This is a genomic window from Mucilaginibacter sp. (assembly GCF_965277465.1).
In the GTDB taxonomy this organism is placed as follows: Bacteria; Bacteroidota; Bacteroidia; order Sphingobacteriales; family Sphingobacteriaceae; genus Mucilaginibacter.
Map to the genome: position 1 here is coordinate 1,553,817 of NZ_CBDICW010000001.1, position 57,671 is coordinate 1,611,487.

47 protein-coding genes, 2 tRNA genes and 3 rRNA genes (1 of these 52 only partly in view) are annotated in these 57,671 nt (G+C 40.2%); 23 read left to right on the forward strand and 29 right to left on the reverse strand.

Translation table 11 applies throughout. The features are described from left to right. The first annotated feature begins 174 nt into the window (after positions 1-174). Complete coding sequence (gene dcd, locus ACQY4U_RS07090; RefSeq protein WP_428329734.1) at positions 175-711, forward strand: dCTP deaminase; 537 nt, start codon at positions 175-177, stop codon at positions 709-711. 148 nt (positions 712-859) lie between these two features. Beyond that, positions 860-3,577 (forward strand): TonB-dependent receptor, encoded by a 2,718-nt coding sequence (locus tag ACQY4U_RS07095; RefSeq protein ID WP_428328696.1) that lies wholly within the window; start codon positions 860-862, stop codon positions 3,575-3,577. Between the two features lie 12 nt (positions 3,578-3,589). Here the strand turns inward: ACQY4U_RS07095 and ACQY4U_RS07100 are convergent, their stop codons facing one another. Then, positions 3,590-4,702, reverse strand: coding sequence for a carboxypeptidase-like regulatory domain-containing protein (locus ACQY4U_RS07100; RefSeq protein ID WP_428328697.1), 1,113 nt, complete (start codon positions 4,700-4,702; stop codon positions 3,590-3,592). 200 nt (positions 4,703-4,902) lie between these two features. Here ACQY4U_RS07100 and ACQY4U_RS07105 point away from each other — a divergent pair, with 200 nt between their 5' ends. Then, positions 4,903-5,295: a hypothetical protein gene (locus ACQY4U_RS07105; protein WP_428328698.1), complete on the forward strand. Its 393-nt coding sequence runs from the start codon at positions 4,903-4,905 to the stop codon at positions 5,293-5,295. Positions 5,296-5,381: 86 nt separating this feature from the next. Here ACQY4U_RS07105 and ACQY4U_RS07110 read toward each other — a convergent pair whose 3' ends face one another. The 8 genes from ACQY4U_RS07110 to ACQY4U_RS07145 all read right to left on the reverse strand — a co-directional run bounded on the left by ACQY4U_RS07110 (position 5,382) and on the right by ACQY4U_RS07145 (position 14,167). Continuing rightward, entirely contained in the window at positions 5,382-6,194 is an 813-nt protein-coding gene (locus tag ACQY4U_RS07110) for an enoyl-ACP reductase FabI (RefSeq protein WP_428328699.1), read from the reverse strand. A 112-nt stretch (positions 6,195-6,306) separates the two neighbouring features. Continuing rightward, on the reverse strand, positions 6,307-7,977 hold the full coding sequence (gene recN / locus ACQY4U_RS07115; protein ID WP_428328700.1) for a DNA repair protein RecN: 1,671 nt from the start codon (positions 7,975-7,977) through the stop codon (positions 6,307-6,309). Positions 7,978-8,102: 125 nt separating this feature from the next. After that, the gene (locus ACQY4U_RS07120; protein ID WP_428328701.1) at positions 8,103-10,112 is read right to left on the reverse strand and encodes a M56 family metallopeptidase; all 2,010 of its coding nucleotides are present in this window, start codon (positions 10,110-10,112) and stop codon (positions 8,103-8,105) included. Between the two features lie 48 nt (positions 10,113-10,160). After that, positions 10,161-10,535 (reverse strand): BlaI/MecI/CopY family transcriptional regulator, encoded by a 375-nt coding sequence (locus tag ACQY4U_RS07125; RefSeq protein WP_428328702.1) that lies wholly within the window; start codon positions 10,533-10,535, stop codon positions 10,161-10,163. 142 nt (positions 10,536-10,677) lie between these two features. After that, on the reverse strand, positions 10,678-11,574 hold the full coding sequence (locus ACQY4U_RS07130; protein ID WP_428328703.1) for a DUF4835 family protein: 897 nt from the start codon (positions 11,572-11,574) through the stop codon (positions 10,678-10,680). Continuing rightward, positions 11,571-12,773 carry a bifunctional phosphopantothenoylcysteine decarboxylase/phosphopantothenate--cysteine ligase CoaBC gene (gene coaBC, locus ACQY4U_RS07135; protein ID WP_428328704.1) on the reverse strand — a complete coding sequence of 401 codons (1,203 nt, stop codon included), beginning with the start codon at positions 12,771-12,773 and terminating at the stop codon, positions 11,571-11,573. Before coaBC ends, ACQY4U_RS07130 begins: the two co-directional genes overlap by 4 nt. 117 nt (positions 12,774-12,890) lie before the next feature. Further along, the gene (locus tag ACQY4U_RS07140) at positions 12,891-13,229 is read right to left on the reverse strand and encodes a DNA-directed RNA polymerase subunit omega (protein WP_428328705.1); all 339 of its coding nucleotides are present in this window, start codon (positions 13,227-13,229) and stop codon (positions 12,891-12,893) included. Between the two features lie 11 nt (positions 13,230-13,240). Then, positions 13,241-14,167 (reverse strand): outer membrane protein assembly factor BamD, encoded by a 927-nt coding sequence (locus tag ACQY4U_RS07145; RefSeq protein ID WP_428328706.1) that lies wholly within the window; start codon positions 14,165-14,167, stop codon positions 13,241-13,243. Positions 14,168-15,403: 1,236 nt separating this feature from the next. Here ACQY4U_RS07145 and ACQY4U_RS07150 point away from each other — a divergent pair. The 5 genes from ACQY4U_RS07150 to rrf all read left to right on the forward strand — a co-directional run bounded on the left by ACQY4U_RS07150 (position 15,404) and on the right by rrf (position 20,879). Beyond that, positions 15,404-16,925, forward strand: a 16S ribosomal RNA gene (locus ACQY4U_RS07150). Between the two features lie 227 nt (positions 16,926-17,152). After that, positions 17,153-17,227: transfer RNA gene (locus ACQY4U_RS07155), tRNA-Ile, on the forward strand. 75 nt (positions 17,228-17,302) lie between these two features. Then, a tRNA-Ala gene (locus ACQY4U_RS07160) sits at positions 17,303-17,376 on the forward strand. Between the two features lie 266 nt (positions 17,377-17,642). Further along, positions 17,643-20,518, forward strand: a 23S ribosomal RNA gene (locus ACQY4U_RS07165). A 249-nt stretch (positions 20,519-20,767) separates the two neighbouring features. Beyond that, a 5S ribosomal RNA gene (rrf, locus tag ACQY4U_RS07170) occupies positions 20,768-20,879 on the forward strand. The 16S, 23S and 5S rRNA genes sit together here with 2 tRNA genes alongside, the layout of an rRNA operon. Positions 20,880-21,012: 133 nt before the next feature. On the opposite strand, the gene ACQY4U_RS07175 is transcribed toward rrf, so the two are convergent. The 6 genes from ACQY4U_RS07175 to ACQY4U_RS07200 all read right to left on the reverse strand — a co-directional run bounded on the left by ACQY4U_RS07175 (position 21,013) and on the right by ACQY4U_RS07200 (position 28,652). Next, positions 21,013-21,288, reverse strand: a complete 276-nt coding sequence (locus tag ACQY4U_RS07175) for a 2OG-Fe(II) oxygenase (protein ID WP_428328707.1) — start codon at positions 21,286-21,288, stop codon at positions 21,013-21,015. A gap of 51 nt (positions 21,289-21,339) precedes the next feature. After that, positions 21,340-21,615 carry a hypothetical protein gene (locus ACQY4U_RS07180; protein ID WP_428328708.1) on the reverse strand — a complete coding sequence of 92 codons (276 nt, stop codon included), beginning with the start codon at positions 21,613-21,615 and terminating at the stop codon, positions 21,340-21,342. A gap of 105 nt (positions 21,616-21,720) precedes the next feature. Then, positions 21,721-23,277, reverse strand: a complete 1,557-nt coding sequence (locus tag ACQY4U_RS07185; RefSeq protein ID WP_428328709.1) for a hypothetical protein — start codon at positions 23,275-23,277, stop codon at positions 21,721-21,723. Then, complete coding sequence (locus ACQY4U_RS07190; protein ID WP_428328710.1) at positions 23,274-25,112, reverse strand: glycosyltransferase family 2 protein; 1,839 nt, start codon at positions 25,110-25,112, stop codon at positions 23,274-23,276. The genes ACQY4U_RS07185 and ACQY4U_RS07190 overlap by 4 nt, the downstream gene beginning before the upstream one ends. Before the next feature lie 98 nt (positions 25,113-25,210). After that, a complete protein-coding gene (locus ACQY4U_RS07195; protein WP_428328711.1) occupies positions 25,211-27,292 on the reverse strand; it encodes a cellulose biosynthesis cyclic di-GMP-binding regulatory protein BcsB in 2,082 nt (693 codons plus the stop codon). A 13-nt stretch (positions 27,293-27,305) separates the two neighbouring features. Continuing rightward, a complete protein-coding gene (locus tag ACQY4U_RS07200; RefSeq protein ID WP_428328712.1) occupies positions 27,306-28,652 on the reverse strand; it encodes a sensor histidine kinase in 1,347 nt (448 codons plus the stop codon). Between the two features lie 170 nt (positions 28,653-28,822). On the opposite strand from ACQY4U_RS07200, the gene ACQY4U_RS07205 reads away from it, so the two are divergent. Next, the gene (locus ACQY4U_RS07205) at positions 28,823-29,893 is read left to right on the forward strand and encodes a glycoside hydrolase family 5 protein (RefSeq protein WP_428328713.1); all 1,071 of its coding nucleotides are present in this window, start codon (positions 28,823-28,825) and stop codon (positions 29,891-29,893) included. 51 nt (positions 29,894-29,944) lie between these two features. Beyond that, positions 29,945-30,925 carry an acyl-ACP desaturase gene (locus ACQY4U_RS07210; protein ID WP_428328714.1) on the forward strand — a complete coding sequence of 327 codons (981 nt, stop codon included), beginning with the start codon at positions 29,945-29,947 and terminating at the stop codon, positions 30,923-30,925. Here ACQY4U_RS07210 and ACQY4U_RS07215 read toward each other — a convergent pair. Together ACQY4U_RS07215 and ACQY4U_RS07220 are read right to left on the reverse strand one after the other, a co-directional pair. Further along, positions 30,922-32,532 (reverse strand): mechanosensitive ion channel family protein, encoded by a 1,611-nt coding sequence (locus ACQY4U_RS07215; protein WP_428328715.1) that lies wholly within the window; start codon positions 32,530-32,532, stop codon positions 30,922-30,924. The two genes, ACQY4U_RS07210 and ACQY4U_RS07215, sit on opposite strands and share 4 nt — an antisense overlap. 35 nt (positions 32,533-32,567) lie before the next feature. After that, on the reverse strand, positions 32,568-32,894 hold the full coding sequence (locus tag ACQY4U_RS07220) for a hypothetical protein (RefSeq protein ID WP_428328716.1): 327 nt from the start codon (positions 32,892-32,894) through the stop codon (positions 32,568-32,570). 166 nt (positions 32,895-33,060) lie between these two features. On the opposite strand from ACQY4U_RS07220, the gene ACQY4U_RS07225 reads away from it, so the two are divergent. The 3 genes from ACQY4U_RS07225 (at position 33,061) to ACQY4U_RS07235 (ending at position 34,988) form a co-directional block, all read left to right on the forward strand. Further along, positions 33,061-33,624, forward strand: a complete 564-nt coding sequence (locus ACQY4U_RS07225) for a YitT family protein (RefSeq protein ID WP_428328717.1) — start codon at positions 33,061-33,063, stop codon at positions 33,622-33,624. Next, a complete protein-coding gene (locus ACQY4U_RS07230; protein ID WP_428328718.1) occupies positions 33,539-33,904 on the forward strand; it encodes a YitT family protein in 366 nt (121 codons plus the stop codon). Before ACQY4U_RS07225 ends, ACQY4U_RS07230 begins: the two co-directional genes overlap by 86 nt. A 61-nt stretch (positions 33,905-33,965) precedes the next feature. Continuing rightward, positions 33,966-34,988 carry an aldo/keto reductase gene (locus tag ACQY4U_RS07235; RefSeq protein WP_428328719.1) on the forward strand — a complete coding sequence of 341 codons (1,023 nt, stop codon included), beginning with the start codon at positions 33,966-33,968 and terminating at the stop codon, positions 34,986-34,988. A gap of 288 nt (positions 34,989-35,276) precedes the next feature. Here the strand turns inward: ACQY4U_RS07235 and ACQY4U_RS07240 are convergent, their stop codons facing one another. Then, on the reverse strand, positions 35,277-37,814 hold the full coding sequence (locus tag ACQY4U_RS07240; protein WP_428328720.1) for an ATP-dependent Clp protease ATP-binding subunit: 2,538 nt from the start codon (positions 37,812-37,814) through the stop codon (positions 35,277-35,279). 454 nt (positions 37,815-38,268) lie between these two features. On the opposite strand from ACQY4U_RS07240, the gene ettA reads away from it, so the two are divergent. Further along, positions 38,269-39,951: an energy-dependent translational throttle protein EttA gene (gene ettA, locus ACQY4U_RS07245; protein WP_428328721.1), complete on the forward strand. Its 1,683-nt coding sequence runs from the start codon at positions 38,269-38,271 to the stop codon at positions 39,949-39,951. Positions 39,952-40,070: 119 nt separating this feature from the next. Beyond that, entirely contained in the window at positions 40,071-40,532 is a 462-nt protein-coding gene (gene tnpA, locus ACQY4U_RS07250; protein WP_428328722.1) for an IS200/IS605 family transposase, read from the forward strand. Positions 40,533-40,590: 58 nt separating this feature from the next. Here the strand turns inward: tnpA and ACQY4U_RS07255 are convergent, their stop codons facing one another. Further along, entirely contained in the window at positions 40,591-40,773 is a 183-nt protein-coding gene (locus ACQY4U_RS07255; protein WP_428328723.1) for a hypothetical protein, read from the reverse strand. A 499-nt stretch (positions 40,774-41,272) separates the two neighbouring features. On the opposite strand from ACQY4U_RS07255, the gene ACQY4U_RS07260 reads away from it, so the two are divergent. Genes ACQY4U_RS07260 through ACQY4U_RS07275 form a run of 4 tightly spaced genes read left to right on the forward strand, consistent with a single transcriptional unit; the run spans position 41,273 to position 43,639 of the window. Beyond that, positions 41,273-41,746: a ribonuclease H-like YkuK family protein gene (locus ACQY4U_RS07260; RefSeq protein ID WP_428328724.1), complete on the forward strand. Its 474-nt coding sequence runs from the start codon at positions 41,273-41,275 to the stop codon at positions 41,744-41,746. A gap of 54 nt (positions 41,747-41,800) precedes the next feature. After that, positions 41,801-42,640, forward strand: coding sequence for a sulfurtransferase (locus tag ACQY4U_RS07265; protein WP_428328725.1), 840 nt, complete (start codon positions 41,801-41,803; stop codon positions 42,638-42,640). 11 nt (positions 42,641-42,651) lie between these two features. Beyond that, positions 42,652-43,128 (forward strand): GNAT family N-acetyltransferase, encoded by a 477-nt coding sequence (locus ACQY4U_RS07270; RefSeq protein WP_428328726.1) that lies wholly within the window; start codon positions 42,652-42,654, stop codon positions 43,126-43,128. Between the two features lie 37 nt (positions 43,129-43,165). Further along, the gene (locus ACQY4U_RS07275) at positions 43,166-43,639 is read left to right on the forward strand and encodes an SRPBCC family protein (protein ID WP_428328727.1); all 474 of its coding nucleotides are present in this window, start codon (positions 43,166-43,168) and stop codon (positions 43,637-43,639) included. 70 nt (positions 43,640-43,709) lie between these two features. Here the strand turns inward: ACQY4U_RS07275 and ACQY4U_RS07280 are convergent, their stop codons facing one another. The 9 genes from ACQY4U_RS07280 to ACQY4U_RS07320 all read right to left on the reverse strand — a co-directional run bounded on the left by ACQY4U_RS07280 (position 43,710) and on the right by ACQY4U_RS07320 (position 52,643). Beyond that, complete coding sequence (locus ACQY4U_RS07280) at positions 43,710-44,567, reverse strand: hypothetical protein (protein WP_428328728.1); 858 nt, start codon at positions 44,565-44,567, stop codon at positions 43,710-43,712. A 14-nt stretch (positions 44,568-44,581) separates the two neighbouring features. After that, the gene (locus tag ACQY4U_RS07285; protein WP_428328729.1) at positions 44,582-45,898 is read right to left on the reverse strand and encodes an acetylxylan esterase; all 1,317 of its coding nucleotides are present in this window, start codon (positions 45,896-45,898) and stop codon (positions 44,582-44,584) included. 262 nt (positions 45,899-46,160) lie between these two features. Continuing rightward, entirely contained in the window at positions 46,161-47,501 is a 1,341-nt protein-coding gene (locus tag ACQY4U_RS07290; protein ID WP_428328730.1) for an acetylxylan esterase, read from the reverse strand. A gap of 2 nt (positions 47,502-47,503) precedes the next feature. Next, positions 47,504-48,340, reverse strand: a complete 837-nt coding sequence (locus ACQY4U_RS07295; RefSeq protein WP_428328731.1) for a hypothetical protein — start codon at positions 48,338-48,340, stop codon at positions 47,504-47,506. A 29-nt stretch (positions 48,341-48,369) separates the two neighbouring features. Beyond that, the gene (locus tag ACQY4U_RS07300) at positions 48,370-49,590 is read right to left on the reverse strand and encodes an acyltransferase family protein (RefSeq protein ID WP_428328732.1); all 1,221 of its coding nucleotides are present in this window, start codon (positions 49,588-49,590) and stop codon (positions 48,370-48,372) included. Positions 49,591-49,720: 130 nt separating this feature from the next. Continuing rightward, positions 49,721-50,362 carry a response regulator gene (locus tag ACQY4U_RS07305; protein ID WP_428328733.1) on the reverse strand — a complete coding sequence of 214 codons (642 nt, stop codon included), beginning with the start codon at positions 50,360-50,362 and terminating at the stop codon, positions 49,721-49,723. A 5-nt stretch (positions 50,363-50,367) separates the two neighbouring features. Beyond that, positions 50,368-51,147 (reverse strand): sensor histidine kinase, encoded by a 780-nt coding sequence (locus tag ACQY4U_RS07310; RefSeq protein WP_428328734.1) that lies wholly within the window; start codon positions 51,145-51,147, stop codon positions 50,368-50,370. Continuing rightward, positions 51,111-51,779, reverse strand: coding sequence for a hypothetical protein (locus tag ACQY4U_RS07315; protein WP_428328735.1), 669 nt, complete (start codon positions 51,777-51,779; stop codon positions 51,111-51,113). Before ACQY4U_RS07315 ends, ACQY4U_RS07310 begins: the two co-directional genes overlap by 37 nt. Before the next feature lie 126 nt (positions 51,780-51,905). Then, positions 51,906-52,643, reverse strand: coding sequence for a hypothetical protein (locus tag ACQY4U_RS07320; protein ID WP_428328736.1), 738 nt, complete (start codon positions 52,641-52,643; stop codon positions 51,906-51,908). Positions 52,644-52,818: 175 nt separating this feature from the next. Here ACQY4U_RS07320 and ACQY4U_RS07325 point away from each other — a divergent pair, with 175 nt between their 5' ends. From ACQY4U_RS07325 to ACQY4U_RS07340, 4 genes are all read left to right on the forward strand, one after another. Then, complete coding sequence (locus ACQY4U_RS07325) at positions 52,819-53,268, forward strand: hypothetical protein (protein ID WP_428328737.1); 450 nt, start codon at positions 52,819-52,821, stop codon at positions 53,266-53,268. An 84-nt stretch (positions 53,269-53,352) separates the two neighbouring features. After that, entirely contained in the window at positions 53,353-53,877 is a 525-nt protein-coding gene (locus ACQY4U_RS07330; protein ID WP_428328738.1) for a hypothetical protein, read from the forward strand. A gap of 30 nt (positions 53,878-53,907) precedes the next feature. Then, positions 53,908-54,357 (forward strand): hypothetical protein, encoded by a 450-nt coding sequence (locus ACQY4U_RS07335; protein WP_428328739.1) that lies wholly within the window; start codon positions 53,908-53,910, stop codon positions 54,355-54,357. Between the two features lie 160 nt (positions 54,358-54,517). Continuing rightward, positions 54,518-55,672, forward strand: a complete 1,155-nt coding sequence (locus ACQY4U_RS07340; RefSeq protein ID WP_428328740.1) for a metallophosphoesterase family protein — start codon at positions 54,518-54,520, stop codon at positions 55,670-55,672. A 97-nt stretch (positions 55,673-55,769) separates the two neighbouring features. Here ACQY4U_RS07340 and ACQY4U_RS07345 read toward each other — a convergent pair whose 3' ends face one another. After that, positions 55,770-57,671: the 3' portion of a beta-N-acetylhexosaminidase gene (locus ACQY4U_RS07345; protein WP_428328741.1), read on the reverse strand. It continues 9 nt past the right edge of the window; the window shows 1,902 of its 1,911 coding nt (coding positions 10-1,911); the start codon falls outside the window, past its right edge; its stop codon occupies positions 55,770-55,772.

Sequence of the window (57,671 nt, forward strand, 5' to 3'; positions counted from 1 at the left end):
CAAACGCAGGGAGAGATTGCAACATTCTTCCCTGTGTTTGCAATAACTATTTGAGGGCTAAGCCTGTCATTTAAACTTTTCTTTCCACATCTTTCCAAAACAATTGTTGGCAATATGGTATTGCCCGGGGCAGCAATTAGTTATAATTTAGAACGCCTTATTACAGGGACTACCATGATATTATCAGACAAAACAATTTTAGAGGAAATAGAAAAAGGACACATCATTATTGAGCCCTTTCAGCGCGAATGTTTAGGTACAAACTCCTACGATGTACATTTGGGTAAATACCTTGCTACTTATAAAGACAGGGTGCTGGATGCCAAGCTTCATAACGAAATTTCTTTTTTTGAGATCCCTAAGGATGGATTTGTTTTACAAACCAATACGCTGTACCTGGGCGTTACGATGGAATACACCGAAACCCATAAGCATATTCCTTTTTTAGAAGGTAAATCAAGCACAGGCCGTTTGGGGATTGATATACATGCTACCGCCGGTAAGGGAGATGTAGGTTTCTGTAACACCTGGACACTTGAAATATCATGTACACAACCTGTTAAAATTTATGCTGGCATGCCTATTGGACAGCTTATATATTTTGTGGTGGAAGGCGAGATAGAAACCTTTTACAATACCAAGCCAAACGCCAAATACAATTCGCCATCAACCCGCCCAGTTGAGAGTATGATGTGGAAGAATAAGTTTTAAGTTAATTCAGGAAGCTTATTTGCTGTTAGTGTCACTAAGTTTTTAGTCAATTAATTATTAATCAATGCTTTGTGTATTGTAATAATCTTGTTACCAATAATGGGGGTTTTTATGTGTAGATTGGGGTTTCTAAACCCTTATTGCCCCTATGAACTACAAACGCATAATTGCCGTCCTTTTCCTGATTGTTGGAGTCACTTCGTTCCTGGCGTTTAAAATTGTTGACGACGATCCGATCATCAGCAAAATAGCTGCACAATTGGATGCATGGCTCGGCAGCAATCCGCAGGAGAAGATCTACCTGCAAATGGATAAGCCCTATTATGCAACCGGCGATACCATTTGGTTTAAGGCCTATGATGTTATTGCCCGTAAGCACCAGCTATCGGCACTAAGTGGTGTGCTCAATGTCGACCTGATAGATGATCGCGATTCCATAAAGCAAAGCATTAAATTACCTATAGAAAGCGGTGTGAGCTGGGGCGATTTTACCCTGTCAGATACTATTAAAGAAGGTAATTACCGTATCCGCGCCTACACAAACTGGATGCGCAATGCCGGCGAAGATTACTTTTTTGATAAAACCATCAATGTGGTAAGTGCTATAAACAATAGTGTTTATACCCAAACCAAGTACACCTACAGTACACAAAATAATGAGCATAAAGTAAACGCAAGCATTAGTTTTGCCGATGCAAATGGTAAGCGCTATGCAAGTAAAAATGTAAGTTACGAAGTGAAAATTGGCGGCAAAACAATTGGCCGCGGTAAAGGTCAAACAGATGATATTGGTAACATAAACATCAGTTTTAGCAGTAAACAGGCCGGTGCGGTTAAAAATGGAAAAATTATTACCTCTTTACAGATAAGTGATAAAACAACCGTTGAGAAACAAATATTGTTAAAGGCAACATCAGGTAATGTTGATGTTCAGTTTTTTCCTGAAGGAGGAAACCTTGTTAATGGTAATGATTCAAAAATTGCGTTTAAGGCTATAGGGGCCGATGGTTTAGGGACCGATGTAAAAGGTATAGTGGTTGACGGTCAGAATAAGGAAGTAGCCAATTTTAACAGTACACATTTAGGGATGGGCAGTTTTTCATTCACTCCCGAAAGTGGTAAAAGCTATAAAGCAAAGCTGACTTATGCAGATGGCTCTGAAAATACTGTTGATTTGCCGAAGGCAGGGAATGAGGGATTTTCAATTGCCATTGATGATACTGCAAAATATGCTTTAACAGTAAAAATATTACCCGGTGCAACAGCTGCTGCAGGCACTGCACAGCCCGGGGGCTTAATATTAATTGCCCAGGCTAACGGTGTTGTGTATTACGCTGCCAAAAGTGAACCTGGAACTAAAGATTTTACAGCTCATATCTTGAAAAGAAAATTTCCTTCAGGTATAGTACAGTTTACGCTTTTTTCTCCTGCCGGGGAGCCTTTGAACGAACGTTTGGTATTTATTCAGAATGCCGATCAGCTTAAAATGGATTTAACCGCAAAGGAAAGTTATGCACCGCGTGAAAAAGTAAAAGTAATGCTTAATGTTGCTGACAGGGTAGATAAACCAGTTATGGGTAGTTTTTCAGTATCTGTAACAAACGAAACAAAAATGCCGGTTGATGAAGCTTCGGAAAATACAATTATCAGTAACTTGCTGCTAACATCAGATATAAAGGGCTACATTGAAAAGCCTAATTATTATTTTGCCGACGTAAATGAAAAAACGCGGGCTGATCTTGATGTGCTGATGCTTACACAGGGATACCGCAGATTTGAATGGAAGCAACTATTAAATAATAGTATCCCGGCCCCTGTTTACCAGGTTGAAAAATCACTTGCTATATCGGGCCAATTAAAATCAATGATCTTTAATAAGCCATTAGCAAAAGGGCAGGTAAGGATACTGAGTAATAAGGGCGGTTTTTTTATGATAGATACCCTATCAGACAATGAAGGTAATTTTACCTTTAACGACATGGTTTTTAATGATAGTACTAAGTTTTTAATTCAGGGTAGGAGTGCCAAAGACCGTAAAAACATTAAGATTAATCTAAATACTGTATCACCACAACCTGTTGGCTTTAATAAAAATGCACCCGACCAAAAAGTAAATCTTGGTGATGGTTTATCACCCTTTTTGCAAAGCAGTAAGGATTATTATGAAAACCTTATTAAATATGGTGTAGTAAAGCGTCCTATAATGCTTAATGAGGTTGTGATCAAGGAAAAGAAAAACGTGGTACTACGGTCTGAAAACCTGAATGGTCCAGGTAATGCAGATGCGGTAATATTAGCTGATAAGCTTGGCAACTGTGGTAGCTTTTTGCTGAATTGTTTACAGGGATTAATTCCTGGTGTTACATTTAAAAATGGACTGCCTTATAATATTCGCCAAAATGCAACAATGGCAATAGTGGTTGACGGTAATTTTGTTGATGATGATGTTTTTACAGAAATTGATCCCACTACAGTTGAAAGCGTTGAAGCAATTGTAAGCTTACATTTTGCCGCAATTTACGGAAGCCGTGCCGCAAACGGAGCTTTGATTATCACTACAAAACGTGGTCGTTCAAACGCTGATTTATTACGGTATGCACCGGGTGTGGTTATATATACGCCCAAAGGATATTATAAAGCCCGTGAATTTTATTCGCCACAGTATGATAACCCTAAAACCAATACTCAGATTCCTGATATTAGAAATACTATTTACTGGAAACCAAACATCATTACCGATAAGGATGGTAAGGCATCATTTGAGTATTTTAATGCTGATACAAAAGGTACCTATCGTGTAGTGGTTGAGGGTATTGACGCCGATGGTAATTTAGGCCGGCAGGTTTACAGGTATAAGGTACAATAGTTCCCGGGCCTGTTATTTTGTTGTTGCCGTTGGTACATAATCAACCGGTAACAGTTCGGCAATAAGCCTTGTAGCCCAGTTACCGTCAAAAATTACACTTCTGGGGTTCATAATGATGCCATTGTAATCAAAAAATGCATGCGGATCATTAAATATTACGGTTGTAGCTAAAGGATCGTCCAGGTAATCAGGCGATATTAAAAGGTTGGGATCCGGTTTTAAATGCGCTCTTTTTTTATTGTAAAGTATATAAAGGCAATCTTTAAAACCTAAAGCAAATTCACCTTTTACGTCAGTAAGGCTGGCAAATTCATTGGCGGTTAAAGGCGTGTTCACTAAATTTTGAATATATTTATTGTTAAACCCATCGTAACTGGGGTTAGGCTTCCTGATCAGTCTGAAAACTTTAAAGCCTTCCAGTTCATAGGTGTTGTTGATAAGGGAACGTAAAAAGTGAACGCTTGAACCTTCGTAAGCATTGAGCCTGTTTTTTGCCCATTTTCGTTTTTGGGCCGATGAGCCATCAAGTTCCTGGAAAGATGCTGTACCTTCATAATAAGAGATGGAGGTAACAGTATCATTTTTAAAATCAGATAATAAGTATCGTATCTTATAACCGAGAGCTTTATTTTCTATCTCTAAAAAATCATTTGACCTGGCGGTAAGCACCCGGGTACTACTATTATAGTCAAGGTCGAGCAGGTCGGGATTAAGGATCTTACAATCCTTTGCGTATGCAGATGGACCGAAAAAGTATCTTTTAAACAATTCATAATCCCTTGCCCAATTGTTATTGGGTTTGATGCGTACTTCCTGTAAAAGGATGGTTTTGGGAGATATTTCAATCCCGGCCAATTTAATATTGCTGTTCACCATTATATTTTGATGGTAGGTTTCAAACCCGACTACCGAAACAACAAGGTCATATTGGCCGGGTCTTACCCCCGTTAAGGTATATGAACCATTATCGTCGGATTTTGTGCCCACAACGGCATTGTTTAAAAACACACTGGCATTAGCAATTGGTTTTTTATCACTCGTGCTAATTACCGTACCTGTAATTGTGTATTGCGCAAAGCCGCTAAAAGGTAGTAAAAACAGAAAAATGAGCAATTGCTTAATCATATTTAAAATTAACTAAATAGTTAGTTATTGAGATGGTTTTGTGATTTTATTTTTTGATCAGATAACAGGAAGAGGGTAGCATTTATAATGCTCAGCCTCAATTGCATGGTTTTTGAGTCTGCTGTTTTTAAAAAAAAATTAAAAACTATATTAAACCTTTTTAAAAAACGTTGTTCTTATAGTTAATTAAACATATACTTATGAAAAAAATCTTATCCATCATTGGCTGCATTATAGTGATCGCAGCATCTTCATGTACTAAAAAGTACATTACACCTAACCCGAATCAAACCATTTTGTTAAATGTTAAATCCAATACCTGGACTACTACCGATGGTGGTAAAACATACTCATCAGTAATCAACACCCCCGAAATTGACAGCTATTTTAATGATCATGGCGGTGTGCTGGTTTATTTTAGCTTTACCAGTGGTGTATATGAGCAAATTCCTGAAGTTTACCAGGGAATATCATTCAGCTATACCCACAATCCGGGTAGTTTAGCTTTGTACGCCCAGGCATCTGATGGTGTTACGGTTATACAGCCACCTGCTGATGCAGTTGTAAAACTGTTATTAATTGATTCGAACTAAGAAAAAGGAACTTATTTATGAAGCAAAAACGACGCGTTACCTATGGTAAAGCGTCGTTTTTGTTAGTTTAATATTTTAGTAAATAATTATTTTTCCATTTGCTCAATAACAGCCTGTGTTACACCGGTAAAGGAGAAACCGCCATCGTGAAACAGGTTTTGCATGGTAACCATCTTGGTAAGATCAGAAAACATGCTTACACAATAATCAGCACATTGATTAGCATCAGCATTACCAAGCGGGCTCATTTTTTCGGCGTAGTTAATAAAGCCATCAAAGCCTTTAACGCCCGAACCTGCAGTTGTACGTGTAGGTGATTGCGAAACTGTATTGATACGAACCTTTTTTTGTACGCCATAATAATAACCAAAGCTGCGTGCAATGCTTTCCAGGTAGGCTTTGTTATCAGCCATGTCATTATAATCAGGGAATACACGCTGTGCTGCAATATAAGTTAAGGCCAAAACTGAACCCCACTCGTTTATGGCATCCATTTTCATGGCAGTTTGTAATACCCTGTGCAAGCTCAATGCTGATATATCTAAACCTTTGTGCGTAAAATCGTAATTGTTATCGGTGTATTTAATGCCTTTGCGCACATTAACACTCATACCAATAGAATGCAGGATAAAATCAACTCCGCCACCAAAATGCTCTTTTGATTTAGTGAACAGGTTGGCAATATCATCATTGCTGGTTACATCGGCAGCAATAACAGGTGCGTTGCACTCTTCGGCCAGTTTATTTAGTTCTCCCATGCGCAGGGCTATGGGGGCGTTGGTCAAAATAATTTCTGCGCCTTCTTCAACAGCACGCTGAGCCACTTTCCAGGCAATGGATTGCTCATTCAGCGCACCAAAAATGATACCTTTTTTACCTTTTAATAAGTTATAAGCCATAAGATTGGATTAGTTTTATAAGTGTCAAAGTTATAAATTAGTTTGTAGTTTACATTAAGCAGTTTTATATCGTATTAAATACTAAAAACCGACTGTCTTAAGGCCTATTTTCCTAATTTTTCAATAGTTCTTTTGCATTTTGCAGGGCACTTTCACCAGGTTTATCTCCGCTTAGCATTTTGGCAATTTCCAATATCCGCTCTTGTTTATCCAGTTGTTTAATACGGGTAAAGGTGGTTGCGTCATCATCATCTTTATAAACAAAATAATGGCTCTGGCCCTTGCTTGCTATTTGCGGCAGGTGAGTAATGGTAATAACCTGCAGGTTATCAGCCAGGCGCTCCATTATTTGCCCAACCTGGTTGGCTACCTCGCCTGATACGCCTGTATCTATCTCATCAAATATAATAGTAGGTAATGCTGTATTTTGTGCAATGAGCGATTTAATACTCAGCATCAGCCTTGAAAGCTCACCGCCTGATGCTACCTTGCTCATTTCGGATAAAGCATGCCCTTTATTTGCCGAGAACAAAAAGCGTACATCATCTATACCATTCTTATTCAGCAAGTCGGGAGTCTCTGATTTTCGCACCGCCTGCTCAATTTTTATACTCGAATTGGCCATTCCCATTTCGGCAAGAGTTTGCAATACTTGTTTCTCTATAGCGGGGATCACTTTTTTACGATTTGCAGAAAGTTCGGCGGCTAATTTTTCAAGTTCCTTTTTATCAGTACCGAGTTGATGTCTTAATTTTTCAATGGCTTCGTCACCAAAAACTGCCTGTTGTATTTTTTCGGAAAGATCATCCTGCAATTGCAGTAATTCGGCATTGGTAGCAACCCGGTGTTTTTTCTGTAATATATAAATAAGGCTTAGCCGGGTATTTACTTCTTCGGCACGTGCATCATTGGTTTGGGTGCGTTGCTCCAGCCCGTCAATTTCGGCAGCTATATCCTTTAGTTCAATAACGGTGCTGTTAAGGCGTTTGTGCAGTTCAGCAATCTCAGGGTTAAATTTCTCGAGCGCCAGTAACTGGTGCCCGGCCTCGCGCAGTTGTATAATTGCCGAAGTTTCGCCCTCCTGCATTAAATAAAATGCGCCCGTAAGGTTTCTTTTTATTTCGCCGGCATTGTTAAGGGCGTAAAGCTCCTGTTCCAATAATTCCTGCTCATCGGCATCCAGTTCGGCCTTCTCCAACTCATCAAACTGAAACTGGTAATAATCTAAATCGGCTTTTGCTTTGTCGCTTTCTTCAATAAGTTGTAGCAGTTTGCCGGTTGATTTTTTGTAAGCCCTGAATTTGGTGCGATAATCACTCAGCAGGTCATCATGCTTAGCCACGGCATCAACTACTAATAATTGAAATTCGGGGTCGTTTATTTCAAGCGTTGCATGTTGCGAGTGAATATCTATCAGCTTTTCGCCTAATGCTTTTAGGGTGGCTAAGTTAACGGGCGTATCATTCACAAAAGCACGGGAGCGGCCATCGGCAGAGATCTCGCGCCGTAAAACGGTTTCGGCATCGTGGTCAAGGTCGTTATCCTCAAAAAAGTGTTTTAAATGAAAGTTCCCTATTTTAAAGGACCCTTCGATAATGCATTTTTTTTGCTGGTTGAAAAAATAACGGCTCTCGGCCCGCTGACCTAAAATGAGCGAAAGCGCACCTAAAATGATAGATTTACCCGCGCCGGTTTCGCCGGTAAGTATATTTAACCCCTTATCAAAACTGATTTCGAGGTTGTCAATTAAAGCGTAATTACTAATACTGAGCTTTTGAAGCATAAAAAAAGTACCCTCTGTTTGGAGGATACTAAATTACGGTTTTAGTTGATTATGTTGTTTAGGGGAACACCTGATATGTGCAGATTATTTATCAACCAGGTTGTTTACAGCCTGATGTTGACCCGTTAATTATCAGATTCTGGTTGTTCTACTTTCTCTGGTTTTTCCGGCTTCTCTGGTTTTTCAGGTCGCTCAGATTTCTCATCCGAATTAAAATCATAGTTGAACGAATAATTCATTTTCATTTTACGCAGGTACTGTTTGTATTCGGGGCTTTTAATATAGGCCGTCATTTTTCTTACAGCTTCCTGCAGTAGTTTCTGCTCATTCTTTATCTCTGCACTATTTTGATAAGTTCGCATTTTCATCCCTAATTTTTGCATCTCCTCTTGCTTCAGCTTCATTTCGGGTTTGTTATAAGCTTTAGTTATGCTGTCGCTAAGTGCTTTTAAACGTTGGTTCTGTGCCTTAAATTCAGGCGAATTATATTGAGCGCTCATTTGCTCGCCCATTACTTTTAGTTTTTCGCTTTGTTTTTTTACATCAGCAGGTGTACGGCTTTCTAATTCGGCCTGGTATTTTTTATAGTTTTCGTCCTTACGGTCGCTATCATCGTAATATTCGCTGTTTTTAATGCCATACTTCTTTTTAAGCTCATCGTTCATTTTTTTAAACTCAGGGCTGCCGTAATATTTACCAATTTTGGCGCCGGCATCGCCCATGCCTTCCTGCATTTTTTTCAGCTTATCATTATTACCATAGTTTGCTGCAAAGTTTTGGCTTACTTTTTCTAATTCTTCCTGCTGTTTTTTCATGTCAGGGTTGTTGTACATATTTTCCATGTCCTTACCAATCTGCTCCATCTGCTCCTGCGTAGCTTTGAACGATCCACTTGCGTAATATTTGTCTATCGCTGCCGCGTGCTTGTCAACCTCGGCGGTAAGTTCTTCCAGTTTTTTATCCCCGTTCATGTAGGCGCCGTTCCGTTCGGCAGCCTCTTTTGCTTTTTTAGCAGCCACTATTTTTTTGAATACCATAGCTTTTTTACCTGTTGCTTTTACCGAGGTATCGGCAGCAAGCTTTTTAATTATCGGAGTTATAGCTTTAATAGATATTTTGCCCTGTGCAATTTCGGGGTTAAGCAGTGCTATGCCTCCTATGCCTATGGTTAATATCAGCGTGGCCAGTAATGCGGGGCGCAGACTTGGGGTTTGTTTTTTGGTTTTCATGATCCGTTCTATTCTGTTTAATAATTGATATTTTTTTCCGGTGGCTGCCAGTGCTAACTGGAAGTTATTCTCCCGGGTTTGTTCTAATTTTAACAAGGCCTTTGCATATAAAAGAGGGTTGGCAGTTGCGTTAACGGCAAGGTCATCGCAGCAATTCTCCCGCTCTTCATTAATTATTTTGTTGATGAGTTGAGCACATGGATTAAAGAACAGCAGTATGCCGATAACCTGCTGTAGCATATTCACCAGATAATCATTTCGTTTTACATGGGCCAGTTCATGTAATAATATGGCCTCAATTTCCTCGGCTGATAAATAGGATGATAGGGTGAAAGGTAAAAGTATCACTGGTTTAAAATATCCTATCATGCAAGGCACATCAATATGCCTGCTTAAACCAAATTGTACATGTTTGCTAAGGTTAAGCATATCCGAAAACTTTTTAACCTGCCTTTGTAAAACCACATCAATGCTCATGGTTTGCCTGATGATGTTTGTTTTTTTACGGGCAAGGATAAGCCTCACAATATTGAAAAGTAAGCCGCCAGCATAAATGGCTGTTATATAGGGCAGGTAGCCTTCAATGCTATAATAATAGCGGATGGTTTGATCATTAAATTGCCCTATTCCTGCTGGTAGGTTAAACATTAAGGGAATGTCAGATAATTTTGATGGCGCAACGGCTAACCAGTTATAAATGTGGATCTCATTAATAAGCGTATAACCAAACCAGCCAGTTATAGCGGCCAGGCTTACTAAAGCTAAAACATATTTTTTTGATGCAGACAATTGCCCTGCTAACAGCAAAGCCACCCGGAGTATAAAATATATTAACAGCCCCTGCCATAGTGAGTGGATAATGGTTATGCCTAAAACCTGGCTTATGTTATATAATATAGTTCCCATTTTTTAATTTTTTTAAATGACTGATCGCCTATTTATCTGAATGCTGAATTAATCTTTATCCTCAAACTGTTGCAGGTAGTTCTTTATCGCATCAATTTCATCCTTTGATGCACGGTGATTACCCAGCGCCTGGATCACCAAATCAGATGTCGACCCTTTAAATACCGTTGATATAATTTTATCCAAAGCCGTTTGCTGCGCCTGCCCGCGGGTTATCACCGCTTTGTACAGGTGGGTTTTTGCGGTGGTATCTCTTTCCACTAATCCCTTATCGTGCATAATCTGCATCAGCTTTAAAGTTGTGGTGTAACCGGCATCCTTATTTTTAGCTAATTCTTCATGCACATCCCTAACACTGCATTGGCCCTCTTTCCAAATCACCTGCAATATTTCGAGTTCGCTTTCTGTTGGTTTTATTTCCATTTTATTTACTGTACGAATTTCTTCGTACAAATATGTACGATAGATTTCGTATATCCAAATTATTTATAAACTTTTTTTAAAAAGACGTTTATATTAGCAAAACGTTACAGGAAATCAGCCAGGAAAAAATAATTGGGTGGACTTAGTTTTTTTGGAGTGTTTGGTATTTAAGCCCATTGGCCGGGTCGGCCTCGCTTAAAATAGTCATAGCTTGCAGACGGTCCTGCGAGTCTGCTTTAGAAAAAATGGAAACCAGCTCGTTACTTTTAGCGGTAAAAACAACCAGCGGGAACATAGAGCCAAGCCTTTGCCTGTCAACCTGGGCGAGGGTAGGGAGCAAAGCCGAAATAGCTTTACGGGCCTTACCTGCATTGTCCGACATCAGATCCAGCCCATTGCGGTGGTAATCATACATAAAACCACGCAGCGATTCATAAAGTTTACTGTTCAGGTTTTCGGCCAGCCAATACCGGTTTACCGTACCGTCAAAGGCTTTCCATCCTTTGTTTGATGAGGTTTGGGCATTGGTAACCACATTTTGTGCCGCCTGAAAATATGGGGTACCGCCAAATCTTGAAAAAGAATCATAATCCATACCCACAATTATGTAGGCATAAAAAGCCATAATGGAACTTAAGTTACTTTGAAAATTCTGATCGGTAAAATCAATGGTTTGGCCTTCGGTATAGCTAAAATCTATGTCCTTATCGTTTACGCTCAACAGGGTAGTGGTGTAGGCCGAATTAAATACAGGCCTTGATGATTGTACCTGCAGCTCGCCGCTAAAAGCGCTGCTGCCATCCCATGAGGTAACGTTCAGCACAAAATTGCAATCAATTCTTTCCTGTGGTAAAATATTATCAGCGCTCCATTTACGGCCATTCAAAAAATCTTTCATGGCGGTTTCAAGCGTTTGCAAAATGCGCTTATTGGTTGATTGTATTTTTGGCGAAAGTACCTGCACCCTTGCATTCAGGTCCTGCGCAGCAGCGCTAAAACCTAAACAAACCAACAATATGTACAGGCTTATTTTTTTCATCCTTTAATCAGTTCAATCACTTTTTGGCAAATATCATGTGCAACTTCATCCTTACTCTTTAATTGGTAGGCCGTTTTTTGCAGTTTGCTATCAATTATAGTTATTTTATTGGTATCCTTTTTAAAACCTGCGCCTTCGTCGTTTAACGAATTTAACACAATAAAGTCGAGGTTCTTTCTTTGCAGCTTACCAATTGCGTTGGCCTCTTCGTTATTGGTTTCCAGCGCAAAGCCAACCAATACTTGTCCTGCTTTTTTACGTGTTCCCAAAACCCCTAATATATCCGTAGTTTTTTTCAGGTCGAGGCTAAAATTAGCATCCTGCTTTTTGATCTTTTGTTCTGCAACCACAGCGGGCGTATAATCAGCAACGGCGGCACTCATAATACAGGCTTTTGATTCATCAAAATGCTGCAAGCAAGCATCCAGCATTTCTGCTGCCGAAGTTACATCTATCCGTTTAACCGTATGTTGTTTGCTTTTTTGCGCCGATGGCCCGGCTATCAGCGTAACATCAGCACCTAAACGGGCCAGTTCATCAGCAATAGCAAAGCCCATTTTACCTGATGAGTAGTTGCCGATAAAGCGTACCGGATCAATAGCTTCATAAGTAGGGCCCGCAGTAACTAATATTTTATGATCGGCTAATGGAAGTTTCTTTTTTATATCTGCCAGTAAAAAGGCAATCATTTCTTCGGGCTCGGCCATGCGGCCTTCGCCATGTAATCCGCTTGCCAGTTCACCATTACCCGGCGGGATCATAATATTACCGAAACTTTGCAGCTTACTGATATTATCCTGCGTAGCATCATGCTTCCACATATCCAAATCCATAGCCGGGGCAAAGTACACCATACATTTTGCCGATAGATAAACGGCCAGCAGCAGGTTGTCGCAAAGGCCGTTTGCCATTTTAGCCAGCGTATTTGCGCTTGCCGGGGCAATAATAAACAGATCGGCCCACAGGCTCAGTTCTACATGGTTATTCCATTCGCCGGTTTCGGGTATAAAATAATCAACAAGCACCGGTTTTTTTGATAGGGTTGAAAGCGTGAGGGGCGTTATAAAGTTGGTGGCATCGGGCGTCATTACTACCTGCACATTGGCACCGCTTTTAATAAGCAGGCGCACAAAAGAGGCCGACTTATAAGCTGCTATACTACCACAAATGCCTAAAACAATGTTTTTACCTTGAAGCATAAATCGCCTGATCTTCCGGAAAGCGGGATGATTAAAATTTAAAATTAAACAAAAAAACTCCCAATGGGGAGTTTTTTATATCATAACCTTATATCCCATTAATGGGATAATGGCGGCTTATTGCTCTTTAGCTGGATTACGGTAGTAAACTTTATCATCTAAAAATTCCTGAACAGCTACCAATGATGGTTTAGGTAGTTTTTCGTAATATTTAGAGATCTCAATTTGCTCACGGTTTTCAAACACTTCTTCAAGGTTATCATTTGCTGATGCAAATTCAGAAAGCTTTTGATGTAATTCTTCCTTTACGTTATTTGAGATCTGGTTAGCTCTCTTTGACATAATTACTAACGACTCATAAATATTGTCGGTCTTTACGTCTAACTCACGCAAATCGCGGGTTATTGTGCTGCTTGCAGGAGCAGCAGGTTTGTTTGCATTATTATTAGCGTTCATATCTTTGTTAATTATGGGATCTTTTTATCAACGTTTCCTTTTTCAGAAGGTGGCTGACTGGTTACTGTATCTTTCTTAGCTATCTTTCTTGCTATTCTTTCGTTTGTTTGTGCTTCAGCCAACAATTTTTTGGTTTCAGCAATACCGTTTTCGCTTAATTTTTTAAAGCCGTTGGCATCCTTTAAGTATTTACTTGTAGGATATTTTTCAATAAACTGCTGTGCATAGCTTAATGATTGGCCATAACGTACCGCCTGTAAATATTCGCGACTATGGTCAGCATATTCATACTGTGCTTTTATAGTTAAAAAGTCAATCTCTTCGGCATATTTAGTATCCGGATAATCGCGCAGCATATTGCCAAATGCAATAACAGCCGCCTGGTAATCGCTGATGGTTAAATATAGCTTGGCATTAGCATAAGCTTTTTGCTCTAATTTATCGCGCAGGTTCTGTATCAACTTGCTCGCTTCAGCAACACGGTCGCTCTTTGGGTACAAGTTAATAAATAACTGTAATGATTCAATGGCTTTTGATGTATTCTCCTGATCAAGCGAAAAAATAGGCGAATCCAGGTAATAACAATAAGCAGCCATAAAACGACACTCTTCGGCTCTTGCGCTCGATGGGTAGGTTTCAGCAAATGTTTTAAAGTGATACCTTGCCGATGTATAATCTCTAAGCTTATAATTGGCATAAGCATAATAGTAGTACAAATCTTCGGCCTGTGTTTGGCCCCTGTAACGCTGTACAAGTGTTTCAAACAAGTCTAAAGCCTTGGTATAGTCTTTTTTATTGTAGTACTTTAAAGCAGCCTGATATTTTTTAGCATTATCATTACTGGCTTTAAGTTTCTCAAATTTACTTTTACAACTTCCCAGTGTTATAATAATAATGGCTAATACACTGGTTAATAACGTTAGTTGTTTTTTAAACATTTTGCAAAGATAGGTGATTAATATAAATCAGTCAATTATTTATTTTATCGGCTAATATATAACGCTTGTTTTGCCCACGCTATATATATAGGTATCATTTAACATCTTTTAACAGAGTTTACCTGCCAGGCTAAGTGGCTCAAAATACCAAACTTAATCCTTATTTATATATACCATATCAAGCGGGCTGTTTTTTAGCTTGATAAGCTGTATACATTCATATTAATGCAATACTATATATACTGTATAGCAGTAACCTGTAAAAGCTGTTTTTCGTATAGATCTATATAGTATATATACACTGCTATTATTAAAGGTAAATATTAAGCTATATGATAATGCCGATTCGGTTAAAGAAGGCTTATTATATATAGATCATATTCCGGCGTGGGCATAAAACACCCAAGGGATGCTCCTTTTAATATATGGAATTAAAAGATCAGTCTTTTTACGCCATGTTTCAGGCTGCTTTACTATAAAATGTTTTTTGTTTTTAATGCAGATAAAGGCCTAAGCTTTTTTGATAAAAGCAAGCGTTATGTATTATAAGATACGGCTAATGGCTATTTACTGCGTTTTGTTTGAATTTTTTAAGCTGATTTGCAAAGCTTTATATATTTATAGCTGTTTATTTGATTATAGTTTTTGTACAGACAAAAAAAGGCTGTACATTTGCATCCCGCTTCGGAAAAGAAGGGGTAGTTATTTGAAGGTTGTGTGATGAAAAGAGATTAGGTAAATGGATTAAGAAACATTTGCTGAAATGGAAAAAAAGTCACATCTTTGCGACCCGGTAAAAAGGGAAGAGCAGAGTTCAAGAAGTGGGTAGAAAAAGGCAAATAAAAATTAAAAAATAAAGTTTGCAAAATACAAAAAGGTTTCTACCTTTGCAGTCCCAAAACAACGGGGCAAAACAAAAAGAGAAGGAAGCGATTTCCGGATCATCAAAATGAAAAGTTAAGTACCGGCAACGATACGAAAGCATATAAAAGTCGACCCGAGATGGCGAGACGAAAAGTTCTTATAAGGAATAGAAAATCATGTAGAGTAACGGTCCTGAGGGATTCGGAGCTACCAGGGCAAAAGAAGGAAAAGCGCAAGCCGGACCGACGGATGTAAAAGTAGTAAAGAGAAACAAAGGGATGCGGTTAACAAAAGAGAGAGGATACTGTATAAAGATATATAATACAGATTCTATTAATTAATAATAGGGTCAGAGAATAAACTAGACATTTTACAATGGAGAGTTTGATCCTGGCTCAGGATGAACGCTAGCGGCAGGCCTAATACATGCAAGTCGGACGGGATTCGGGAGCTTGCTTCCGATGAGAGTGGCGCACGGGTGCGTAACACGTATGTAACCTACCCTTATCAGGGGGATAGCCTCTCGAAAGAGAGATTAAGCCCGCATAATATCACGGGATAGCATTGTTTTGTGATCAAATATTTATAGGATAAGGATGGGCATGCGGAACATTAGCTAGTTGGTAAGGTAATGGCTTACCAAGGCTACGATGTTTAGGGGATCTGAGAGGATGACCCCCCACACTGGTACTGAGACACGGACCAGACTCCTACGGGAGGCAGCAGTAAGGAATATTGGTCAATGGGCGGAAGCCTGAACCAGCCATGCCGCGTGCAGGAAGACGGCCCTACGGGTTGTAAACTGCTTTTGTACCGGAATAAACCTTGATTCGTGAATCAAGCTGAATGTACGGTAAGAATAAGGATCGGCTAACTCCGTGCCAGCAGCCGCGGTAATACGGAGGATCCAAGCGTTATCCGGATTTATTGGGTTTAAAGGGTGCGTAGGCGGCCAGTTAAGTCAGGGGTGAAAGACGGTAGCTCAACTATCGCAGTGCCTTTGATACTGACTGGCTTGAATGTACTTGAGGTAGGCGGAATGTGACAAGTAGCGGTGAAATGCATAGATATGTCACAGAACACCAATTGCGAAGGCAGCTTACTAAAGTATGATTGACGCTGAGGCACGAAAGCGTGGGGATCAAACAGGATTAGATACCCTGGTAGTCCACGCCCTAAACGATGAATACTCGATGTTGGCGATATACAGTCAGCGTCAAAGCGAAAGCGTTAAGTATTCCACCTGGGGAGTACGCCCGCAAGGGTGAAACTCAAAGGAATTGACGGGGGCCCGCACAAGCGGAGGAGCATGTGGTTTAATTCGATGATACGCGAGGAACCTTACCCGGGCTTGAAAGTTAGTGAATTGAGCAGAGACGCTCAAGTCCTTCGGGACACGAAACTAGGTGCTGCATGGCTGTCGTCAGCTCGTGCCGTGAGGTGTTGGGTTAAGTCCCGCAACGAGCGCAACCCCTATGTTTAGTTGCCAGCACGTTAAGGTGGGGACTCTAAACAGACTGCCTATGCAAATAGAGAGGAAGGAGGGGACGACGTCAAGTCATCATGGCCCTTACGTCCGGGGCTACACACGTGCTACAATGGTCAGTACAGAGGGCCGCTACCTGGCAACAGGATGCCAATCTCAAAAAGCTGATCACAGTTCGGATCGGGGTCTGCAACTCGACCCCGTGAAGTTGGATTCGCTAGTAATCGCAGATCAGCAATGCTGCGGTGAATACGTTCCCGGGCCTTGTACACACCGCCCGTCAAGCCATGGAAGCTGGAAGTGCCTGAAGTGCGTCACCGCAAGGAGCGTCCTAGGGTAAAGTCGGTAACTGGGGCTAAGTCGTAACAAGGTAGCCGTACCGGAAGGTGTGGCTGGAATACCTCCTTTCTGGAGCAGTATCCAACAACTCTCAAACACATAACAGCAAAGCTGTTACCTGCATGATTATTTCTTATATTAAAAACAAAAAGAAAAACCCAAAAGATGAAGCCATCAATAGTGACTGACATCTGGGAGGCGAGATTGTAAGAGATTACGGTTTACGATTTACGAATGACGATTTAAGCGGAAACAGGAAAATCAAAAATCGCAGGTCTGAAATCCTAAAAATCAACAGTCCTGTAGCTCAGCCTGGTTAGAGCACTACACTGATAATGTAGGGGTCAGCAGTTCAAATCTGCTCGGGACTACTAAGGTAAGTTGGAAGTGAAGGTAAGCGTCAGCGATTGACGGATGACCGGATACGGAAGACGTAAACATCTTAAGGGGGATTAGCTCAGCTGGCTAGAGCACCTGCCTTGCACGCAGGGGGTCAACGGTTCGAATCCGTTATTCTCCACACACCCTCCGTTTCCTGAAAGGGATAGGATATAGAGCAAGATGACGTAATGTTATCGGGGTAACGTTCTTTGACATATTGGAAGAAGTAATAAAAAGAGAAGACAACAGTATAGAGGACTGTTGAGGCTTTGAAGGATTACGGTAAAGAGGGAAAGTGGGACAATCGTCGCAAGATGATTGGAGAACTGGACTGATGCGCATGTAAGCTGGAGAACGCAACAAGAATCAAAAAGCATACATATCGAGCAAAAGGCGATATAGTAGAAGAAAGTAAGAAAGGGTACACGGGGGATGCCTTGGCTCTCAGAGGCGATGAAGGACGTGATAAGCTGCGATAAGCTCCGGGGATTAGCAAATATAAATTAATCCGGAGATTTCCGAATGGGGAAACCTAACTATTTGAAGAATAGTTGCATAAATGCGCAAACCTGCTGAACTGAAACATCTAAGTAAGCAGAGGAAGAGAAAACAACAGTGATTTCCTGAGTAGTGGCGAGCGAAAGGGAAGAAGCCCAAACCCATTATGTTACGGCATAATGGGGGTTATAGGACCACAACATGAATATTAAAGAAAACCGGAACGGGGTGGGAAACCCGGCCATAGAGCATGAGAGCTGCGTACGGGTAATTGATAATAGGATAGTGGTATCCTGAGTACCGCGAGGTCGGAGACGCCTTGTGGGAATTTGCCGGCACCATCCGGTAAGGCTAAATACTCCTGAGAGACCGATAGTGAACCAGTACCGTGAGGGAAAGGTGAAAAGAACCCCGAACAGGGGAGTGAAATAGAACCTGAAACCGTGTACTTACAAGCGGTCGGAGCAGACAAGTTCTGTGACGGCGTGCCTTTTGCATAATGAGCCTACGAGTTACTCTTTCCTGGCAAGGTTAAGTGTTTAAGACACGGATCCGAAGCGAAAGCGAGTCTGAATAGGGCGTATAGTCAGGGGAGGTAGACGCGAAACCTTGTGATCTACCCATGGACAGGTTGAAGGTGCCGTAACAGGTACTGGAGGACCGAACCGATAAACGTTGAAAAGTTTCCGGATGATTTGTGGGTAGGGGTGAAAGGCTAATCAAACTGGGAAATAGCTCGTACTCCCCGAAATGTTTTTAGGAACAGCCTGGCGGTTGAGTTAATAAGAGGTAGAGCTACTAATTGGGTGCGGGGGAGTCAAATCCTACCAAATCCAGATAAACTCCGAATGCTTATTAATATACGCTGGAGTGAGGCTCTGGGTGCTAAGGTCCAGGGCCGAGAGGGAAAGAACCCAGACCATCAGCTAAGGTCCCCAAATTACCACTAAGTTGAACTAACGAGGTCCGATTGCACAGACAGCTAGGATGTTGGCTTGGAAGCAGCCATTCATTTAAAGAGTGCGTAACAGCTCACTAGTCGAGCGATCGGGCATGGATAATAAACGGGCATCAAGTGGTATACCGAAGCTATGGATTTGCAGCAATGCATCTGGTAGGGGAGCATTCTATCGACCGGTGAAGCAGGAATGTAAATGACTGTGGAGGAAATAGAAAAGCAAATGTAGGCATAAGTAACGATAAGGCGGGAGAGAAACCCGCCCACCGAAAGACTAAGGTTTCCTGATCAACGCTAATCGGATCAGGGTTAGTCGGGGCCTAAGGTGAAGCCGAAGGGCGTAGCCGATGGACAACTGGTTAATATTCCAGTACTTTTTATAACTGCGATGCGGTGACGGAGTAGTGACACTGACGCGAACTGACGGAATAGTTCGTTAAAGGCCGTAGGTATAGGGAAGGTAGTAAAGTACGCCATTCCTGCTGAAAGCTGATAGTACACAGAACCTTCGGGGGATGTGATAGTTCAGGTAATCAGACTTCCAAGAAAACCCGCTAAGCTTCAGGTTATAAAAACCCGTACCGTAAACCGACACAGGTAGTCGAGGAGAGAATCCTAAGGTGCTCGAGTGAATCATGGCTAAGGAACTCGGCAAAATGGCCCTGTAACTTCGGGAGAAGGGGCGCTTCAGCAATGAAGCCGCAGTGAAAAGGCCCAGGCGACTGTTTAACAAAAACACATGGCTATGCAAAATCGAAAGATGACGTATATGGCCTGACACCTGCCCGGTGCCGGAAGGTTAAGAGGGGATGTTAGGAGCAATTCGAAGCATTGAATCGAAGCCCCGGTAAACGGCGGCCGTAACTATAACGGTCCTAAGGTAGCGAAATTCCTTGTCGGGTAAGTTCCGACCTGCACGAATGGTGTAACGATCTGGGCGCTGTCTCAGCCATGAGCTCGGTGAAATTGTGGTATCGGTGAAGACGCCGGTTACCCGCAACGGGACGGAAAGACCCCATGCACCTTCACTACAACTTAACATTGAAATCGGCTACAGGATGTGTAGGATAGGTGGGAGACTGTGATCTGGCTTCGCTAGGAGTCAGTTAGTCAACGTTGAAATACCACCCTTTCTGTATCTGGTGTCTAACCCTGGCAACGGGGGACATTGTTTGGCGGGTAGTTTGACTGGGGTGGTCGCCTCCAAAAAGGTAACGGAGGCTTTCAAAGGTAAGCTCAGTACGCTTGGTAACCGTACGTGGAGTGCAATAGCATAAGCTTGCTTGACTGTGAGGCAGACAAGCCGAGCAGGGTCGAAAGACGGATATAGTGATCCGGTGGTTCTGCATGGAAGGGCCATCGCTCAAAGGATAAAAGGTACGCTGGGGATAACAGGCTGATCTCCCCCAAGAGCTCATATCGACGGGGAGGTTTGGCACCTCGATGTCGGCTCGTCACATCCTGGGGCTGGAGAAGGTCCCAAGGGTTGAGCTGTTCGCTCATTAAAGTGGCACGCGAGCTGGGTTCAGAACGTCGCGAGACAGTTCGGTCCCTATCTGTTGTGGGCGCAGGAAGTTTGAGTGGGGCTGACCTTAGTACGAGAGGACCGGGTTGGACTAACCTCTGGTGAATCTGTTATGGCGCCAGCTGTATTGCAGAGTAGCTACGTTGGGAATAGATAAGCGCTGAAAGCATCTAAGTGCGAAACTAGCCACAAGATGAGACTTCCATTGAGGGTCGTAGCAGACTACTACGTTGATAGGTTACAGGTATAAAGGTGGTGACATCATAGCCAAGTAATACTAATCGCCCGAAGCTTTCTCATAGCAGGTAATAATGGGTCATGTGCTCCGGCATATGACCCGACAAAAACTAATACTGTTGTTTTCTCAATTCATTGCTTCTTTCAATAATATGTCATTGTTTAGTTAATCAGAAACAAATCATCAGTCACTGTACTGAAGATAAGCTCTGATCAGCACAAACAAATAAAATACCGGTCAAAGCAGGTAAGTATACCGTTCATCACAGAATAATGAACAAGTAAACTATCAGCCGATGAACCAAAAGAAATTCAGGTGCCTATATCGGCGGTGTCCACCTCTTCCCATTCCGAACAGAGAAGTTAAGCCCGCCAGAGCCGATGGTACTGCAGTAAAATGTGGGAGAGTAGGTCGGTGCCAAATCTTATAGATAAGCCTTGTATCTTAACGATACAAGGCTTTCTTGTTTAATATAGGCTACGTTAGAAGGGAACGCCCTATCCAAACACTAAAGTGTCGCTTATGACTTTATTTCAGTTGATCCCTTCTTTATACCTTATAGCTTATTAGTTTTTAGCCAACCGGTAACACTCATCCGGGTTTTGTTGGTTGGCAGTACTTCGTGTACCAATTCATCACTTTTAAAGAAAATACTCTTGCCTCCATCAGGCGATATATCTCTGGACACATTATTTACATCATAAACACGCAGTTCTCCGGCATCAGCCGTTTTCCATCCCTCATTTAAATAAAGGATAATAGAATAAGCCCTGTCGCTATTGTTTTGAAAGCGATCCAGATGTTTCTTATAAAAACTACCCTTCTCATACAATGTATAGTGAAATTCATAGCCTGTAATGCCTGTATAACAGGTTTGGTTCAGTTAAATAACAAACAGATCCATCAAGTCAAAAAATGCATCTTCATACTTGTTGTGGTGGATACGGTCAAGCCAGTAGATTTTATCTTTCCGGATTAACAAGTCGTGATTGATCAATAGCTCATTCCCGGTTCCTGCTAATTGTAGCAGATCATCTGAATATAGTTGTTGTAAATTAGTAGTTAAATGAGCGGCCAGTTCCTTAGTCAGGAAATTTGTGGCTACTCCAACCTGTCCGTTAAGATAAGTGTCGATGAGTTCATTAAATATGATTTCCAATTTGGTGAAGGTAGTTTAAATAAACTGAGTTAGCCTACTCAAACTATCAGGTATAAAAAAGCCGGATGATAAATGTCATCCGGCTTTAATGTGAGTGTCAATATACTATTCAAATACTTTATACAATATCCAGTCGTCAGTTTCATATACCCTTCTGAGTTTTAAACCACTGTTTGACTTTTTAATAATGGGAACGTATTTGTTATTTAGTTGTGTAAAGCCCGTAACTTCATTTTTTTCGGTTGCAAGTAATATGTAATCATCATACTTATCCGGCGCTTCTATAGCGCTTAAAAATGCACTTTGATAAGGTAATGTTAGTTTATGGATATTGTTTGAAAATGCAACCACCGGGTAAGCAATGGCGTCGTCAATTAAAATATGCGAGTCTTCAGGTAAATGGTTTATATAGTTTGCAAGTTCTTTGTTTTCGTCCTGGCGCGTATCGGCCGACCTATTAAACAACATGGTAATAAAGTGCTGCTCCTCTGCAATGGATGAATTCGCAAGGAAAATATAACCAGTAAAAAGCTGTACCAATGCAAGCACGCCAACAACTATCTTTAAAACGGTTTGATTCCGGATGGTTTGCGACTTATGGATAATACATAAAAGCGAAAGTACCAAGAACATGAGGTAATATTCCTGAACTAAAAATACCTTTTCGTATTTAATGTGCAAAAACTCAATAAAGGCAAATGGCGTTAAAAGTGTAAGTATTTGATAGGTGCTGTTTCTGAATAGATAGATAGCCACTAAAATAAGCGGGCAAAATAGCACCATCCGTGCCGAAATTAATAGCGAAGTTTCGGGCAACTGATAAATACTACTGGTTGATAGTTGATCAAAACTAAGTTTATCGGCCAATACTGTCCAGGTAGCATAAGGGCTTTCATTAAAATAGTTTAAATCCTGGGCATGTGTTAAGTTAAGTAGCTTATAACATACAATACAGGCCAGTGGCAATATGAACAGGATAATATAAAGCGCAAAGGTTTTGTTGATCAGCTTTCTTCGCAGGGATGGGTTATTGAAGCTGATAAACATCCTGAATATTGATTCCTGCTCACCTAAGTTTAAGCTCTGTATGGTTATTGATAATACGAGTGGTATAAAGAATAAGGAAAGCCATATAAAATTATAATCGCAAAATATAAGCAACACAAGGCTGATACTGGCAATTGAAACGTGAAATGTTGTGTTTGACCTGTAAAACTTTAACAGGTTAAAGAAGAACATGAAGAAAAATATCAACACCAGCGCTATTGATTTACCCGAACAGGCCGCATATAATATACCCGGATGAAATATGAAAATTACCAGCAAAACAAACAGGTAAAATTCATCTTTAACCCTTTTTATTAATGCGCTGCCCAGCATGTAAAACAGGATAGCTGTACATAATGCTGATGCTATTACAGGCGCCCATATATCCTTAATAGATGAAAATATGAACGATGTATAGAACGGTAATATAGGCGCAGTTAAGCCCATTACTTTTAGCCTGTTACCAACACCATCAATAACTATCTTTGATTTTTCGATATAAAAGATAGCCTCCTGGCTAAAATAACCCAGTGAATTCAGGTAGATACCACATACCAGGTAATAGATCGCCAATAAAATGGTGATAAGTAACAGATATTTGGATTGATTTCTCATTTAACAACGTTTGTTGGACTATTAACTTTACTAAGCCCGTGTTCTGTTTTTTCCCAGTAAAAGGGTTTTACTATTAATTGGTAAAGGCCTTTAAATGCAGCAATTGAATGCATTAACCAGTATACAGGGTTGGCGATTGAAAAAAGGATAAGCTCATAAAAGCGCCTTTTAAATACAGCCATCATGTTGATATAGATCATCAGGATGTTTCCAACCATTAAGTTAAAGATCGACATAAACAACACCCAGTCTGGAAACAGCGTGCGGATAGTTGAAAGGTCAAATACCAGGTAGCTTATAAATATGGCCAGTAAAAACGGATAAACTAAAAAGGTAAGCGGGGTTGCACCAATAAAAAAGTTGAACCCTAAAAAGCCTTTCCAGCCTAATTTTTTCCATAAGGCTACTGGGTGGCGCATGTGCACCAAATAGGTTTGCATGTAACCCTTGATCCACCTTGAACGCTGACGGATCCAGTTGATAGGCTCATTATTTGCCTCTTCGTAAGTAGTTGAGTTAACAACTGCTATTTTATAGCCTTTAGCATAAGCTCTTAAACCAAGGTCGGCATCTTCTGTTACGTTAAACGGATCCCAGGCACCTAATTCAACCAGGTTCTCTAACTTAAAGTGATTACTGGTACCTCCCAGCGGAATAGGAATATCAAGCGTATCCAAACCAGGTAGCATATAATCAAACCAATAAGAGTACTCCAGGGTAAACATCCTGGTAAGGAAGTTTTCGTTACGGTTAAAATAATTTAATGCGCTTTGGATACATATATAGTTTGATGGTAGCTTGCTGAACATGGATACCACCTTTTTCAACTGGTCTGTATCCGGAATATCTTCCGCGTCGTAAATAGTAAGGTATTTACCCCTTGAAAAGTGCAGGCCATAATTACAAGCTTTAGGCTTTGTTTTTGGCATGTGGAACGGAACAACAACCACCTCAAATATTGCCGGGAAATCAAGATTCCGAACGGCATTAAGAGTTTTATCGTCATCTTCCTCAATAAGCAGCTTTATATCTAATTTTTCTCGCGGATAATCAAGCGCCTGTAAGTTCCAGATCAGTTTTTTGATCAGCTTATCCTCTTTATATACAGGTAATAGAATGGTATAGATGGGTAATTCGGTATCAACAATTTCGCGCAGATCTTCTCTGGTTACGGCCTGGTGCAGCTCAAACCGGGAGCCTGTAAGGGCTAAGAACAGTTTAAATAAAATAGCTACCAGGAAAAATGAGCTGATCATTACGTTAATAATGATAGAGGTGTTTTTGAAGCTTAATACCAGTCCTATGGTTACCAAAGCTAACAAAACAAAAAAGAATACGAGCTGCGGTGATGAAAAGGTAATAAATGCAGAGCTATCCGGATCGCGGTTTAGAAGCTCATAAACGGCTGATTTTACATACTTATCTCCGGTTAGCTTATGGCTCATCCAGGTTACATCCAGGTCTGATGCCAGAATTATCTCCGGTTCACAATCGTAGGTGAATCTGATGAAATCAATAAACAGCTGGTTCGACGGATCGGCCATTACAGTTATTACCCTGTTATTTTCAATCCGCAGGGGCAGCGCTAAATGCTGATCTGCAAACTTCAGTTCAATTTTGCTTAATACATCCGCATCGTAAGCTAAATCCCTGATCTGGTTAAATACATAACCTGCATTTGTTAATGAGCGTTCGTAGTTTTTACGGGATATATAACCAAAGTTAAGCGCTATTTTAATAAATGATTGTCCGGTTTTGGCCGAAAGGTCATTTATCTTTTCCCGATCTTGCTGAGATATAAAACCATCATTAACCAAAAGTTCAGGAATCGACATATTAAGTTTAGTTTCAGTAAAAATGTTAAACCAATTTATCAAGTAACCTTAGCCATTACGGATAAGGTTACTTATATAATTAATGATATGACAGCAAATTAATCGTTATATAATTCCTGTGACCTTTGAACTCTTGAACGTACAAATAAGAATGACAGCAGTATCAACACCAATATACCAAGCAATATGTATAGGTTATAAGCTTCCCAGAAACGTGTTATAGCGCTTTTGGTATCAACATACTCCAGATTTTCGCTTGTTTTGTTGATGTTAAACAGGTATTTGTTGGAGTTAACATCGGTTACGCAAACGTTACTTGATAAGGTAGACAGCTGCTCGGTGATTGACCTTGAAGCGGCAAGAAACGCATCTGATATATGTGAACCTGTTGCAGTAAGTACTAACGTTGCATTATTGCTGCGGCCGTAAAATATCTGCGCTAAACCGCTTGATGTGGTATCTGAAAGCGAGTATACTACCTTATTGTTTTCGGTATTATACAGGCGGAAGTTTTGATCAAACTTAATTGGTGCATCAGGGAACTCCTTCATCAGCTTATCGTCTTTATCTAACAAGGCAATGATGTTGTATTTCTTAAGGTCGCCTGTTGGGATATCGCTTGAGTAAACAAAATCAGGGAAATTATTAGCGTTGATGTTGTTGTTCAACTCGTATATAATTTCGCCAACTGCACCTGCAGCATATTTTGCATAATCTTTTGATACCACAATTTTAGTGGTACCTGTATTAAATGCTTCAGGATACTGGTAGAAGCTAAGATCGCTTGATATAAAAGGATTTTTTGATTCAAGGTATGATTTATCAACATCAACCTCGCCAAAGAAGTTAATGAAGCTGTTTTTACACATACCGTTGGTTGGGAAAAATCTAAATTCAGACTCCAGCGTGTTGTATTTATGGTGCTGGTAACGGTTAATAGTTACCGAAGTATTTAACTTACCCGAAGCATCAAGCTTTTCGCTGCTGATCAGTAAGCCGTTAAGGTAAATGTTAAAGTAACCCCTGTCGCCCGGGCTTAAGCCGCTGTAAGTACCAATAAACCTGATCTCAACTTCTTTAGGGGTAAAGTTAAAGTCGCTGTTTTTAAAGGTATAAGCGCTTTTTAATGATCCGATACCTGAAAGGAAATCGCTTGAACCGCCAACCTGTTTTAATGTTAATTTTGAACGGTTCTCGTCAATGTTTTTGAAGTAAGTATTTTGAGCCTGGTCAATTAACAAATAATCGCCGAATGATGAGTTTAAAATATTGATGTTACCTAAAGCAGTAATAGCTTTTTCATAACCAGCATCGTCGCCACCGCTAACAAACAGCACTTCTGACGGTACAGACTCCGAAGAAACAGATTTTACAGCAACCATTTTGCCCCTTACATTAACCATTTGAGTTACTGTATCAGTTGCTGTACTTGTTGATTTTGCAAGATAGAATATACCTTCGTTTGATTGCGGAGATACTTTAATCAATGAACGTTTATCCTCAGGCAATGCAGATAGATTACCAACCTGGATATAGTTCTTGATGCTATCAGGCAGTTGGCCTGCTTCAAAAACCATTATTTTTTTGTTGGTAGTTTTCTTAAGCCTTGCATAAGCCCATGCAACAGCCTTTAAATCGTGCAGGGTTGGATCGGCAGGGTAAACAATAGCTCTTTTTGAATCAAAGCAATTGCTGATGTTTACATCGCTTAAACCTATTTTGTTGTTTTTAACCAATGATAGGTATGAATAATCTTTTACTTTAAGCCACATGCCCGGGTTATCAAGGTCGCGGCATATATCATCCGTAATGGTTAACAATGTTTTGATCTGTATCTTCAAAAACTTATCAGGCGATAAATCTTCACGGCTTAAGTTTATAGAAACTTTTTCTACAGAATCTTTTGTTAAACGGGCGCTATAAACCGGTTTGTTATTGATAATAACATTGATAAAAGAATGATCTTTTAATAAGGCCTGTGAAGGCTCAAGGTACAACACCAATTTACTTCCGTTCATTTCAACCTGAGGCGAAACCTTAACGTAAATTGAACTTGCGCCACTCATTCCGTAAATAGCGTTGTCATCATGTCCTAATGATTTAAAGGACACAACACTCTGCGCCAATGATGCCTTACTTAAAAGAAATACAAGGGCTAATAAGGTAAAAAATTTGTTCATTGGTTTGTCAATATTAATTTATTACGTAAAATTCTACTTTAAAATAATTTCCATTATCGTTGCTGCGGTAAGTCAGCTCGCCACCCATCTCCTGGGTCATAAGTTTCGCAATCGAAAGCCCTAATCCAAGCCTGCTTTCAATATGTCCTGATGCTTCGCTTAATGTTTTAAGCTTGTTAAACATCGTGTCCAGTTCATGCTGTCCAATCGCAATACCTTCGTCAATAATCTCGAAAACAAATTTCTGGTACTGTAAGCTGGTCACAACACGGATATTATTGTTTGTTTGCGAAAATTTAATTGCATTTGATAATAGGTTTTGAAACACCTGCCCGGCAAAAACACGGTCAAGATTAACGTTTAAAGGCGATTTCATAATATTGTCAACCAAATGAATGTTTTTCATTTGTGCTGGTTCTGATAATCCTTTAAAAATGTGTGATACCTCGGCATTAATGTCAAATACCTCAAGGCTGAATTTCATTTCGGCCGATTCAATTTCTTTTACATCCATCAGTTTATTCAGCAGGTACTGCATTTTTTCTGATGATTCTGAAATATAGCCAACTAACTCTTTTTGGTCTTCACTTAAACGGTAGTCTTCATCCTTCACCATGTTATTACTCATAATGATGGAGCCTACCAGGTTTTTAAGATCATGGCCTGCAATATTTATAAAGCTGTTTTTTTGGTTGTCCAATTTGCGCAGTTGCTCATATTGGGCATCAATAATGTTATTTTTTTCGTTGATGTCGCGGTTTTGATCTTTCAGTTGCTGGTTTGATTTTTCGATCAATAACTGCGAGCGTATATCGCGTTCGATAATTTTATAACGGGCACCAGGCACCAGGCAAGAGATCAATGCGATGATGAAAAAGAACTGACCGCCGTTGGTAATCACTAAATCTAAAGAGTACTGGCTGAAGATATTAAAGAATATAGCTAATAATAATAGGGCTATAAGCGTTTGTATAATTGAGTTAACAGGTTCCCAAAAGGCAAGTAGGTTAAAGAATAATATAATTGCCGAGAAAACTAAATAGTAAACATTGAGTTGTTGAATATCAACGATATTACATAATATGGCCGATGTTATTGATAATAAAAAGAAGGTGATGTGTAATAGTACCCTGTAATCATAATTTTTACGCTGAAAGATGCTGTATAGCGCTAAAATTATAATATCAGTAATAATACGGATAATGAAGAATTCAAGCCAGATGGAATTGGCGAAAATAACATCGACAATAAAAAGGAGAGGGTAGGTAAAAAGAATAGTCCAGATAACATTGTTGGTCTGGTACCATGCTTTTTTGGAGATTTCCTTTGAAAATTCTTCTTTAGTTATTTGAATAAACATTCCTGGTTTTCTTAAATTATGATAAGATTTTAGTTATCTATAAATTTAATTCGTATAAAGTAAGTCAAAATATTTAAAAAGTTAGTAAACATATTATGCACAATAAACATATTATTCACAATTACACCAACTTTATAAAGAACGCTTTTATGCTTGTTTTGATCCTAACAGTGCATTCACATATAGCAAAAAGTAATCCAACTCCCCCTGTTTCCCGCTTAACAGCCTTTAAAAGGGCTCAAAGCCTTGATAATGGCATCAGTATTTCGTGGTATGAACAAACCTGGAGTAAGGATGTTTTAACCCAAACCCCTTTAAAAAGCACTGATTTCGCACTTTTAAAGCAGTTGGGCATTAAAAGTATCAGGCTTCCCGTTGCATTTGAGCATTTTGAAACTGAACACATTCCGGTTGAGCAATTATTTACCCACATTGATAATTTTGTTAAACAATGCGACCAATATGGGTTTAAACTTATTATTGATTACCACTATGGTAATTTAAATGATACAAATTATAATACAGAAACAACTACAATCATAAACCTTTGGTTAAAGCTTACAAAAAGGTACCTTAATAAAGGGTACAACAATGTTTTTTTTGAGCTTTATAATGAGCCTGTGCACATGAACCCCCAAATATGGAAGGATGCCGCCTACAATATTGTTACCGCCATACGCAAAATTGATAAGCAGCGTACTTTAATAATTGGTGCTTCAAACTTCAACAGTATTTATGAATTGAGTCGCTTTGTACGGCTTGCCGACGAAAATGTTATATATACCTTTCATTTTTATGAACCATTTCTGTTTACACACCAGGGAGCGGAGTGGATTGGCGATCAGGAATCAACCGTCGGGGTGCCTTTTCCATACAATGCGGAAAAATTTCCGGCGCTGAATGAAAAGGCAAAAAATACCGATGGCGAGAAAAATTATAACAAATACCATTTAGATGGTAATGAAGGTTCGGTACGCGATAAACTGCAGATTGTAAAAAACTGGGCAGCCAAATACGATGTGCCCGTAATTTGCGGTGAATACGGGGTTTATAATAAGTACGCGGATATTGACAGCCGTTGCCGCTATATAAAAGCCGTTAGGCAAACACTTAAAACATTAAACATACCCGGGATGTTGTGGGACTACAGTGGCACATTCTCACTTTTTAATGGGGAGCCATCAATTGCCAGCCTGCCCGATTGTATGAAGGATGCAATAGGTTACACCGGGCAAAAATGATAGATTTATTATGGTTATAAATCATTACTTTTGCTCACTATATTTGTAGTTATGAGATTTTTTGAAGAAAAACGCAGGGAAGTGATGACGCATATTGAACAGTTCATGCTTGAAAAAAAGGATGAATATTTGAAGCCCATTGATACCATTTGGCAGCCATCAGATTTTTTGCCCGATTCATCCCGCGATACCTTTTTCAGTGAGATTAAAGAACTACAGGAAAGTGCACAGGGTTTATCTTATGACCTGATTGCTGTACTGGTAGGTGATACCATTACAGAGGAAGCCTTACCTACTTATGAATCATGGTTAACTATGGTTGAAGGTGTATCCCGCGGCGAAGAAGGCGGCTGGATGCAATGGACCAGGCACTGGACCGGCGAAGAGAACCGTCATGGTGATTTGCTTAACAAATATCTTTACCTGTCTGGCCGTGTTAACATGCGCATGATGGAGGTATCTACCCAATATCTTATCTCTGATGGTTTTGACATCGGCACCGGGCACGATCCTTACCGTAACTTTATCTATACTTCCTTCCAGGAACTTGCAACCAACGTTTCGCACCGCAGGGTGGCTTCGCAGGCTAAAAAGCAAGGGGATACTTTATTATCAAAAATGTGCGGCGTAATAGCCAGCGATGAGGCCCGTCATGCCAAAGCCTACAAATACTTTATCGAAAAAATATTTGAGGTAGACCAAAACGAAGCGATGATAGCTTTTGAGGATATGATGCGCAAAAAGATTGTAATGCCTGCGCATTTTCTGCGCGAAGTAGGTTTAAAAATAGGCCAGACATTTGGTCACTTTACCGATGCAGCACAACGTTTAGGTGTTTATACCGCAGTTGACTACGTTGATATATTAAAGGAACTGATTGAAGACTGGCATATTGAAAGCATAACTGACCTGAACGAAACTGGCGAAAAGGCCCGTGATTATATCATGAACCTGCCTGTACGTTTACTGCGTGTTGCCGAACGGATGAAGAACCCCATGCTTGATTACAAATTCACCTGGATCAACGGTTAATCATCCTTTTCAACTTTAAATCCTGGTTTTTTATAGTTTTCCGGTTTATACTTATCCGGGATCTGGATGGTATTGCCATCCCTTAACGCGGTGTAATGTGGCGACATGATCTCTACGCCCGCTTCATTAAATTTATCCTGTATTTTTTGGTGCAGATTTGAATAGATAACTGCCATTTTATGCGATAGTGCCGTATAGGCGTTTATTTGGTAGGTAACATTAAAATCATTGAGCTGGGTTTGTAAAACAAAGGGTTTAGGATCTTTAAGTATCCCATCTGTATCCAAAGCAGCATCAATCATCAGCTGATGGATAACAGCCCAGGGGGCATCATAGCCTATAGTAATGCTGGTATTTAATATCAGCCCCAGGTCTTTTGACGATGAGGTATAATTGATGGATGCCCCACCTAATATACTTGAATTGGGCACCGTAATATCTTCGTTTTTTATGGTGCGGATGCGGGTTATCAATAAGTTTTTCTCAATCACATCACCGGTAATTTCCCCAACCTTTACCCTGTCGCCAATTTTAAAGGGGCGCATATAGGTAAGCACCAAACCCGCCACCATATTTGATATGGCCGAAGATGAGCCGAAAGAAAATAATATCCCCAAAAAAACAGTAACCCCCTGAAATATTTTAGAGTCAGATCCCGGCAGGTAAGGGAATATCACCACAAACATAAAAGCATACAGCAAAACCCTGATAATATTATAAGTAGGGATGGCCCACTCCGGGTAAAAGTTTTTAATGGTGAACGATCCGTTAGCAATTTCAGTTGCTATAAATTTTATCAGCCTTACAATGTATCGGGTAACCAGGTAAATAACGCCTATAGTAAGCAGGTTGGGGATGTAATGAATAACAGCCAGTGCTATATTTTTAAGCGGGTTTATTACATAACCGAGCAATTGTGTGGCAATGGGTTTTGTAAACGGAAAAATTAAAAAGGCAACAGGGAGCGCCAGGTAAACCAGCAGGATAATGATAAACAGCCTTGATACACGCAGCAGGTTGGTTAATAAAGGTAAAACGCGGTTGGCATAACCAATAGGTGCGCCTTGCTGGCCTAACTTGGCTATGCGGCTCTCCCAGGCCTTAAGCAATCTGTATTTAAACCACCTGAAGGCTTTATTTACCGCCCATATCAATAATAACAGTAATACAAGTACGGCAATGGCTTCTGTTACATTGGTTATTACCTGCTTTACACTACTGTTTTCAAAAGCATTGCCTGTTATTTTTTTAAGGATAGCCAGATAGCTGGCGGCAAGCTGTGGCCTGTCTAACTCAGAATAAGAAGCATCCTGGTTATTGACGGCCATGATCACTGCCGATTTATAGTAGATCACCGAAATGGCCGTGTCGTTTTTTAAGGAGAGCGAATCGGCATTAAAATCTATCCGCGAGATCAGGTCATTGATCCGCTTGCTTACAATGGCGGCCCTTTCTTGCACGTTGAAAAGCCCCTGGTTGGCATATAGCTTAAAAAGAGTATCGCGGTTTACTATTACCGGTTCGCCTTTAGGTAAGGCTGTTTTTTGCGCAAATAGTTGGAATGAAACAAGCAGTAAAAAGGTAAGGAGTAGGCAACTTTTAAACATAAACCTGGTTTTATGTTTAAAGCTAACAAATAATACTATCCTTCTAAAATAAGGGTTACTTTTCCTTCGCCTGCTAATTCCTCAAAAAGGGTGTTTAGTATAGATTCGAGCGTGAGCGAATTTACATCATCTGTATAATGTTCAGATCGTGTTATATGCAGCTCATGCCCTTCAATGGCTATGCTGAATAAAACACCTTCATAAATTTCAGGGTGTGAAATTTCAACGATATTGCTATTATGCGTTATGGTAAAATTGATATCGCTTTGTTTTTGCTGCTGAAACAATGGGTTTAGCTTTTGCAGCAACAAATTGTGCAGTTCATCGCCCGAAATGATTTTATTAATATCTAAGATCTTCATCTGCTTAGTGTTGGTTATATAAAGTACAAGCCGGCCTGCGTATTGTTTCAATTTTAATAAGCAGTGGTTGATCTAAACAAAGCCAAATCAGTTATTGGGCTTTGTTTTTTGTTGTAATAACACAAAAAGTTTAGCCGTTAAAAAATTTGATAGTGTATATTTAATCATGAAAGTTAAATCAGCGGTTGAGCGTTTTATATTGGTTGTATTAGGCATCCTTTCTGCAGGGATGGGTTTAAAGGGATTCCTGCTTTCCAGCCATTTTATTGATGGCGGCGTTACCGGGGTATCTATGCTTTTAGCCGATGTAACGGGTGTACCTATTTCAGCGCTTATCTTCCTTATCAATATTCCGTTCTTACTGTTAGGATACCGCCAGTTGGGTATGCCATTCGCTATTAGAAGCGCTATGGCTATTGCAGGCCTTTCCTTGTGCCTGGCCCTGGTTCACTTCCCCGATGTAACGCACGATAAATTGCTTACAGCCGTATTCGGTGGCTTTTTTATAGGTGTAGGCATTGGCTTAGCTATAAGGGGAGGCGCTGTGCTTGACGGTACCGAGATTGCCGCTTTACTGCTTAATAAAAAGGCGCAGGTGCTAAAGGTTGGTGATATTACTGGTCATATTTGCGGCAGCTACTTTTTTGTTAGGGATCGAGTCGGCACTTTATTCTATCCTTACTTACCTGGCGGCATCAAAAATGATCGATTTTATTTTGAATGGAATTGAACAGTATACAGGTATCACGGTTGTATCGGTAAAAAGTGAGGAGATCAGGATAGCGATTACAGGCATGGGTAGGGGTGTTACCATATACGAAGGTAAAAGTGGTTACGGCGAAGACGGGCAGCTGAATGATCCGCGGGATATTATTTTTACTGTAGCTACCCGGCTTGAGATCCCATCCATTAAACGAGAAATTCTTAATATTGATCCATCGGCCTTTATTGTTCAGCAAAGTATTGATGATACTACAGGTGGCCGCATTAAAAGACAGGGCCTGCACTAAATTTTAATGGATGAACGTTGCTATAATACGATCTATTTTTATCAGGTAACAAAACATATATATGAAATACAAATTATTGGGCCGTTCGGGCCTTAAGGTATCAGAGCTGTGTTTAGGTACGATGGGTTTTGGTACCGAAGCCGGCTGGGGAGCCGATAAAGACACCAGTTTTGCCATTATGGATACGTATGCCAATGCCGGCGGTAATTTTTTAGATACCGCCAATGTTTACAAGTTGGGTACCAGCGAAAAGATTATAGGTGAATATGTGGCAAACCATGACAGGGATTATTTTGTGCTGGCTACAAAGTACAGCTTAAAGGATAATGTAACTAACCCTAATGCATCGGGCAATAACCGCAAAAACATGATGCGCAGTGTAGAAGAAAGCCTTAAACGCCTTAAAACTGATTTTATTGACCTCCTTTACCTGCATATATGGGACAATATTACCCCAATTGATGAAGTAATGCGCGCTATGGACGATTTGATAAAACAAGGTAAGGTAAACTATGCAGCCATTAGCGATACACCTGCCTGGGTAGTGGCTAAAGGGAATACAATGGCTGAGCTAATGGGCTGGAGCCAGTTTGTTGCCCTGCAGGTTGAGTATAGCCTGCTGGCCCGCACACCCGAGCGCGAGCTGATACCGATGGCTAAGCACTTCGGATTAACAGTTACACCCTGGGCACCATTAGCAGGCGGTGCGCTTACCGGTAAATACTTACGTGGCGAACAGGGCCGTATAAAGCCTGAAAGTAACCGCCTGAGTGATCATAGTGCAGGTATTACAAAAGTTGTTGTACGGATTGCTGAGGAATTAGGGGTATCTGCAAGTCATGTAGCTTTAAAGTGGACGATGCAGCAGGGCTTTTCATCCATCCCTATTGTGGGGGCGACCAAAGTGGCCCAATTAGAGGATAACCTTAAAACTGTTGATGTTGAATTAAGCGCGGAACACATCAAACAGCTCAATGAAGCAAGTGCCATTACACTGGGTTTCCCCGGCGATTTTTTTAACGAAGAAGCAGTTAAAACCAACACATTTGGCGGTTTTTATGATAAGGTTGAAAAAAGGAATTAATTGTACGATTAAATAAAAAAAGCCTGCTCATTTTGGAGTTTTACATCCGTAATGCGCAGGCTTTTTTTATAATGATAAGGTTTAGGTGTCTGTTGTAAAAATAATACATAAGCATGTTGTAACATACGGGGTTTACACCCTTTTTGAGCAGGTGTTTTCCGCAAAGTGCAGGGTCTAATTAATAAAATCTTCCCTAAAAATGCTCAATAGTTAAAAAGTGCATAAAAAGCAAAAAACCTGTTAGTATTGAGCTAACAGGTTTTGCTTTTTATCGGGAAGAACAATTTATTATTTCTGCTCCTCTTCTTCTGGCTTTTTGTTTTCGCCTTTATTTTTATCAATGATCTTGATCTCGTTAGTTTCCTTATCAAAATCAACTTCCATTGTATCGCCTTCAACAAGTTCGCCTTTTAGTATTTCTTCAGCAATCGGATCTTCCAAATATTTCTGGATAGCTCGTTTTAACGGACGGGCACCAAATTGCGAATCATAACCTTTATCAGCAATAAACTCCTTGGCTGCCAAAGTAAGGTCAATTTTATAACCTAACTGGTGCACCCTGTTAAATAAGGCATTCAGTTCAATATCAATGATCTTGAATATTTCGTCTTTACCTAATGAGTTAAATACAATTACATCATCAATACGGTTCAAAAACTCAGGAGCAAAGGCACGTTTAAGCGCATTTTCAATTACACCTCTTGAGTGTGAATCGGCCTGAACAGTTTTTGCATTGGTAGAGAAACCAACACCCTGACCAAAATCTTTCAACTGGCGTGCGCCAATGTTTGAGGTCATGATGATGATGGTATTCCTGAAATCAACCTTACGGCCTAATGAGTCAGTCAACTGTCCTTCGTCAAGTACCTGTAACAGTATGTTAAATACATCCGGGTGAGCTTTTTCAATCTCATCAAGCAGTACAACTGCATATGGTTTGCGGCGTACTTTTTCAGTTAGCTGTCCGCCTTCTTCGTAACCTACATAACCCGGAGGCGCTCCAACTAAACGTGACACGGCAAATTTTTCCATATATTCGCTCATGTCAATCTGGATCAATGCATCCTCAGTATCAAACATAAAGCGGGCAAGTTCCTTAGCCAATTCTGTTTTACCAACACCTGTAGGGCCCAGGAATATAAATGAGCCAATAGGCTTTTTAGGGTCTTTTAATCCGGCACGTGTGCGTTGTATAGCGCGGGTTAATTTCTTGATCGCATCTTCCTGACCGATGATCTTGCTGCCAACTGTGGCTGCCATACCCAACAACTTCTGGCTGTCGGCCTGGCCAACACGTTGTACTGGGATCCCTGTCATCATAGATACCACTTCGGCAACATTGTCTTCAGTTACTGTATACCGTTTTGACTTTGTTTCAGCTTCCCAAATTGCTTTGGCCTGCTCTAATTCTTCAAGCAAATGCTTTTCAGTATCGCGCAGTTTAGCGGCTTCTTCGTATTTCTGACTACGAACAACCTTGTTCTTTTCTATCTTGATCAGTTCAATTTTTGATTCAATATCCAATATGTTTTGTGGCACATGGATATTGGTTAAGTGAACACGCGATCCTGATTCGTCTAAAGCGTCAATAGCTTTATCGGGCAAAAAGCGGTCGGTAATATATCTTGTGGTTAAATTAACACAAGCATTTATAGCTTCAGGCGTATAAGTAACGCCATGATGCTCTTCGTATTTTTCTTTAATGCGGTTCAATATCTCAATAGTTTCATCAGGTGTGGCCGGTTCAACCATTACCTTTTGGAAACGACGATCTAAAGCGCCATCTTTTTCAATGTACTGGCGATACTCATCAAGCGTTGTTGCGCCAATGCATTGTATTTCTCCACGTGCCAAAGCAGGTTTGAACATATTCGAAGCATCCAGCGAACCTGATGCGCCACCTGCACCAACTATAGTATGTATCTCATCAATAAATAAAATAACATCCGGTGATTTTTCAAGCTCGTTCATTACCGCTTTCATGCGTTCTTCAAACTGGCCGCGGTATTTAGTACCGGCAACAAGCGAAGCTAAATCCAAAGTAACTACGCGTTTGTTAAACAACACACGCGATACCTTACGCTGAACTATACGCAATGCCAAACCTTCGGCAATTGCTGATTTACCTACGCCGGGCTCACCTATTAATATAGGGTTGTTCTTTTTACGGCGTGATAAGATCTGCGATACCCTTTCAATTTCTTTTTCACGCCCAACAATTGGGTCTAACTTACCGTCTTCGGCAGCTTTTGTTAAATCGCGGCCAAAGTTGTCAAGTACAGGTGTTTTTGATTTAATGTCTGATACTTTTTTAGGCTGGCTAAATGATTCTTCTTCTTTAAAGTCATCATCGCCACCTGTAGGTGAACCCGGCATCTCGTCAGTCACATCATTTTTATGTGATTCAACCTCGCTTTTAAATATTTCGTAGTTCACGTTGAACTGCATCAATATCTGCGATGCTATGTTATCCTCATCGCGCAAAATAGAAAGCAATAAATGCTCGGTTCCTATTACATCGCTTTTAAAGATCTTAGCTTCAAGATAGGTGATCTTTAAAACTTTTTCTGCCTGTTTGGTTAACGGGATACTACCGATATGAACATTTGTACCTATGGTGCCCTTTACAGCGTCCTCAACAGAACGGCGTAATTTGGCGGTATCTACGGTTAATTCTTTTAATAATTTAATTGCTACACCGTCCCCATCTCGGATCAGTCCCAACAAAAGGTGCTCCGTACCAATATAATCATGACCCAGGCGCAGGGCCTCCTCTCTGCTATATTGAATAACATCCTTAACTCGCGGTGAAAATTTAGCTTCCATATATATCCTTCCGATTTATGAACGCCCTAATGTATTGATTTGTTTCAATAATCAGGACGAGTTGTTTTACACTTATCAACAATATTATTGCCAAGATTTTAAGTTGAAGCTAAAGCAGACATTAATATGATATGCCGTAAATAAAACTCAAACTTTGTTTAGCAATTTTGTAAATAAAACCCGCAATTGCAACAGGTTTTAATAAAAAAAACGCTGGTTTATACCTTTTTGATATTATTATGATGAAATAGTTTAATGTCAAGTACGTAACCGGTGCAGTAAAGGTGACAGCATCAGCCAAATAATGTAAAAAAGTGACATTAAGGCATTAATTGTAATTACTATAACGTTTAACAGGAAGATAAGTTATATACGGAAAATTGTAAAAACAGGTTTGTCAAGCCCGTATTTTCCCTCATATTTGTTGCTCCAAATCGCATTTAATCAAATACAAATGGCAGACGAAAAAATAATTTTTTCAATGGCTGGGGTTAGTAAGGTCTACCCTCCGCAAAAAACAGTATTAAAAAACATCTATTTATCCTTCTTTTACGGTGCAAAAATCGGTGTTATCGGTTTAAATGGCTCCGGTAAATCGTCGCTTTTAAAAATTATAGCAGGCATTGATAAAACAAATATAGGCGAAGTAGTTTTTTCGCCGGGCTATACCGTAGGTTACCTGAGCCAGGAACCGGAGCTTGATCCTGAAAAAACTGTTAAGCAGGTTGTGGAAGAAGGCGTAGCCGAAACAACGGCCTTATTAAAGGAGTATGAAGACATCAACGAAAAATTTGGCTTGCCCGAATATTACGAAGATGGCGATAAAATGGATAAGCTAATGGCCCGCCAGGGCGAATTGCAGGATAAAATTGATGCTGTGAATGCCTGGGAGTTGGATGTTAAACTGGAGCGTGCAATGGATGCGCTGCGCTGCCCCGATCCCGATGTTAAGATAGCGGTGCTATCGGGTGGTGAGCGCCGCCGTGTGGCCCTTTGCCGCCTGCTATTGCAGGAGCCGGATGTATTGCTGCTGGATGAGCCTACCAATCACCTGGATGCCGAATCAATTGACTGGCTTGAACAGCATTTAAAACAATATAAGGGTACGGTTATAGCTGTAACGCACGACCGTTACTTTTTGGATAACGTTGCCGGCTGGATCCTTGAACTTGACAGGGGCGAGGGTATTCCTTGGAAAGGAAATTATTCCTCATGGCTGGATCAGAAAGCCAAACGCCTTGCCCAGGAAGATAAAACCGAAAGCAAACGCCAGAAAACCTTGGAGCGCGAGCTGGAGTGGGTACGAATGGGGCCTAAAGGTCGCCATGCCAAATCAAAGGCCCGTTTATCAAACTATGATAAATTAGCATCCGAAGAAACAAAAGACAGGGAAGAAAAATTAGAGCTGTTTATTCCGCCGGGCCCGCGTTTGGGTAACGTGGTAATTGAAGCCAATGGGGTAAGTAAATCATATGGCGATAAATTATTATTTGATAACCTCAACTTTTCGCTGCCACCCGCCGGGATTGTGGGTATTATTGGCCCCAATGGTGCGGGTAAAACCACGCTGTTCCGCCTGATTACCGGGCAGGATCAGCCGGATGCCGGAACTTTCCGCGTTGGCGAAACCGTTGCCTTAGGTTATGTTGACCAGTTGCACGATGACCTTGACCCTAATAAATCAGTTTGGGAAAACATCACCAACGGGCAGGAAACTATTTTGGTGGGCAACAAACCCATCAACTCAAGGGCTTATGTATCCCGCTTTAACTTTAATGGTGCCGATCAGCAGAAAAAGGTAGGTGTATTATCGGGTGGTGAGCGCAACAGGGTTCACCTTTCTATCACGCTTAAAAAAGGATCAAACGTGTTGCTGTTAGATGAGCCTACCAATGATATTGACGTAAATACCTTACGTGCATTGGAAGAAGCCTTGGAAAACTTTGGTGGATGCGCCGTAGTGATCAGCCACGACCGTTGGTTTTTGGATAGGATCTGTACACACATACTGGCTTTTGAAGGTAATTCGCAGGTTTACTTTTTTGAAGGAAACTATTCGGATTATGAAGAGAACCGCAAAAAACGTTTGGGCGATATTGCCCCTAAAAGAATAAAATATAAAAAGCTGACCGTTTAAAGGTCGATTTAAGCTTTATGAAGTTTGGTAAAGCTCAAAAAACAAAAAGCTGGTTTATTTTAACCGGCTTTTTGTTTTTAGTACCGCCCATATTATATTGCATACCTAAACCCTTGTAAATGGCTAACACCTACACCCAGATGCACATACAATGTGTAATTGCAGTAAAATACCGGCAATCGCAAATTGGTGATGACTGGAAAGATCAATTGCACAATTACATTACCACCACCCTTCAAAACTACGGGCATAAAATGCTGGCCATAAACAGCATGCCCGATCATCTGCATTTGTTCTTCGGGTTTAGGCCAAACCAGTCTTTAGCTGATTTAATGCGGATTGTAAAAAATGAATCGTCTGCGTGGATCAATGATAAACAATTTACCAAAGCGGTTTTTAAGTGGCAGGAAGGTTATGGTGCATTTTCCTATTCGCGCTCGCATGTAAAATCGGTTATCAGTTATGTATTGAACCAGGAAGAGCATCATCGTAAACGGACATTCTTAGAAGAGTATCATCAATTTTTAGAGCAGTTTGAAATTGAATATGATGAGCGCAATGTTTTTAAACAGCCCGAATAGCATGCGGATGCGTTGCCCCTACTGGGCAAAAGGTACGCCACCCATAAGCCAAATAATTTTACGCAACATAATCTTGTTGAGAAGCGACACTGGCGGCTAATTTTTCAAAGTTTGATTTGATTTTTAACCTGTCGTTATACTCTATAAAATCGGCAATGTTAATTTTGAATGATTGATTGTCTTTATTTACCACAATTATCTCATCAAGCTTTATCGAAACAGATTTTATTGTAGTAACCAATAGGGTGATGCTTTCTTTATCTGTACTTGCTTTGTAAACAATTTTATCCGTCTACCACTCAATAAAGGGCGAAATATTATTTGTTAAATTTCTTTGATATAGGTAAATAATTATGGGTACAAATAATACTAAAATATTGAGCCAATAGCCAATTTGCTGAAAAGTTCCGCCATTTGCACCCATGTAAATTTTTATGATTATCAGCGGAATTGAGCAAATAGCTAACACCATAAATAGCTTTTGACTCTTTGCTGATCTTTTAGATTCTATCCTGTCTATTATCATGCTTTCCATAAGTATTAAATATATCAGAAATTTATTTAATGCAAGTTGTAAATAAATTTCTACCGGCTTATTTCAAAAAAAACACCTAACCTGTTAATATTCAATTAAATGTTAACAAATAAATCATACTATATTTACGTTTATATGAAACCTTATCGCTTATTTTTATAGACCGTAAAAAGGTCAGCTAAAATTTAACCCTAAAAATAAATTTATGACCTGGAGAAAATTTAGTGGCGAGATCATTCAATCGCCGATTTTAGAAGAGGTAGAAAAGGCCATCGAAAGGGAGGCCGCCCTCGGCAACAAGCTCAAAGTATGTATCGGTACAGATTCGCAGGTAAAAGGTAATGTTACCGATTTTGCTACTGTAATTGTGTTTTTGCGCGAGCAGAGAGGTGGGTTTATGTTTATTCACCAGGAGCGCACCTCGCAAAAAATGAGCATTAAGGAACGGATGCTTACCGAGGTGCAAAAGTCTATCGATACCGCTTACAAGCTGTGCGATCTGCTGGATCTTTACGATGTGGATCTTGAAGTGCATGCCGACATTAATACCAACCCAATGTTTAAATCAAACCAGGCTTTGCACGAGGCTATGGGCTACATTTTAAGCATGGGCTTTGTATTTAAGGCTAAGCCCGAAGCTTTTGCAAGCTCGTATTGTGCTAATAAAATGGTGCAATAAGCTTAAAGGTAAAGGCAATGTATCTATATTTGGTTTAATATATCAAATATAGCCATGTCGCCATTAATTGAGATCAATGATCCGGCCCTTCAGGGCCCTAATACCATAACTATCGATGCCCGCGGAGGCCAGGACTCCTACCAGCGTTACCTTGCCGGCCACTTACCGAAAGCAATCTATGCCGATTTGGATAAGCATTTGGCAGCAAAGGTAACCGATGCTGCAATTGGCGGCAGGCACCCGTTGCCTGATGTTAAAGTATTCGCTTCCCTTTTAGGCAGCTGGGGAATTACACCCGAAAGCCATATTGTTGTTTATGATGATAAATCTGCCGCGTTTAGCGCAGCCCGCTTATGGTGGATGATCAAAGCAATTGGGCATAGCAATGTGCAGGTTTTAAATGGTGGCTTACAAGCGGCTGTAAAAGCCGATGTAGCACTAAGTAACGAAGCTTATATACCAGTTGCTGTTGCCCCATACCCCGTTACCGATGTTTACCAGGGTACTGTTACCATTGAAGAAGCTGGTGCCGCTGCGCAAAGAGCAGATAAATTAGTTATAGACGTGCGAGAATCTCCAAGATATTTGGGGCAAACCGAACCTATCGACCTGATAGCCGGGCATATCCCGGGTGCAATAAACCTGCCTTATGTAAATAATTTGGATGCTGATGGTAAATACCACCCTGCAGAAGTTTTGCGCAACGCCTATAAAGAAGCCATTGGTAATGTTAAACCCGATGAGGTGATTGTTCATTGCGGATCGGGAGTTACAGCTTGCCATACCCTTTTGGGTTTGGAGTATGCCGACATTAAAGGTGCAAAATTGTATGTAGGCTCATGGAGCGAATGGTCACGAAGAGATTTGCCTATGGCAACCAGCGAACGTTTTTAAATTGATTGAAATTGGAAAATATCACCATAAGAAGGGCCACTTTAGCCGACCTTGACGTATTGCTAACCTTTGAACAAGGGGTAATTGAAGCAGAGCGCCCGTTTGATGTTACCATAAAGAATGGTGATACGCACTATTACGATATAGTACATATGATAGAAGCTCCAAATGTAGAGCTTTTAGTGGCCGAAACTGATGGCGAGCTTATCGGGTCGGGCTATGCTCGCATTGAGAGCTCAAAGGTTTATCTGCAGCATGCCAGGCACTCCTATATGGGGTTTATGTATGTAAAACCCGGGCACAGGGGCAAAGGGGTAAATAAAATGATTATTGATGCACTTAAGCAATGGTCGGTTACCCAAAATGTGACAGAACTTCGCTTGCAGGTTTATTATGATAATGCGCCTGCAATTAAAGCTTACGAAAAAGTAGGCTTTACAAAACTGATGGTAAAGATGCGGATGGAGCTGCCGGCTTTATCTCACTAAATTAAAACCAGTTAGCTTAATAAATCGTTATTACACCGTGAAAACATACGTACTAAAAACAGAACAAGCAATCCCGGTAAGCCTTGCAGAGGCCTGGGATTTTTTCTCATCTCCGCTAAACCTTGCAAAAATTACCCCGAAAGAAATGCGGTTTGTGGTAACATCTGATTACAATGCCGATACCAAAATGTACCCCGGCATGATCATTACTTACAAAATATCGCCATTGTTGGGTATTAAAATGAACTGGATGACAGAGATTACCCATGTAAAAGAGGGTGAATACTTTGTTGATGAGCAGCGTTTTGGCCCTTATGCATTATGGCATCACCAGCATCATTTTAAAGCTATAAAAGGCGGGGTATTGATGACAGATATTTTAAATTATGCCATCCCTTATGGTATAATTGGCCAGATAAGCGATACCGTATTTGTAGGTAAAAAGATCAAGGAGATATTTACCTATCGCGAAAAAGCCATCAATGAAATGTTCGGCATTTTAAAACACTAAAACTAAAAAGCCGGAAACTTTTTTTAGGATCAGCTTCCGGCTTTTAATATTGTATTTTCTCTGGTTGAGATTATCTGTAGTCGAGCCTGTAAATAAAGGCGAGCGAGAACGTTGTACCTGCTCCAGTGTTTCTACCTGTTAAAAATTCTCCTCCGGTTGCAAACAGCGAGATTTCCCTTGTAAAGGAGTGCCCGTAACTTAACGATGCCTGCAAAAAGGAGAAATCTTTATTGGTTTCAGGGATCACCGAAAACCGTTTATCATTACTTTGTGAGTAGATGCCGCTTACTGATGCTGAAACCTGGTTTTCAAATTCACTATCAAGTGATAGGCCGAAAGTACCGCTATACCTGTTTTGAATAGGTCCGTTTGTGCCAAAATACTGGCGCACCCCGTCTGATACGTTAAAGTATGTGCTGTTTGAACCTAAATGGCCGCTACCCGAGAAGGCAAGCTTCAGCTCAGCACCCTCTTCGCCATAGCCTAAGCTTTGGTTATTTGAATACAGCGGGGTTATTGCAGTACCCTGGATAGAGAAGTAATAAACAAAATCAATATTAGCCAAATAGTACCTTAAACCGGTTTCAATATCTGTTAAGCCTGAGCTTGTGCTGTTTGGAAAACCTGTTTGGCGGTAGTTGTTAAATACATAAGGAACACTTGCCACTACTGCAAAACGCCTGCTTAAGCCGTATTCGGCATATAGGGTTACACCTACCGATGCAAACTTGCCATTGTTGGCAAATCGCTTTTTTACCCCGGATGAATCCCATTGTGAATTAGCGAAAAAGTAGCTAACGGACGGTGAGATCAATAACCGACCCGGCCTAACCGGAAATCCACCATCAGCAAAACTTTTGTTTTGGCCTGCTATAAAAACTATCAGGGTAATAAATAAAGTTCTTGTAAAGGTTTTAAATAGGTTCATTATAAAAGGTTATTTTAAAATAATGCAAATTGATCACGCATCCATCTGCCTTCATATACTTCGTATTTTATGCCAATCTCGTGCCCTAAATCCCTGAAAATTATCAGGTGCTTTTGTGCCGGGATATTATTGTATAAGGTATATACATGGTTGGGCGGGGCTATATTATCAACCAGTCCCAAACCAACCAAAGTTGGACATTGAATAGTAGTTGCAAAGTTTTTAGCATCAAAATAGTCAAGGTTGTTCAATACCTTATCAAAGGTTAGTCCCGGCCTTATGGTAACATATTTTTTAAAATCGATAATTGGCCAGTCAACCTCGTTAACCAAATTACGAATGTCACTAAGTATAGGATTTGCCGATGAACAGAAGTTTATACGTTTATCAATTGAAGATGTTGCGACTGCTAAATATCCTCCCAAACTACCCCCTGCTGCAATAATGTTATCATGTCTAAGTTCGGGGCGCGAGTATATAAAATCAACCGCCCTAACACAATCCATTATGGCCCCCTTCATAATATAGCGGTTCTTATCCTCTAAATTAAGGGTGATATAGGTTTCCCTGCGTACATTAATAACATCCCTGCTATTGCCAGATCCGCGTATATTTAACGTGAATATTGCAATATCCGGATCTGTTCCAAACATGGGTTTTAAGGCAACCTGGTAGCCAGGTAAACCTAAAAGCACTACAAACTTTTTATTCTTGTTTTTGGTGATTGGTTCAGTTAACCAGCCACGAACGGTTAACCCGTTCAATGATTTCATTTCAACTAAAAATACCCTGCGTCCGTCTTTACTTGAATCAGGCATCTCTGTAACCTTAAAATCAGGTTTTACTTTTTCAAGTTCCTGCTTTGCATCGGCCCAAAAGGCATCAAAATCAGCCGGTTTGCTGTATGGTGATCTTATCTCTTCGGGGCGTATGCCAAAGGCTTTACGGGTAGTATCATCATAATCAGATACATTGATCATGAAGTTTACTTTATAAAAACCTGCCTTTAGCCCTGTTATATTAAAATCATACGTGTTTGAACCATCTCCTGCAATTTTTACGCGTACAGAATCGGATTTTATTTTTTTACCGGCTTCGGTGGTAACTATGTATGATATTTTGCCTGCCTGCGTGGTTTTATACGTATTGGTTACAGCAAACGAATAGGATGCTGTAGAATTATAGATACCATCCTTACTGTGCGGGGTTAAAACAGTGGTTACTGTACCGCCATCATTATCACTTTTTTGTGCAACTGCCTGTTTAATTCCTGCTATACTAATCAGGAGACAAACTATTGTCAGAAATCTATGTGTAAATTTTACTATCATATTAACTCATATATTTAAGCTAAGCATTTATTTTAGTGAACGCTTACGTCTGTTTTGATCAGATTTAACGGGTCTCGGATTTTTATATCTGCTATTTAAGGCTATTACCGTGCCGAAATCCCCTTTATCCTATCCTGTTTATCTATAAAATACCCAATATATGCCTTTTGTAATATAAAATGGGGTTGTTTTATAAAAATTGCTCCATTTTATTAGTAGGGTTTAGAACTATAGTGGGTAAACAATTCAACAGTTGCATAGCTTAAGGTATCCTGAATTTTTCACGAATCCACAAATTTTGGAACATAAAATAGTTAAAATCCACCTCATGTGTGGAGTTTGGTACACACACAAACTCTTTATTTGTACTGCTGATATGGTTATATAAAGCCATACTGCAGCGAGGCGGGCAAAACTGGTCAAGCAGGCCAATGCCCATCAATACTGGGCAATGCACCATTGGCGCAAAGTTTTGCGGATCAAAATAATCAAAGGTATTATAAAATTTTTCCCAGGTAAAGCCGGAGTGTTGGCCCAGGTACTTTCTGAAAACCTTAAAAGGAAATACCTGCTTATCGTACGATGCAGAGATATTCATATTATCATGTATATCGGCATAAAGCGGCACCTGCATCGTTAACACTTTTACTCTTTTATCCAAAGCTGCAGTAATCAATGCCAACGATCCGCCTTGGCTACCACCTTCTACATATATTTTATTGGTATCAATACCCAGGTTAGCGTGCGAGCATAAAAAATCAACGCCACGAAGGCAATCCATATAAACACCGCGATAAATGTATTTATCCTTATTCTCAATGTTTATCAGGCAATAATTGTCGGTACCAATGTTTACCACATCCTTGCTGTTCCCGTTACCGCGAACGTTGAGATCAAAAGCGATAAAATCATCGTTATCCATATTGGGTTTAAGGGTAACCACATACCCGGGCACACGGTAATGCACCGGGAAGCGTTTACCATCGCGCGGAATTACCAGCCAGCCACGGATCAATAAATTTCCGAATGAGCGCATCTCGACAGAATAAACCTTTTTCTCATCTGTAGAAAGATCCCTGCGCTCAAGCACGCGGTACTGCGGCACTACTTTTTCAAGCTGTTCGTGGCTGTGTTTCCAAAACTCATCAAAATCGGCTGGTTTGTGCAACTGCGATGTTATTTGCTCCGGGTTTACACCAAATACTTTTCTAACGGTATCATCATATTCAGGCAGGTTTACCATAAAGTTTATGCGGTAAAAGCCGGTATTTTTAGGTGGGATCTTTATCAGTAACTCCTTGAAGCCATTGCCTTTCAGGTTTACGTGGATAGAGTCGAACCCTGCCTTTTCACCTTCATCTGTTGTTATGGTGTAGGAAACACGGCCATTCTGAACCTCGTTGGTATTATTGTGTAATTGTAACTTGTAAACAATAGGATCGCTGCCCTTAAAAATGGCATTTTTATTTTGCGGGATAGGTTTTAATAACACATCTCCGGTTTCTTCGGTTTGTTCTTCCTGCTGAAACGCCATGCTGAATTTTGGCACAAAAGCAAATAGCAGTGCAACGATAAATAAAATTGAAAGCTTTAGTTTTTTCATCTTTATATTTTTATTACCGCTAGTAACGATCCGCCGTAACCCACACCTGTATTAAACCCGAATGGCACATAAAAACCACCTGCAAACATGGAGAACCTGCGCGAAAACTGGTGACCAAAGTTTAACTGGGGTTTAAAGAATGCATAATTACGGGCTGCATAAATATTGTTATTGAAAGCTTTATTGGAGCTGAATGATTTAAAAAGTAAAACATCAAGGCTTATTTGGTTATGCCTGGTTACCGGGTAGCCAATGGTGCCGGTAAAACTTACCTGGTCTGGTCCTTGCGAGGTATAGTATCGGCGATAGGCAACTTCTGTATTAAAATATCCTTTATCAAAAAGTGATTTGGGCAAGTTACCGCAATACATCAGCTTAACTTCGGTACCGTAACTGCCCAGGCCCAGGGCTGATAAACCGTTATTATTGTTATACAATGGTACAATACCCGATACTTGTACTGATAAAAACCTTATATAATTAAAATTTACAAGGTTATAACTCAGGCCAACGGTAAGATCGCCAACGCCCTGGTTAATGAGGGTATTGTTGGCACCAAGTTTATTTTGCTGGTATAAGTAGGGGATTGTAGCAATAAAATCTAACCTGCGCGATATACCATAACCAATATAGATGTTGGTAGCGTAGGAGGTAAAACCCGTACCGGGCAGGCCTTTTATTATTTTACCGTTATTGTCAAACCTGTCGGTTTGGTGGTAATATGAAAACGTAGGCACCACAATATCGCGATACTTACCTATGGGGAAACCGGCAAATGTTTTAGAAGGGGATATTAAAACAAAATACAAGCACATGAAAATTATATATGCTTTTCTCATTAAAAATAGATTCTGTTTAAATACATGTGTTAATTTTCTATTCCATTAGGACGCGGTTTATACTTTATTAAAAAGTTTGATTTGCGGATGTAATGGTTTAGTGGTTCCTCTACCAGTTTAAATAAACATACTGAAATAGCATTTAATACGATAAAAAGGTAAATAAGGTTTAGGGTATCGTACTCAAAAGGGGAGTGCCAGTCAACACCCCATTTATCATAAAGGGTGAAAACATAGTCATTAAGGCGGTTAACATTTTGATGGATAAGGTTATACATCCACCCTAAATGGATGAGGTAAAATATGTAGGAGCTTTTTCCCAGCAGCTCAACAAACGGATTTGCGAGCACTTTTTTAAGAATGGTAGTTTCGGTAAGTATGCCGTAAAAAAACAAGGCCACCATTATACACAAAACGTAATTATTGGTGATAATGCCTATAGGAGTTTCTAAACCTGCTATCCAGGGTTTTATAACGGGCTGCAGGGCCATAATAAAAACACAAATAAATATCAGGACAAAGCCACCGTAGGTAAAGCTAATTTTGTTGGTGCGGGTAAAGCCATGCTTTAATACATAACGGGCCAGTTGTACGCCCACAAAAAACTCAAAGCAGCGGCCAAAAAATGTAAAGAGCATTACAAAGGTAAAGTTGCCGAAAAAGCCATGCCAGTTAACGTGGCGAAATATAAGCACCATTACAATGGCAAAAAGGGTAATGATTACTGGTTGTATATAAAACTTATTATACTTTTTGGCAATAAGGAAAATTATGGGTGCCGAAAAGTAAAAACATTCTTCCACCGTTAACGACCAGCCCTGTGCTATACCCGTATCCCAATACTGGTAAAAAAAGCCGCGCACAAAAGTGATATTCATAAACATTAAGGCCACCGGGTTTGATGAGCCTTTGGTTATGCTTTGATCTTTAGTGATAAAAAAGTAAACAAAGGCGGCAACCGTAAGTAAAAAGTACATGGGATAAATGCGGGCCACCCTGTTTTTAAGGTACTGTTTAAACCAATCGGTAGTTAAGTGAAAATTGTTGTAGTAACGGAAAGTGATCAGGAAGCCCGAGAGCACAAAGAAAATACTTACCCCGATATGAAACTCGCCCAAAAAGCGCTGGATGATGTGGGGAAATTTATCGTCAAAAATATAGGAGAAATGGGATATAAATACAAGGTATGCTGCCAGTGCACGTACCCCTGTTAATGCCGGTATATAATTTTGAACTGACTTTTGTGACAAAATCTTTTAATTGTAAATGAAGTTTCTAATATAGCTTTTTTTGATTGCTTAAGCGCAAAAATTCAGCCAGTATCCTTACAAAGGGCATTTTACCTTCCTTTGCTTTTATTAAAAATAAAACAAAGCGCTATTAAAACTTAAATATCTCGTTTTGGATAGCGTAGAGCACAAGGCCCGTGCGGGTTTTTAAGCCGAGTTTTAAAAACAGCGATTCGCGGTAGTTATCAACCGTTCTGGGGCTTACATACATCTGGTCGGCAATTTCTTTATAGGTTAGTTCTGAGCAGCAAAACTTTAAAAAATCCAGTTCTTTTTTTGTGAAATTCGGCCCTTCATCCTTATCGGTAACAGATCGCATTAACTTACCTGTTACCATCTCGTTAATATAAGTACCTTTTTCATTAATGGCTTTTATGGCCTGTAAAAGCTCGCGTGGTTTTGATTCTTTTAAAACATAACCGCTTGCACCGCTTTGCAGCATTTTTATCACTGCTTTATCATCCTCAAACATGCTAAGTGCCAGCACTTTTATTTGCGGATGATTATCCTTTATCCATTTGGTAGCCTCATAGCCATCAACAAGGGGCATGTTGATGTCCATTAAAATAACTCCGGGCAAAGGGTACCTTGCCAGCTGCTGTTGCATGTGCTGGCCATTTTCGGCCTCAAACAGTACCGTTAACTCATCAAATTCATTCATCAGGGCAGCTACTCCGCTTCTAAAAAGGGTATGATCGTCAACAATGGCTATTAAAATTTTATCAGTTTCCATATAAATTAAGGATAAGGAATGTAAATAGTAATTTTTGTGCCCTTGCCCGGGGTTGACAGGATGGCAACTTCACCTCCAATTATACCGGCCCTTTTCCGGATATTTTGCAGCCCCATTCCCAATTGCTCACTTGGCATATTGGCTGTGTCAAATCCAACGCCGTTATCGGTTATCAGCAGTTGCATTTTGTTTTCAATATACCCCAGCTTAATATTTATTTCGGTGGCAAAAGCGTGTTTTATAATGTTGTTGATGGCCTCCTGCATAATGCGGAAAATGATCAGATCCTTATCCGGGTTATTAACGGCAGGTATTTCGCCTTCATCCACATAAGTAACCTTGAACTTTCCTGATCGCTCCACCCAGTTTATCTCGTGCCTGATTGCTTCGGCCAAACCGAGCACAATTAACTGATCGCCCTGTAATAGCTTGCCTAACTGGCGCATTTCTTTAATAGAACGAACTGTGAGATCTATTGCTGCATCTATCTTTTGTTTGGCCTTAAGTTCATTATCCAACTCAATGGAATTTAAGGTTAGGGATGTGAGGCTTAGCAACTGGCCAATATTGTCATGCAGATCGGCGCCAATGGTTTGCATGGTTTGCTCCTGCACCTCAAGCTGTGATTGGATCAAAATGTTTTGAAAGTTTGCTACTTCAATTTTATGAGTTCTTTTACGGTTATGATAAAGTATAGCAGTTATAATGATAATAGAAATTAACAATATAAAAAATATGCTGATGAGCTCTACTGTATTAAATATTTCTTGTTTCGAAGTAAACATAACATTCCTAAAATTATACAGAAATAGATAAATAGGTTTAAAGGTTCCATAATAAAACCGTATTCTATGCTGGCTGTAATTGTATCTATATGAGTTAGTATCGGATATAAAACAAAAAGGACAAATACGCCTCCATAAAATGTTAACACTCCAACTGCTATCCAAAAATCAGGATGTTTGTAAATAGGGATAGTTATGTTATTATCTATACTAAACAATAAATGTGTATAAATTATAAATAACAAAACACCTTCGATATTAATATTTAACGAAACTAATTCCCGATAGTGGTTTCCAAAGCCATAAATTAAATAAGCCACACACAAACTAAATATTGAAAAAAGCATGATTGATATTTTGGCCCAAATTCTAATCCCTTTAATTTTACATGCATTTAAATAGTACAAGCAAAAAAGTGCATACTCGACAGCGTTAAAAATATCGTAAATGTAAGTGAAGCCCTTTATTTGGTTTTTACTTAAAACCTGCGTTAATATTTCAAATAAAAAAGTTACAACAAGAAGGATTAAAATATAGATGGATTTATTATCTCCTTTTTTAAAAGCAATATATGAAAGTGTTGATGCTACTATTAAAATGCCATAGTATAGCATGTAAAAAGGGGTAAGCATAATGATAAGTAGGTTAATTGTAATTATGTAACTTAAATACATTGAATATTAAGCACTTAAATTACAATTAATTATTAACCTACTTAAAATATTATGCAAATTTTAAAGTGTTTTTACCAATAATTATTAAATTTTAATTGGTTGGGTAGCTATGTTTAACAAAACAAAACGGTCAAGGCCATCATTTTCAGTATCAGCTGTTTTTAATTCTGCATTACTATTTAAAAGCGGCATATCTTCTAATAATATAGTGTAAGGTGGTGTAACATATTCACCTATTAAAGAGTTCATTGCTACGCTTTGCAAAGTACGGGCTCCCGGCTTTTGAGGTAATACACCATCATTGTTATCATTTTCGCTATAGATTGTGTTGCTACCAGTTTTATAATTAAGATCAAATCCTTCACAATCTACCCCCAATACTACTAAGGATACATTTTCATCAGCTTTAGCACATAAATAAAACCTAAGTCCTTCACAACCCGGTTGACTTAATATTTTGGAAGCTATATTTTTATCCAGCGTCATTCCATAATTCAGATTTACTACATCTTGATGAAACTCTTTAGCTTTTAAAGCTATGTCTTTTAATTCATCAGTACTTAATTTGTCAAGAGATTCTTTAAAATCTTCAGCATGTGAAGGATGGAATATAGTAGAGAATTTCATATAGAAATTATAAATGAAACGCACTGCTAAATCAGCATCAATTGGTGTTCCAAAAGCTCCACTGTGATCAGGCATAACTATACATGGATTTGTTTCTGGGATAGTTAAGTCCATGCCTGGAGTCGGATTGTCAGGGTCATTAGGATTAAATTTTTTTCCTTTGATAGACCAGTTGGTGTTTGTTTGATTTGTCATAGTTTTAAGGTTTTTAAGTTCCCCTAAATTCCGTATTAACCAGCACATTTCCAATGTATTTAGGCCTTTTTTAATACCGTAAAATCACCCTGCAAAATTGGGAGATTTTACGGTGAGGTAAACGCTTTTGCATGCTGAGATTTGAATTAACACCACAATTTAAATCAATGGACGTATGAAACCTAAAACCATTTTAATAGCGATAGCTTTAATTAGCCCCATCAGCTGCCTGGCCGCAGCGCAGCCATCCGAAACCCATCCAACTATTACCGAAACATGGATCGCATTTCTGCCGCCTATATTTTTCCTGTTGGTTTTAATGATTACCACCTTTAAACTTAAAAAATCGGATACTAAACTATCCGACCTGTTAGCCGAAAAGGATGTACCGGCAGCCGTGTTAGCTGCTCCCGATCCGCCACAAAGTGTTAGCCGTTTCATTGCATTTTTAACAGGGCTGGTTGCTCTTTTAACCGGGGTGTGCTTAACTACATTTTTTATGTATACCTACTTTGGTAATCCCAATAAAACGGTCGATCTGTCAAACCTTAGCACCGTTATCTGGGGCTTAGGGATAGGCGTATTGCCTTATGGCTTTAACAAGGCAGCGGCTGCTGTAAAGTAACAGCGTTTATTCAAAAACTTTTTATACAACCTATAACCGGGAAAGCCGAAAACGGATTTAGAGTAGGCTAAAAATCAAAATGTTATGCCCAATAATTCTCAAATTTTAGGAACTGTAATTGCATCGGTTCTTGATTATGATCACCTGATTAAAATTACAGGCGATCCAACTGTAATTAATCCGCACACCTCTGTATGGATCCCTGCTGATGGACGCAGTATTGCTAACTCAGAACTTTCAAAACAAACAGGACTTACAAATGCCCCTGATTTGCGCGGGCGATTTATAAGGGGATTAAATACCATTTACAGTATTGGCCAGCCGGCCCTTGTAGTAAGCGCTGCAGATGAGGACGACCCGAACAGCAATAGAAAAGCTGGAGAATACCAGGGCGATACCTTCAGGCTGCATGCTCATAGTGCCAGCGGCCACATTAATGGCTCTGTGAGCGGCTCGAATAACACGCACGATGTTAGTGGTGGTGGCGATAAATGGAACAGTGATCCAAATTTTGGCGATCATAATGTGGTTGTATCTGTTCAGCCTTTCGGCGGTGCTGAAACCCGCCCAAAAAATGTTTCAACTTATTATTATGTAAAAATAAATTAATGCACTGCCTTTTTAAAAAACTTAAATCAGATGAACTTTATAATTGAACAATCAGAATTTTTAGCCCCTGTACCTGTTCCGGTTGGCGCTATTTTACCTTTTGTTGGCAGCCTGGATCATCTCCCGGCAAACTGGCAGCCATGTGATGGCCGGCTTATTCATAATAACCAGTCGCCATTTAATGATCAACGCCTGCCCAACCTGGTTGATAACCGGTTTTTAATGGGCGTTTCGCCTTCTTCGGCAGTATGTGCTTATGGCGGTAATAATACCATCCCCGACCAAGGCCAGCATAGTCATGGCGGCGCAACTAATAAATTTGGGGGGTATCAGCCGGGAGAAATAAATTATGACAGGGGGCCTGGAAGGCAGGACCAATTTATGATGCGCTTAGGAATTGATAGCGACGGAAATCATAATCATGGCGGCGAGAACAGGCCGTTATTTTGCGGTGTTTATTTTATCATCCGCATTTTTTAAGATAAAATCCCGCAGGTTTCAACCTGCGGGATTTTATGCTTATCAAAATTCATAACAATAAAATAAAGGAGGCTTAATAAGGTGTAAATAACCAATACATATACTTGTTAAAGCACTGTTTTAAAATCAATTAGTTAGCTAAACCATTAATTATCCAATCATGAAAAACACCCTTATCCAGGGCCAGGTAGCAGCCCGGCCAAAACCGAAAGAATCGCAGGCGCATACGGGTATACAGCCGTTATCGCCGCTTACACACCGCACACAACGCTTTCAGCCGCTACCGGCACCACTGGGCGAACCGCCTTATCATTATGATATTGAAGCCGCAATACCAGGCATTATTCAAAAGGCTCAAACTGCCAAAAAAATTGTGTTTCATACAGTTGGTGATACAGGTGGTATAAAAACGCCGGATTATCAGGCTATGGTAGCAGCAGCCATGAAACGCGATCTGCTTAACCCTGATGGTAACACTCCCTCGTTTTTTTATCATTTAGGCGATGTGGTTTATTATAATGGCGAAATAAATAAATATTATGATCAGTTTTATGAGCCCTATAACCATTACGATGCTCCGATATTCGCTATTCCGGGTAATCATGATGGAGATCCAATAGATAATACCCAAACCTCATTGGATGGTTGGGTCGCGTATTTTATGACAGCAACCCCGCATGTTGACCCGGTATCAAAAGATGAACCACGGGTAACCATGTCTTTGCCTAACGTTTATTATACTTTGATTTGTCCGTTTGTTACTATAGTGGGTATGTATACCAACGTGCCCGAACATGGCTCTATTGATTCTGTCCAGCAGCAATGGCTCACTAACGAATTAAATACCGCTGCAAAAGATAAGGCCCTTATTGTAAGCCTTCATCATCCTATTTACTCGTTTGATGATCATCATAGCGGCAGCCCTTCAATGGCTGATGCCGTACAGCATGCTATTAATGATTCAAGAAGGGTACCCAATATGGTTTTATCAGCCCATGTTCACAACATCCAACGGATAGAGAAAAAAATTATGCCGGATGTACCAACCCCTTTTTTGGTAGCAGGAAACGGAGGCTATTATCACTTGCATAATTTAACAGCAGGTGCCGGGGATATCGATGACAAAACAGGAGCAGAACTGATGTATGGCGATGATAAAAGTCATGGCTATGTTACGCTAACTGTTGATGCTGAAAAAATATCGGGTGTGGTTAATCTGGTTGACAAAACTACCGGGAATGTTGCGCAAACAGATACCTTTTCATATACTGCCAAAGCGCAGTTTTTAGCTGACGGGGTTGTAATAACGCTGTAACGCGAAGGTAGGGGTAATAGCTACAAATAATAATAGCCCGGCTAATCAGGCACAATGCTTAATTATTCCGGGCTATCATTTAAAATCTGACTGGCTGTTAATTTCTTCTTAATCTTCTCTTTAACTCTGTAATCGGCATGCTGATCATGCGGCCAATAGGATCTTTACCTCTGTAAGTGATCACCTTTAACTGGGTAGCATCTTTAGGTACTATTAAAGGTTCAGTGTATTTTGGGTAAAATCTGTCGGGATACGAGTTGTCAAAGCTGTAGTAAATATCAAGGTTAGGGATCTCGTTAGTAAGTGTAACCCTTAATAAACTATCGGCACCCATGGTTTGGTTAAAGCTTGGATCATATACACTTGGTGCATATTTAATCTCGGCTTCATTAAATCGGGCAAAATGTTTTTCAACCCTTGGATAAAAAGTATTCCAGTTCTTTTTATCCTTCGGCGACCATACAGACTCGGCAATGGCAAAGCCACGTGGCCAGGTCATGTACTCAACCTGGCGCATGGTAAATACCTGCTCGGTCCATAAATTAGCCTGTCCGCCTAATATCAATTTTGAATCCACGCTATCAGGCACCGGCTCAAACTGGTACGATTTGCTTAAGCGCAGCGTAGCATACACATGTGGTTCCATTACACGGTCGCTTTGCATATAATCAAGATAAGCAAAGGTAGTTGGGCTCATCACCACTTCGTGGCCAAGCTTTGCAGCGGTTATGCCGCCCTGTATGCCGCGCCAGCTCATTACTGCCGCATTTGGTCCAAGGCCACCTTCAATGATCTCATCCCAGCCCATAAACTTTTTACCTTTTGATTCCACAATTTTTTCAAGGCGTTTTTCAAAATAGCTTTGCACCTCTTCCATTGTTTTTAAATTCTCTCTTTGCATCAGTGCTTTTACCGAATCGCTTTGCGCCCAAAAGTTTTTGGCACATTCGTCGCCACCCATGTGGATATATCCGAATGGGAACAACTGGGCTACTTCGGTTAATACCTTATCTAAAAAAGCGTAAGTTTTTTCGCTTGATGGGTTTAAGGTATTATCAACCAAAGCCTTAATACCACCTGATCCAAAATCCATCATGTGCTCGCCCGAACGTACCTGGTATTTATCAGCACCTGCGGTGCACGATAATTCGGGATAAGCAACCACTGCCGCAAGGCTATGGCCGGGTACATCTATTTCGGGCATAATATTTACAAAATGTGCTTTTGCATATTGTACCAGTTCTTTAATATCATCCTGGGTATAAAAACCGCCATAGGTACGCGGCTCATCAGGCGTCGGGGCCGAAAAATTCCCAAACTCACCTACCTTTTTAACATTATAGGCGCCTACGGTTGTTAAACGGGGCAGGCTTTTAATTTCAATGCGCCAGCCCTCATCATCGGTAAGGTGCATGTGCAGCAGGTTAAACTTGTAGCGCACCATTTGGTCGATGTATTGTTTTACCTCGGCCTTGGTAAAGAAATGGCGCGATACATCAAACATTAAGCCCCGCCATGCAAACCTTGGGTAATCGGTAATATCCACACAAGGCACCGTCCATTTTATATGCTGAACTTCTGTGCTCTCAATTTCCTTAGGGAACAGCTGCACCAGGGTTTGTATCCCATAAAATAATCCGGCTGGTTCATTAGCTTTTATAACAATGCCTTTAAGCCCCACGGTTAAATGATAGCCTTCTTTGCCTAACTCTGCGTCAGGCTTAGTATTAAGTATCAGCTTAATGGTTGCAGGTGCTGCTACGGTATTTTTTATTACCACCATTGCACCTGTTGATGCAGTTAGCTTAGCTTTAAGGTAACCTGTTACCGGCAGCATATCGGCCTTTGAACTGGCCTGTATGCTAACAACTTTAGGTAAATTGAAAACGCCCGGTTTTATTATAGTTTTTACAGGCTCGGGTATAATGGCCAAAGCGCTTTTGTTGACTTGGCCAAGTGCCAAAAAAGTTATAAAGCAGCAGGATAGTGAAAGAATCAG

What these genes read in the sequence shown, in the direction of transcription:
- dcd (WP_428329734.1), top strand. Translation starts at nt 175, where the DNA reads ATGATATTATCAGACAAAACAATTTTAGAGGAAATAGAAAAAGGACAC.
- ACQY4U_RS07095 (WP_428328696.1), top strand. Translation starts at nt 860, where the DNA reads ATGAACTACAAACGCATAATTGCCGTCCTTTTCCTGATTGTTGGAGTC.
- ACQY4U_RS07100 (WP_428328697.1), bottom strand. Translation starts at nt 4,702, where the DNA reads ATGATTAAGCAATTGCTCATTTTTCTGTTTTTACTACCTTTTAGCGGC.
- ACQY4U_RS07105 (WP_428328698.1), top strand. Translation starts at nt 4,903, where the DNA reads ATGAAAAAAATCTTATCCATCATTGGCTGCATTATAGTGATCGCAGCA.
- ACQY4U_RS07110 (WP_428328699.1), bottom strand. Translation starts at nt 6,194, where the DNA reads ATGGCTTATAACTTATTAAAAGGTAAAAAAGGTATCATTTTTGGTGCG.
- recN (WP_428328700.1), bottom strand. Translation starts at nt 7,977, where the DNA reads ATGCTTCAAAAGCTCAGTATTAGTAATTACGCTTTAATTGACAACCTC.
- ACQY4U_RS07120 (WP_428328701.1), bottom strand. Translation starts at nt 10,112, where the DNA reads ATGGGAACTATATTATATAACATAAGCCAGGTTTTAGGCATAACCATT.
- ACQY4U_RS07125 (WP_428328702.1), bottom strand. Translation starts at nt 10,535, where the DNA reads ATGGAAATAAAACCAACAGAAAGCGAACTCGAAATATTGCAGGTGATT.
- ACQY4U_RS07130 (WP_428328703.1), bottom strand. Translation starts at nt 11,574, where the DNA reads ATGAAAAAAATAAGCCTGTACATATTGTTGGTTTGTTTAGGTTTTAGC.
- coaBC (WP_428328704.1), bottom strand. Translation starts at nt 12,773, where the DNA reads ATGCTTCAAGGTAAAAACATTGTTTTAGGCATTTGTGGTAGTATAGCA.
- ACQY4U_RS07140 (WP_428328705.1), bottom strand. Translation starts at nt 13,229, where the DNA reads ATGAACGCTAATAATAATGCAAACAAACCTGCTGCTCCTGCAAGCAGC.
- ACQY4U_RS07145 (WP_428328706.1), bottom strand. Translation starts at nt 14,167, where the DNA reads ATGTTTAAAAAACAACTAACGTTATTAACCAGTGTATTAGCCATTATT.
- ACQY4U_RS07185 (WP_428328709.1), bottom strand. Translation starts at nt 23,277, where the DNA reads ATGAGAAATCAATCCAAATATCTGTTACTTATCACCATTTTATTGGCG.
- ACQY4U_RS07190 (WP_428328710.1), bottom strand. Translation starts at nt 25,112, where the DNA reads ATGTCGATTCCTGAACTTTTGGTTAATGATGGTTTTATATCTCAGCAA.
- ACQY4U_RS07195 (WP_428328711.1), bottom strand. Translation starts at nt 27,292, where the DNA reads ATGAACAAATTTTTTACCTTATTAGCCCTTGTATTTCTTTTAAGTAAG.
- ACQY4U_RS07200 (WP_428328712.1), bottom strand. Translation starts at nt 28,652, where the DNA reads ATGTTTATTCAAATAACTAAAGAAGAATTTTCAAAGGAAATCTCCAAA.
- ACQY4U_RS07210 (WP_428328714.1), top strand. Translation starts at nt 29,945, where the DNA reads ATGAGATTTTTTGAAGAAAAACGCAGGGAAGTGATGACGCATATTGAA.
- ACQY4U_RS07215 (WP_428328715.1), bottom strand. Translation starts at nt 32,532, where the DNA reads ATGTTTAAAAGTTGCCTACTCCTTACCTTTTTACTGCTTGTTTCATTC.
- ACQY4U_RS07220 (WP_428328716.1), bottom strand. Translation starts at nt 32,894, where the DNA reads ATGAAGATCTTAGATATTAATAAAATCATTTCGGGCGATGAACTGCAC.
- ACQY4U_RS07225 (WP_428328717.1), top strand. Translation starts at nt 33,061, where the DNA reads ATGAAAGTTAAATCAGCGGTTGAGCGTTTTATATTGGTTGTATTAGGC.
- ACQY4U_RS07235 (WP_428328719.1), top strand. Translation starts at nt 33,966, where the DNA reads ATGAAATACAAATTATTGGGCCGTTCGGGCCTTAAGGTATCAGAGCTG.
- ACQY4U_RS07240 (WP_428328720.1), bottom strand. Translation starts at nt 37,814, where the DNA reads ATGGAAGCTAAATTTTCACCGCGAGTTAAGGATGTTATTCAATATAGC.
- ettA (WP_428328721.1), top strand. Translation starts at nt 38,269, where the DNA reads ATGGCAGACGAAAAAATAATTTTTTCAATGGCTGGGGTTAGTAAGGTC.
- tnpA (WP_428328722.1), top strand. Translation starts at nt 40,071, where the DNA reads ATGGCTAACACCTACACCCAGATGCACATACAATGTGTAATTGCAGTA.
- ACQY4U_RS07260 (WP_428328724.1), top strand. Translation starts at nt 41,273, where the DNA reads ATGACCTGGAGAAAATTTAGTGGCGAGATCATTCAATCGCCGATTTTA.
- ACQY4U_RS07265 (WP_428328725.1), top strand. Translation starts at nt 41,801, where the DNA reads ATGTCGCCATTAATTGAGATCAATGATCCGGCCCTTCAGGGCCCTAAT.
- ACQY4U_RS07280 (WP_428328728.1), bottom strand. Translation starts at nt 44,567, where the DNA reads ATGAACCTATTTAAAACCTTTACAAGAACTTTATTTATTACCCTGATA.
- ACQY4U_RS07285 (WP_428328729.1), bottom strand. Translation starts at nt 45,898, where the DNA reads ATGATAGTAAAATTTACACATAGATTTCTGACAATAGTTTGTCTCCTG.
- ACQY4U_RS07290 (WP_428328730.1), bottom strand. Translation starts at nt 47,501, where the DNA reads ATGAAAAAACTAAAGCTTTCAATTTTATTTATCGTTGCACTGCTATTT.
- ACQY4U_RS07295 (WP_428328731.1), bottom strand. Translation starts at nt 48,340, where the DNA reads ATGAGAAAAGCATATATAATTTTCATGTGCTTGTATTTTGTTTTAATA.
- ACQY4U_RS07305 (WP_428328733.1), bottom strand. Translation starts at nt 50,362, where the DNA reads ATGGAAACTGATAAAATTTTAATAGCCATTGTTGACGATCATACCCTT.
- ACQY4U_RS07310 (WP_428328734.1), bottom strand. Translation starts at nt 51,147, where the DNA reads ATGTTTACTTCGAAACAAGAAATATTTAATACAGTAGAGCTCATCAGC.
- ACQY4U_RS07315 (WP_428328735.1), bottom strand. Translation starts at nt 51,779, where the DNA reads ATGCTTACCCCTTTTTACATGCTATACTATGGCATTTTAATAGTAGCA.
- ACQY4U_RS07320 (WP_428328736.1), bottom strand. Translation starts at nt 52,643, where the DNA reads ATGACAAATCAAACAAACACCAACTGGTCTATCAAAGGAAAAAAATTT.
- ACQY4U_RS07325 (WP_428328737.1), top strand. Translation starts at nt 52,819, where the DNA reads ATGAAACCTAAAACCATTTTAATAGCGATAGCTTTAATTAGCCCCATC.
- ACQY4U_RS07330 (WP_428328738.1), top strand. Translation starts at nt 53,353, where the DNA reads ATGCCCAATAATTCTCAAATTTTAGGAACTGTAATTGCATCGGTTCTT.
- ACQY4U_RS07335 (WP_428328739.1), top strand. Translation starts at nt 53,908, where the DNA reads ATGAACTTTATAATTGAACAATCAGAATTTTTAGCCCCTGTACCTGTT.
- ACQY4U_RS07340 (WP_428328740.1), top strand. Translation starts at nt 54,518, where the DNA reads ATGAAAAACACCCTTATCCAGGGCCAGGTAGCAGCCCGGCCAAAACCG.